57 protein-coding genes, 1 other RNA gene and 2 pseudogenes are annotated in these 55623 nt (G+C 61.5%); 24 read left to right on the top strand and 36 right to left on the bottom strand.

Features of this window, described 5'->3' with window-relative positions; all coding sequences use genetic code 11:
* Window positions 1-86 precede the first annotated feature (86 nt).
* The 8 genes and pseudogenes from AC1D1Y_RS04510 to AC1D1Y_RS04475 form a co-directional block, all read right to left on the bottom strand.
* Complete coding sequence (locus AC1D1Y_RS04510) at window positions 87-290, bottom strand: helix-turn-helix transcriptional regulator (protein WP_477681290.1); 204 nt, start codon at window positions 288-290, stop codon at window positions 87-89.
* A gap of 425 nt (window positions 291-715) precedes the next feature.
* Window positions 716-1198: pseudogene (rplI, locus tag AC1D1Y_RS04505) on the bottom strand (50S ribosomal protein L9); the annotation flags it as partial.
* Window positions 1199-1293: 95 nt separating this feature from the next.
* On the bottom strand, window positions 1294-1473 hold the full coding sequence (locus AC1D1Y_RS04500; protein ID WP_477681289.1) for a hypothetical protein: 180 nt from the start codon (window positions 1471-1473) through the stop codon (window positions 1294-1296).
* 38 nt (window positions 1474-1511) lie between these two features.
* Window positions 1512-1784 (bottom strand): hypothetical protein, encoded by a 273-nt coding sequence (locus AC1D1Y_RS04495; RefSeq protein WP_477681288.1) that lies wholly within the window; start codon window positions 1782-1784, stop codon window positions 1512-1514.
* Between the two features lie 126 nt (window positions 1785-1910).
* Window positions 1911-3194 (bottom strand): hypothetical protein, encoded by a 1284-nt coding sequence (locus AC1D1Y_RS04490; RefSeq protein WP_477681287.1) that lies wholly within the window; start codon window positions 3192-3194, stop codon window positions 1911-1913.
* Window positions 3191-4228 carry a hypothetical protein gene (locus AC1D1Y_RS04485; RefSeq protein WP_477681286.1) on the bottom strand — a complete coding sequence of 346 codons (1038 nt, stop codon included), beginning with the start codon at window positions 4226-4228 and terminating at the stop codon, window positions 3191-3193. Before AC1D1Y_RS04485 ends, AC1D1Y_RS04490 begins: the two co-directional genes overlap by 4 nt.
* A gap of 59 nt (window positions 4229-4287) precedes the next feature.
* A complete protein-coding gene (locus tag AC1D1Y_RS04480) occupies window positions 4288-4974 on the bottom strand; it encodes a hypothetical protein (protein WP_477681285.1) in 687 nt (228 codons plus the stop codon).
* Window positions 4975-5597: 623 nt separating this feature from the next.
* The gene (locus AC1D1Y_RS04475) at window positions 5598-5783 is read right to left on the bottom strand and encodes a hypothetical protein (RefSeq protein ID WP_477681284.1); all 186 of its coding nucleotides are present in this window, start codon (window positions 5781-5783) and stop codon (window positions 5598-5600) included.
* 99 nt (window positions 5784-5882) lie between these two features.
* Between AC1D1Y_RS04475 and AC1D1Y_RS04470 the strand changes: the two genes are divergently transcribed.
* From AC1D1Y_RS04470 to AC1D1Y_RS04455, 4 genes are read left to right on the top strand one after another with little or no spacing between them, the layout of a single operon-like run.
* Entirely contained in the window at window positions 5883-7133 is a 1251-nt protein-coding gene (locus AC1D1Y_RS04470; RefSeq protein ID WP_477681283.1) for a hypothetical protein, read from the top strand.
* Window positions 7114-7569, top strand: coding sequence for a hypothetical protein (locus AC1D1Y_RS04465; protein ID WP_477681282.1), 456 nt, complete (start codon window positions 7114-7116; stop codon window positions 7567-7569). Before AC1D1Y_RS04470 ends, AC1D1Y_RS04465 begins: the two co-directional genes overlap by 20 nt.
* Window positions 7570-7594: 25 nt before the next feature.
* A complete protein-coding gene (locus tag AC1D1Y_RS04460; protein ID WP_477681281.1) occupies window positions 7595-7912 on the top strand; it encodes a hypothetical protein in 318 nt (105 codons plus the stop codon).
* 51 nt (window positions 7913-7963) lie between these two features.
* Window positions 7964-8161 (top strand): hypothetical protein, encoded by a 198-nt coding sequence (locus AC1D1Y_RS04455; protein WP_477681280.1) that lies wholly within the window; start codon window positions 7964-7966, stop codon window positions 8159-8161.
* Window positions 8162-8453: 292 nt separating this feature from the next.
* On the opposite strand, the gene AC1D1Y_RS04450 is transcribed toward AC1D1Y_RS04455, so the two are convergent.
* The 5 genes from AC1D1Y_RS04450 to AC1D1Y_RS04430 form a co-directional block, all read right to left on the bottom strand.
* Complete coding sequence (locus AC1D1Y_RS04450; RefSeq protein WP_477681279.1) at window positions 8454-9305, bottom strand: hypothetical protein; 852 nt, start codon at window positions 9303-9305, stop codon at window positions 8454-8456.
* A 38-nt stretch (window positions 9306-9343) separates the two neighbouring features.
* On the bottom strand, window positions 9344-9532 hold the full coding sequence (locus AC1D1Y_RS04445; protein WP_477681278.1) for a hypothetical protein: 189 nt from the start codon (window positions 9530-9532) through the stop codon (window positions 9344-9346).
* 31 nt (window positions 9533-9563) lie between these two features.
* Complete coding sequence (locus AC1D1Y_RS04440) at window positions 9564-9779, bottom strand: hypothetical protein (RefSeq protein ID WP_477681277.1); 216 nt, start codon at window positions 9777-9779, stop codon at window positions 9564-9566.
* Window positions 9780-9819: 40 nt separating this feature from the next.
* Window positions 9820-10101 carry a hypothetical protein gene (locus AC1D1Y_RS04435; protein WP_477681276.1) on the bottom strand — a complete coding sequence of 94 codons (282 nt, stop codon included), beginning with the start codon at window positions 10099-10101 and terminating at the stop codon, window positions 9820-9822.
* Window positions 10102-10196: 95 nt separating this feature from the next.
* The gene (locus tag AC1D1Y_RS04430; protein WP_477681275.1) at window positions 10197-10397 is read right to left on the bottom strand and encodes a hypothetical protein; all 201 of its coding nucleotides are present in this window, start codon (window positions 10395-10397) and stop codon (window positions 10197-10199) included.
* Between the two features lie 75 nt (window positions 10398-10472).
* Between AC1D1Y_RS04430 and AC1D1Y_RS04425 the strand changes: the two genes are divergently transcribed.
* Entirely contained in the window at window positions 10473-10928 is a 456-nt protein-coding gene (locus AC1D1Y_RS04425) for a hypothetical protein (RefSeq protein WP_477681274.1), read from the top strand.
* A 524-nt stretch (window positions 10929-11452) separates the two neighbouring features.
* Window positions 11453-11557, top strand: a pseudogene (locus AC1D1Y_RS04420) (ABC transporter ATP-binding protein); the annotation flags it as partial.
* 14 nt (window positions 11558-11571) lie between these two features.
* Here AC1D1Y_RS04420 and AC1D1Y_RS04415 read toward each other — a convergent pair.
* The 7 genes from AC1D1Y_RS04415 to ompA all read right to left on the bottom strand — a co-directional run bounded on the left by AC1D1Y_RS04415 (window position 11572) and on the right by ompA (window position 17994).
* Window positions 11572-13464: an ATP-binding protein gene (locus tag AC1D1Y_RS04415; protein WP_477681273.1), complete on the bottom strand. Its 1893-nt coding sequence runs from the start codon at window positions 13462-13464 to the stop codon at window positions 11572-11574.
* Between the two features lie 360 nt (window positions 13465-13824).
* Window positions 13825-13998, bottom strand: coding sequence for a hypothetical protein (locus AC1D1Y_RS04410; RefSeq protein ID WP_477681272.1), 174 nt, complete (start codon window positions 13996-13998; stop codon window positions 13825-13827).
* Window positions 13999-14070: 72 nt separating this feature from the next.
* The gene (locus AC1D1Y_RS04405; RefSeq protein WP_477681271.1) at window positions 14071-15309 is read right to left on the bottom strand and encodes a tyrosine-type recombinase/integrase; all 1239 of its coding nucleotides are present in this window, start codon (window positions 15307-15309) and stop codon (window positions 14071-14073) included.
* Between the two features lie 172 nt (window positions 15310-15481).
* Window positions 15482-15868: a transfer-messenger RNA gene (gene ssrA, locus AC1D1Y_RS04400) on the bottom strand.
* A 12-nt stretch (window positions 15869-15880) separates the two neighbouring features.
* Window positions 15881-16546, bottom strand: coding sequence for a phosphoglycolate phosphatase (gene gph, locus AC1D1Y_RS04395; RefSeq protein WP_477681270.1), 666 nt, complete (start codon window positions 16544-16546; stop codon window positions 15881-15883).
* Window positions 16547-16584: 38 nt separating this feature from the next.
* Window positions 16585-17292: a bifunctional 2-polyprenyl-6-hydroxyphenol methylase/3-demethylubiquinol 3-O-methyltransferase UbiG gene (ubiG, locus tag AC1D1Y_RS04390; protein WP_477681269.1), complete on the bottom strand. Its 708-nt coding sequence runs from the start codon at window positions 17290-17292 to the stop codon at window positions 16585-16587.
* Between the two features lie 66 nt (window positions 17293-17358).
* On the bottom strand, window positions 17359-17994 hold the full coding sequence (gene ompA, locus AC1D1Y_RS04385; protein WP_477681268.1) for an outer membrane protein OmpA: 636 nt from the start codon (window positions 17992-17994) through the stop codon (window positions 17359-17361).
* Between the two features lie 252 nt (window positions 17995-18246).
* Here ompA and gyrA point away from each other — a divergent pair, with 252 nt between their 5' ends.
* The 13 genes from gyrA (at window position 18247) to AC1D1Y_RS04320 (ending at window position 33249) form a co-directional block, all read left to right on the top strand.
* Window positions 18247-20895: a DNA gyrase subunit A gene (gene gyrA, locus AC1D1Y_RS04380; RefSeq protein WP_477653593.1), complete on the top strand. Its 2649-nt coding sequence runs from the start codon at window positions 18247-18249 to the stop codon at window positions 20893-20895.
* A complete protein-coding gene (locus AC1D1Y_RS04375) occupies window positions 20895-21464 on the top strand; it encodes a DUF2059 domain-containing protein (protein WP_477681267.1) in 570 nt (189 codons plus the stop codon). The genes gyrA and AC1D1Y_RS04375 overlap by 1 nt, the downstream gene beginning before the upstream one ends.
* The gene (serC, locus tag AC1D1Y_RS04370; RefSeq protein ID WP_477681266.1) at window positions 21461-22567 is read left to right on the top strand and encodes a 3-phosphoserine/phosphohydroxythreonine transaminase; all 1107 of its coding nucleotides are present in this window, start codon (window positions 21461-21463) and stop codon (window positions 22565-22567) included. The genes AC1D1Y_RS04375 and serC overlap by 4 nt, the downstream gene beginning before the upstream one ends.
* 81 nt (window positions 22568-22648) lie before the next feature.
* Complete coding sequence (pheA, locus tag AC1D1Y_RS04365; protein WP_477653590.1) at window positions 22649-23731, top strand: prephenate dehydratase; 1083 nt, start codon at window positions 22649-22651, stop codon at window positions 23729-23731.
* 33 nt (window positions 23732-23764) lie between these two features.
* Window positions 23765-24643: a prephenate dehydrogenase gene (locus AC1D1Y_RS04360; protein WP_477681265.1), complete on the top strand. Its 879-nt coding sequence runs from the start codon at window positions 23765-23767 to the stop codon at window positions 24641-24643.
* Window positions 24644-24653: 10 nt separating this feature from the next.
* The gene (locus AC1D1Y_RS04355; protein WP_477681264.1) at window positions 24654-26636 is read left to right on the top strand and encodes a bifunctional 3-phosphoshikimate 1-carboxyvinyltransferase/cytidylate kinase; all 1983 of its coding nucleotides are present in this window, start codon (window positions 24654-24656) and stop codon (window positions 26634-26636) included.
* A gap of 151 nt (window positions 26637-26787) precedes the next feature.
* Entirely contained in the window at window positions 26788-28473 is a 1686-nt protein-coding gene (gene rpsA / locus AC1D1Y_RS04350; RefSeq protein WP_007869489.1) for a 30S ribosomal protein S1, read from the top strand.
* A gap of 63 nt (window positions 28474-28536) precedes the next feature.
* The gene (locus AC1D1Y_RS04345) at window positions 28537-28851 is read left to right on the top strand and encodes an integration host factor subunit beta (protein WP_007869491.1); all 315 of its coding nucleotides are present in this window, start codon (window positions 28537-28539) and stop codon (window positions 28849-28851) included.
* A 62-nt stretch (window positions 28852-28913) separates the two neighbouring features.
* Window positions 28914-29198 carry a LapA family protein gene (locus tag AC1D1Y_RS04340; protein WP_477681263.1) on the top strand — a complete coding sequence of 95 codons (285 nt, stop codon included), beginning with the start codon at window positions 28914-28916 and terminating at the stop codon, window positions 29196-29198.
* On the top strand, window positions 29188-30333 hold the full coding sequence (lapB, locus tag AC1D1Y_RS04335; RefSeq protein ID WP_477653586.1) for a lipopolysaccharide assembly protein LapB: 1146 nt from the start codon (window positions 29188-29190) through the stop codon (window positions 30331-30333). Before AC1D1Y_RS04340 ends, lapB begins: the two co-directional genes overlap by 11 nt.
* A 138-nt stretch (window positions 30334-30471) precedes the next feature.
* Window positions 30472-31422: a D-glycero-beta-D-manno-heptose-7-phosphate kinase gene (rfaE1, locus tag AC1D1Y_RS04330; protein WP_477681262.1), complete on the top strand. Its 951-nt coding sequence runs from the start codon at window positions 30472-30474 to the stop codon at window positions 31420-31422.
* Window positions 31419-32426, top strand: coding sequence for an ADP-glyceromanno-heptose 6-epimerase (rfaD, locus tag AC1D1Y_RS04325; RefSeq protein ID WP_477681261.1), 1008 nt, complete (start codon window positions 31419-31421; stop codon window positions 32424-32426). Before rfaE1 ends, rfaD begins: the two co-directional genes overlap by 4 nt.
* Window positions 32427-32580: 154 nt before the next feature.
* Complete coding sequence (locus tag AC1D1Y_RS04320; RefSeq protein WP_477681260.1) at window positions 32581-33249, top strand: ComEA family DNA-binding protein; 669 nt, start codon at window positions 32581-32583, stop codon at window positions 33247-33249.
* Between the two features lie 94 nt (window positions 33250-33343).
* Here AC1D1Y_RS04320 and AC1D1Y_RS04315 read toward each other — a convergent pair whose 3' ends face one another.
* From AC1D1Y_RS04315 to AC1D1Y_RS04265, 11 genes are all read right to left on the bottom strand, one after another.
* Window positions 33344-33889, bottom strand: a complete 546-nt coding sequence (locus AC1D1Y_RS04315) for a DinB family protein (RefSeq protein WP_477681259.1) — start codon at window positions 33887-33889, stop codon at window positions 33344-33346.
* Between the two features lie 176 nt (window positions 33890-34065).
* On the bottom strand, window positions 34066-37698 hold the full coding sequence (locus tag AC1D1Y_RS04310; RefSeq protein WP_477681258.1) for a hydantoinase B/oxoprolinase family protein: 3633 nt from the start codon (window positions 37696-37698) through the stop codon (window positions 34066-34068).
* 49 nt (window positions 37699-37747) lie between these two features.
* Window positions 37748-38311 (bottom strand): hypothetical protein, encoded by a 564-nt coding sequence (locus tag AC1D1Y_RS04305; protein WP_477681257.1) that lies wholly within the window; start codon window positions 38309-38311, stop codon window positions 37748-37750.
* Window positions 38312-38323: 12 nt separating this feature from the next.
* On the bottom strand, window positions 38324-39286 hold the full coding sequence (locus tag AC1D1Y_RS04300; protein ID WP_477681256.1) for a TRAP transporter substrate-binding protein: 963 nt from the start codon (window positions 39284-39286) through the stop codon (window positions 38324-38326).
* A 50-nt stretch (window positions 39287-39336) separates the two neighbouring features.
* Complete coding sequence (locus tag AC1D1Y_RS04295) at window positions 39337-40104, bottom strand: putative hydro-lyase (protein WP_477681255.1); 768 nt, start codon at window positions 40102-40104, stop codon at window positions 39337-39339.
* 54 nt (window positions 40105-40158) lie between these two features.
* Window positions 40159-40863, bottom strand: coding sequence for an ABC transporter ATP-binding protein (locus AC1D1Y_RS04290; RefSeq protein ID WP_477681254.1), 705 nt, complete (start codon window positions 40861-40863; stop codon window positions 40159-40161).
* Between the two features lie 2 nt (window positions 40864-40865).
* Window positions 40866-41576: an ABC transporter ATP-binding protein gene (locus AC1D1Y_RS04285; RefSeq protein WP_477653574.1), complete on the bottom strand. Its 711-nt coding sequence runs from the start codon at window positions 41574-41576 to the stop codon at window positions 40866-40868.
* Complete coding sequence (locus AC1D1Y_RS04280) at window positions 41573-42589, bottom strand: branched-chain amino acid ABC transporter permease (protein WP_477678326.1); 1017 nt, start codon at window positions 42587-42589, stop codon at window positions 41573-41575. Before AC1D1Y_RS04280 ends, AC1D1Y_RS04285 begins: the two co-directional genes overlap by 4 nt.
* A 5-nt stretch (window positions 42590-42594) precedes the next feature.
* Entirely contained in the window at window positions 42595-43461 is an 867-nt protein-coding gene (locus tag AC1D1Y_RS04275; RefSeq protein ID WP_477653572.1) for a branched-chain amino acid ABC transporter permease, read from the bottom strand.
* Window positions 43462-43496: 35 nt separating this feature from the next.
* Complete coding sequence (locus tag AC1D1Y_RS04270) at window positions 43497-44762, bottom strand: ABC transporter substrate-binding protein (RefSeq protein WP_477681253.1); 1266 nt, start codon at window positions 44760-44762, stop codon at window positions 43497-43499.
* A gap of 121 nt (window positions 44763-44883) precedes the next feature.
* The gene (locus AC1D1Y_RS04265; protein ID WP_477681252.1) at window positions 44884-45834 is read right to left on the bottom strand and encodes a LysR family transcriptional regulator; all 951 of its coding nucleotides are present in this window, start codon (window positions 45832-45834) and stop codon (window positions 44884-44886) included.
* Window positions 45835-45954: 120 nt separating this feature from the next.
* On the opposite strand from AC1D1Y_RS04265, the gene AC1D1Y_RS04260 reads away from it, so the two are divergent.
* From AC1D1Y_RS04260 to AC1D1Y_RS04250, 3 genes are read left to right on the top strand one after another with little or no spacing between them, the layout of a single operon-like run.
* A complete protein-coding gene (locus tag AC1D1Y_RS04260; protein ID WP_477681251.1) occupies window positions 45955-46938 on the top strand; it encodes a TRAP transporter substrate-binding protein in 984 nt (327 codons plus the stop codon).
* A gap of 20 nt (window positions 46939-46958) precedes the next feature.
* The gene (locus AC1D1Y_RS04255; RefSeq protein ID WP_477681250.1) at window positions 46959-47492 is read left to right on the top strand and encodes a TRAP transporter small permease; all 534 of its coding nucleotides are present in this window, start codon (window positions 46959-46961) and stop codon (window positions 47490-47492) included.
* 57 nt (window positions 47493-47549) lie between these two features.
* The gene (locus AC1D1Y_RS04250) at window positions 47550-48860 is read left to right on the top strand and encodes a TRAP transporter large permease (RefSeq protein ID WP_477681249.1); all 1311 of its coding nucleotides are present in this window, start codon (window positions 47550-47552) and stop codon (window positions 48858-48860) included.
* 159 nt (window positions 48861-49019) lie between these two features.
* Here AC1D1Y_RS04250 and AC1D1Y_RS04245 read toward each other — a convergent pair whose 3' ends face one another.
* A complete protein-coding gene (locus AC1D1Y_RS04245) occupies window positions 49020-49736 on the bottom strand; it encodes an aspartate/glutamate racemase family protein (protein WP_477681248.1) in 717 nt (238 codons plus the stop codon).
* A gap of 53 nt (window positions 49737-49789) precedes the next feature.
* On the opposite strand from AC1D1Y_RS04245, the gene crcB reads away from it, so the two are divergent.
* Together crcB and AC1D1Y_RS04235 are read left to right on the top strand one after the other, a co-directional pair.
* On the top strand, window positions 49790-50176 hold the full coding sequence (gene crcB / locus AC1D1Y_RS04240; RefSeq protein WP_477681247.1) for a fluoride efflux transporter CrcB: 387 nt from the start codon (window positions 49790-49792) through the stop codon (window positions 50174-50176).
* 91 nt (window positions 50177-50267) lie between these two features.
* Window positions 50268-51431 (top strand): helix-turn-helix domain-containing protein, encoded by a 1164-nt coding sequence (locus AC1D1Y_RS04235; RefSeq protein WP_477681246.1) that lies wholly within the window; start codon window positions 50268-50270, stop codon window positions 51429-51431.
* A gap of 12 nt (window positions 51432-51443) precedes the next feature.
* On the opposite strand, the gene AC1D1Y_RS04230 is transcribed toward AC1D1Y_RS04235, so the two are convergent.
* From AC1D1Y_RS04230 to AC1D1Y_RS04215, 4 genes are all read right to left on the bottom strand, one after another.
* Window positions 51444-51932 carry a copper chaperone PCu(A)C gene (locus AC1D1Y_RS04230; RefSeq protein ID WP_477653563.1) on the bottom strand — a complete coding sequence of 163 codons (489 nt, stop codon included), beginning with the start codon at window positions 51930-51932 and terminating at the stop codon, window positions 51444-51446.
* A gap of 60 nt (window positions 51933-51992) precedes the next feature.
* The gene (locus AC1D1Y_RS04225; RefSeq protein WP_477681245.1) at window positions 51993-52568 is read right to left on the bottom strand and encodes a YcnI family copper-binding membrane protein; all 576 of its coding nucleotides are present in this window, start codon (window positions 52566-52568) and stop codon (window positions 51993-51995) included.
* A 52-nt stretch (window positions 52569-52620) separates the two neighbouring features.
* Window positions 52621-54960, bottom strand: coding sequence for a TonB-dependent receptor (locus tag AC1D1Y_RS04220; RefSeq protein ID WP_477681244.1), 2340 nt, complete (start codon window positions 54958-54960; stop codon window positions 52621-52623).
* 78 nt (window positions 54961-55038) lie between these two features.
* Entirely contained in the window at window positions 55039-55419 is a 381-nt protein-coding gene (locus AC1D1Y_RS04215; protein ID WP_477681243.1) for a DUF2946 family protein, read from the bottom strand.
* Window positions 55420-55623 lie beyond the last annotated feature (204 nt).

Below are 55623 nucleotides of genomic sequence, written 5' to 3'. Positions count from 1 at the left end.
TCGGAGAATCGGGCGACCAACGCGCGGAAGTAGCCCTGCCAACTCCCTTCGTGAGCTGTCTGTGAGGTGGGATGCATCTCACCCCCTTACGCGAGGGACTGAATCAGATTCTCAATATCCGAGGCGCGCCAGCAAGTAGTGCGCTTGGACAACTTGACGCCGGCCGGGTAACGGCCGGATTTCACACCAGCCCACCAGGCGCTGCGTGAGACTGGAACCCTAGCAAGCACGCTTGGCAGTCGAAGGAGGGTCTCGGGTTTGTCCGAGGGAGGATTTTGTCGGCTTGGCATTTCTAACCTTTTCTAAAGGACTCGATAAAAGCCAAAACCCGCCACAGCCGGAAAAAAGATCGACAACCAGGACCACCCGGGACGGGGTAAGCCCATGCTGGACGACCAATTTCCTGCCGTGGTATCCTCATAAACGTCGACCAGACGGGTATCAGGATTCAGGTTTTGGTACTCAAGGAGCCGCCTTTGTGCATTGCAACTGCACACTGGTGGCTTCTTACTTTTCGGATTCAATTGCAACCTAATGGCTGTTCTTGTATCCAGTGCTCATGATAATCACGTATTCGAAAACGCTGCGGGATAACGCTGTGGATAACCGGGGGAAATCGGGTGGGAATGTGCCGGGAAGTCGTGGGTAACTTTCCTTGATTTCTAGTTCTCATGCGGTTTTGACCTAGTACCTGGTTTTTCGGTGTGCTCACACAGCCGTATACGGCGACGGTGTTGTCCACTGCCACGTCGGTGTGCAGGGCCACGGTCACGGCGTGGTCGCCAGCGATCTTCAGCGGGCCGTTGGGCATGCGGATCTGCGACTTCACGACAGGGAAGCCCTGCTTGGTCAGCTCGGCCGAGATGTCGTGGTTGGTGACGGAGCCGAACAGGCGGCCGTCAACACCGGCTTTTTGCGTGAGCTTGACGGTGGTGCCGCCGAGCTTTGCGCCCTGGGCTTGCATTTCGGCCAGCTTGGCGGCCGCAGCCTTTTCGAGTTCGACGCGCTTGGCTTCGAATTCGGCCTTGTTGGCTTCCGTGGCGCGGCGAGCGCGGCCCGAAGGGATCAGGAAGTTGCGTGCGTAGCCGTCTTTGACCTTGACGATTTCGCCCAGGTTACCGAGGTTCACGACTTTGTCGAGAAGACTGAAAAAACTTCGCGTCGTGTCGATGTCCTTGTAGTCGATAGCGTTCTGCATGTACTCGACGCGGATCGGCGCGGCAAAGAAACTCTCCTTGTGGTTGAGTGACATGTCGTCCATCTGGTGGCCGCCAGCGGGTGAGCTCTGCTGGTTCATTTCGACTCCTTTGCCAAAGAGTTTGCCGTCGAACGCCCGCCAAAATCCGGGACAAATGTGCCTGAATTCGCCGATTTCCCCTTGGCGAGGGTCTGTTTGAGGTTTTGGTCAGTGGGTGAGCTCATGCCCGCCAGTTTGGTCAGGCCATAACAGCAAGTCTTGATGAAGCGTTTCACCATTTGGCGATTTCGCCGAATTGGAGTAAGAGCAACCATTACCGGGCACTCTCGGGAATGACGAACGCCCGCTCCAGGCCGAAGTACTGCAGGCGTTTGTGCATCGAGCCGGCGACGTGGGCCTGGCGCCGGAAGATCAGTTCTGCCGCTGTGACGGAGCCGTGGGGGTCAGGAGGTAGGGCCGCCGCGGCCCGGCTGAAGTGCCGAGCTGCGGCTGCCCAGTCGCGACGATGGACGGCGTCTACCGCTTGAGCTGCGTAAGTGGGTTGAGGCTTGTGATCGGCGCCCTGTACCGTGCTGGATTGATTCATGCTGCCAAGGTCCGTAGTGAACGATGGCTGGATTTGAATTCACCCAGGTATCTCTGTCATCACCGGTTTGCTACTCGCAGCTAGCAAACAGGCCTGTTTGCATGGGAGAGAAAGCAAACCGGTGTACTAAACCACCTGCCAAAACGCCCGGGGGTGATGGCCTGCCGGCTGATCCACCAGTTCATTCGCTGTCTCAACTTCCACTAACGTTTCGGGTGGAGGCCCTTTGAGCCATTCTTCAGTGATGGTGTCAATGGAGACAGTGAGTCCAGAGCCATCCGCGAAGGAAAATTCATGAGCGATAAGTCGGCAATAGTCCCTGGCGAACCGAGATTTGATGTTTTTGTACTCAGCAGAATGCGTTAACCATTTGGACCAAATCCATTTGCGAGCTTCAGCATAAAGGGCGATACGGGACGCAAGTCCATTGACCCGACCAAGCGCCCGCGCGTGGTCAGCAACCGATTTGACGTCCGAACCTGTTGCATTCAGAAATTCTTGACCACTCATCAGCTCGATACCTTTGAGCACACTCATCCATCGAACGGCCTTGTTAACAGAGGTCCACATGTCATCCCAATTCCCGGTCTGCTCACAAAGGTATCGAGCTGATGCTGCATCCGCCCAAATCAAACGCAATAGTGGCATTGCCGCATCAAGGTCAATTTCTTTTCCAAGCTGTAGCCATTCAGAATGATCGAAGCTTGCCATTTCATAAGCAATCAAATCAATTCCAGATTCATCACCAATCATCTGACCGAAGTAAGAACTCGCCGGGCCAAGCTGATCCTCAAGTTCAAACCACTCGTAAAAATTGACGCAGTACTCTTGCGCCTCTTCCGCCAATGCCAACGCTTCTTCGGATAAATGTTGAAAGCCACCTGCCCGTCGATCTTCTCTTGCACTCCAATTTTCACCTACCCTTACAACCTCAACGCGCTGTGCGTCCGGGAACGAGAAGAGAGAAGTAATTTCATTGCTTTGGAGCCAACCATTCAGGTCCTGGCCCAATACAGTCGCTGTATACCAAGGGCGAGTCTCTGTAAGTATTGCGATATTTTCCGGATCAGCAGACACGGCGGCAACACTTTCGCGTAGTTCGCGCGTAGCCAGACATGAACGGTAGTCATCGAAGAAATCCCACACCGCGACGGTACGCAGGAGCGAGTGGTTGGAAATTTTATTGCTAGTAAGTGAAAGAATGTCCAGAAACCTCGCATGCTCCCAAGCTGCACGCGCAGCCCGAGAAACAGCAGCGCGCACGTCGTGCTCGATAGCGCCGGCCCGCATAGCCTGCTCCCGGGTCAATACCTCAAGACATGGATCCTTCCCAATGATCAACATTGCTGCTTCAGCAATAGACACCCTCGTAACGCCAGACCATGGGGATAGCTTGGTATTGCCCTTCATGTTTCCGCACTCCCGGGACGAGGCCCTTTTAGCCAGACCTCTACAACTTGCTTCTGAGTGACTTCAAGCGGCCGCCCGGCGGCCGTCTGAAACAGCGTCGGGACTTTTGGCACGACGTAGTCGCGAGCAAAAGCTGCTTTCACATTCGCGTAGTTGGACTGACCGATCCTTACCCACTCATTCCACGTCCAGTCCTGGGCGGCGTACCGGGTCGAATTTCGAATTTTCAGAGCATGAGCACTTATCTCCGCACGCGTTGAAACTCTGACTTCTGTTTTTCCATCTAATGATGTCTTTGCGCCTGTTGATCGAAGGGATTTTGCATTCGCAAGCGCCGCGCTAGCTTCAATCGCGCTTGTTATCCCGCTCCCCGCATCGGAATGTATAGCGGACAACACGGCCGAATCGATCTCCCGGAGGCATAGCAAGCAAAGAAGTTTACGAACAATTTTTCTCTCGAACTCCGACGCTCCATGATCGCGAATCAACTGTTGAAATATCTTCACTACCTCAAGTGAGTCAATTTCACTTGAATCCCTTTTAGCCATTGGCTCACCGAGGTTGTTCACAAAGGTAAGTCTGTCCCAGGGTATGGCCGCCCTCATCTCTTTTATCTCTTGCTTGGCGTCTTTGATGAGCTCTTTCCACTCTTCTTTGGTCAGGGAGTGCGGCTCATCAAGGTCGTACCAAAACTCTTGTGCTGCATCGGCTGCCAAACTCAAAAGTCGACTAGCGTCTGCGTCATCTCTGAACAAGACCGGCTTTCCCTTGATATCCACAAACTGCCGCCTACCGTTGCGATCAAAAACCTGTGGCTTTTCCTTCGCGAATAGGCTCAGATAAGGATCGAAAAACTGAAACCATATATCTGCTGCGAGATATGCCTGAAAGTACTCTTCCGCCTTCTTCTTCGAAGCGGCAACTTCCTCTGGCGTGCGAGCGAGCCACTTCTTATGGAAATCTGACATTGACTTTGCCAGAGGTCCATTAAGAAATTCGGGATCATCGGCCGGATGTTTCGTTCGTTTGTTCATGTTTTGTTGCAACCAAGGAGGATGTTTTGAGCCCGAGAGATAACCTTAATAATTAAAGGCTACTTGACCAGCCGCAAATGCCCGTAGCTTTCGCCAATAGGGGCAAGCTGCCACGCGTAGTAGAAGTTTTCTGCCCCATTGTCACGGCGCGCCCCGTAACCTTGGCAATAGCCAACTCTATCGCCATCACTTATGTACGGGCCGTTGTCCATACACACGCGGTAGTAGCTGTATGCGCCCGTGATCGTGACTAGTTCCCCTTCAGTCTCATCGTCACGCCAAACCGCAACACGTTCCCCCTCCGCAAATATCGCTGAGGCGGCGCGGCGTTCCGCCATGACTTTCTCCGCACCAGGGAAGTCAATGCAATCGCCGAATTTTTCATCCTCGATCAACCTTGCAAGACACCTGATCAATGCGCTCCACGCTATTACCTCGCCGCGCGGCCCATCGTACTTGGCTCGCTGTTCCTTGGCATCCTCCAAGACCTCTTCAGCGTCTTCTACAGACACATAGAAAATCGCTGTCAAGTTAGACAGTATCCTTGCCGCCTGCTCTGGTCTGAAACATTCGAAGACCTCCCGCCGCGCATAGTTTCGCTGGATTGTCGGTGTCAGTTGCAGTTGAATCGGGCCCACATTTGGTGCTGGCTTTTTCGCTGTCGTCGCCGCCGACTCCATAACGGCCAGCACCCGTTTTAGGGTGTCCGGTTCATTGCCCAGAAGGTGTTCTATCGCTTCGCGCATAGGGTGTGAGGACATTAGTTGCTCCTCGCTTGCCGCGTGCACGCCAATTCACCAGTTGCCCTTTTGAGGAAGGTCTGAAATTCCTCATGGTCTTGAGCCATCCGGTATCGCATCCATTGAACCCTAGCCGCGGGTGTTTGACTCCAGAGCGCATGTTCGTAAGCGCAGCGAGCCGCGAAGAGCCTTGCCGGTGCTAGCCCCTCCCCTCGTTCTGCGGTCACTTCCCTCCATACCACCCACCAATCACCGCTCGTCCATACCGACATAGGCCCTTTGATGCCGTCAGGCCGGCAGCGCTGAAGTGAGTATGAAAATCCGCCAGCGTGCCAATCTTTGCCACGTCGCCCTGTCGGCCATTCGAGTTTCTTGGGAATAAGACCTTCATCCGAGAGCTGGGCTGCAGTGCCCTCCCATCTTGTGCGCTCGCGAGGAGTTACCTTAACGATCAATTCGCGCTCATCAATCGCACGGAGTGCTTCTTGGGGAGACGGTTCATTGGTGAGATACTTACGGGTAGCCATGATTCACTCCAATCCAGTGAGTTGTGGTCAGACGGTCAGGGTGTTCCACCACCTTGGCCGTCGTCTTTTGCGCCCTGCTTTAACCGCTGCAGGGCATGGCGGTTATTCCTCTGGCAACTTCGCTCTGTCTATCTTTTGACGCACCCAGGCGGCGCCACCTAACTTGGGCAGTTTTTCCCGCTGCTCATCAGTCAGCTTGATGGTTACGGGCTGCATAGCCTCGCTAAATCCTTTTGGCTTGCGCCCTTGCCCTCTTCCAGGGCCACCACGACCGGTTAATTTTTCCATTGTTTGATGGTAATACTACCATTCAACCATCACAAGCCACTTGGAATGTGTTCCGACGAACGGTAGGATTGCTCAGTGTTCGGTTATCCAGGAGCAAGCATGGAGATTGAATTTGAGCGAGTAGCGCTTTACGAGGAGGTGTGGTCCACCCCCTTAACCAAGCTCGGTGAGAAGTACGGCATGTCGGACAACGGCATCCGCAAGGTCTGCAAAGCGATGAATATTCCGCTGCCCAAAGTGGGTCACTGGGCCAGGGTAGAGGCCGGTCAAGATGTGGCCAAGACCGAGTTGCCGGCCGAAGCAGAGGTCACCACATTTGTTAGCCGACCACCTCCACCGCCAAAAATCGAATTCAAACGAGAAGAGGATGCAGCCTGGCTTAAGGAAAAACTTGCGTTTGAAGAGCGGACAGAGAATCAAATCGTCTTCGAGGCTCAGCCGGCTCGCTGGCATAGATGCCTTATTCCTATTCGGGATGCCTACAGGGCTGCAGCTAAAGACCATAAGAAACAGCTTGCAGCGCGCGATGCAGACAGAATCCGGCGGTCAAAGTTAGCGAAGCCTGGGGTTGATCTGGGCTCCCTATATTGGAGGGACCTGGATGCGGGAATTCTCCTTCACACTCATAAGGCGAATTACCTCCGCGTTTCCTCTTTGACGTACGAGCGCGCCCTCGCAGTTGTCAATGCCCTATTCTTTGCCGCAGAGAGACGAGGCTGTGACGTTGGTGTTCACGATGAGCATGGGCGTTTTCATATCGATCTGGAGAAGACCACGCTGTATTTCGCAATTCGGGAGCGGCAAGATAGTGAGTTAATCAAAAAGCGAGAAGCCTTCTCATTCGGCTCACAGACCCAAAAGATTCCAACAGATCGACTGGCACTCGTTATGGGCCTCTATTCCTTTGACGGGTACGAACTGACAGATAAGGACTCGGCAAGAATTGAGACCCGCCTAGGCGAAGTGTTCACTCGTCTGTATCGCTCTGTCGTGAAGGAGCGTGAGGGAAGACGGGAAGACGAGGTTAAGCGGGCAAGAGAAGCTGTCCAACGTGTGGCCTGGGAGGCACTTCTTCGTCAGCGCGAGGAAGAGGCCAAAGTCAAAGCTGAAGAAGTCAAGCGCCGCGAAATTTTGCTAGCAGAGTCCATTACCTGGCATCAGGCCCAGCAAGTCCGCGCCTACGTCGCGGGTCTAGTCAGTCAGGCGGTGGATCCGCAGCAACCAGCGCTACAGGCCTGGAAATTATGGGCCTTGCAAGTAGCCGCGGAAAAGGACCCAACACCGGGACGCCTAGCAGCTCTGGTGAACTCTACGAACGAGGGAAATGGCCATGACCAAAAAGAAGACTGAAGAGAGGGAGATGCTCACTCGCGAGGGCGAAGTAACAGGGTGGCGCGCGGAGGTGTGGGCGCATAACTTTGTCATAGGCCAGGAGACGCGCCTTCTTGACGAGTATCAGAAGGCACCGGAACGGGATGCTAGGCCATCAATCACCGTCTTGGGCACTTTCTCCAGGGATATAAAGGGCGTGTCACAGGTTGATATTTTGTTGATGCCAGGAAAGCCAGACCTTGGGAAAGCGGAAATACTAAGCGTGGGGGTAATTCTCAAAGCCAAGCCCGCTATCGAAGCACGCGTTACTCTATCTGAGTCTGAGTATCAGACGGTCCTAGCCCTGGCCACAAGCGGAAACCTCCGTTATTTCTCCTGCGAGTTTCAGGCGCCACGGTACGGTAGCGCGCTGGTTTCCTCGCTGACGCTGAGCAGTCACAAACCTGTAGAGTAGCAAGCTCATGACTTCAGGTTGTCCAATGACACACCCACTGATTCTGACCATCGATATCGACAAGGAGGCTCGAGGCAACTACGTTGCCAGGGCGCATCAAAGCGGCGTGTTGGTCACAAAGCCAGAACTGTATGACAGCATCTCAACCGCAATCCGGCAAGAGGCACTAGGCATCCCACCAGGCTTTGCTCATTTCCTTGAATTCACCTATAACGGCATGTCTACTGGGACATATTTAGTAGAGGAAGTTCCAGGCAAGGCTGTCGAGTTGGCCGACAGGCTGGTTGCTCTGAATCATCAGATGCACATCCTGCTGGAAGATAAGGGTTTTAGCGGCGCATAGCAAAGCCACTGCCCGCTTGAAATTGTCACAACCCAGCGGCAAACTCAAGGCATGAACCGAACTCAGATCATGCTCGCGGTGGTGGAACTGGCCAAAACCGGCGGCACACTGGCACCGGAGGATGCTATCTCGGCAATCTCGGCAATGATCGACAAGTTAGACCCGGTGAGTGATTCCTACGAGCGCGATGTGGAGGCGCTGATGAAGATTGGCGCAACGATCTGGAGCTTGGCTCAGCGCAAGAGTTAGTTACCGCGGGCGCGGGTAGCTAGTCGGCTCACGCGACTATCCACTATCAAGATTCGGCGGTAGCACCGTGTTACCACCAGACAACCCGTCCACCTGGGCCCGTTTTAACTAAGCAACCCCGAAATTTCAAATTCGATAGGCGCCCCTGGTGGCGTCGGCCGCTGAACAAGCCTGTGGTGAGCACCGCAATGCGAGCAAATCAGAAAATAGTGTCCCTCGCTATGGTGCATTTCACCTTTGGGTGAAACCTTTCCACACTCGGGATTGAGGCATGTGAACAATTGCATGACCGTCACACCCAGCGAGCCCGGTTTTTCTGCAGTTGAGTTTCGACAAGGCTGCGCAAACCATCGGGCCAGACCGCCATGACATTTTCGGCTCGTGAAAGCGCATCGCTTAACTCCGCAGGGCATGGTTGGCTTCGTAACGCCAGTACATAGCATGCCCGCATCGATGAGAAGAGGTTGATCCTGGTGGTCAATTCCGTTACTTTATCGTTTGCCAGATATCGAGCAAGGCAAAGCCAAACGGCGTAGACGAAGATACCGAACGCCGCACCATGCGCACTCCCAATAGCGACAGCCGCACCCAAACCAATAAGCCACTTAGCGAGTGATTTACCCCACATCCAGGCCAACATTTTTTTGCTTGGAGGAATTCCCAACTCTCTTCCAAGAGAATAGGTCTCCGCGAAGATCATTTGCCGCATGAGCCATATCTCAAGTATGGGACTATTAGCCCACCAGCTTTGTTGATAGGCCCGACAACAATTCGAAAGCTCTTGGAGACTGGCGCTTTCGTCTGTTTCCTGTCTATGGTCTAGCTTATTTGTCGGCTGAAAATTCCATCTCCCAAGCGCCTTTCCATCGTCCGGATACCTCATCACGGTATAGCTTAGCCCTTCCATCAGATCGTCAACTCTGGCCCAAACACCTTCATCATCTGCGATCTGCTTCAGAGCTTCTTGCTTATCGCGCCATGCAAATGAGAGCTTCGCCAGAAAATATGAGTCGCATTTGATGGATGCGGCTAGCAATTCACGCAATATCTCATCTCGATATACCTGCCGCTCTGGGAATCTATTTTCAACGCATTCCATCAGCGTCACTCTGGCATCTCTTCTCAACTCTTCTTCGGTCGCCATCCTTAACCTCCTATAGCCCCAAAGAGCCGCGGTGCGATTTATTTTTGGTCCGTTACCAAGGATTTTTCATCAACCTGCACGATGTATAAGCGCCCGGTCCAGCGATCAAGCAGATAGATACGCGTGGTATCTGCGGAAATCGGAACAAGCTGCCAACGGACCATCCACGCAAATACCAGTAAGAGGATCACGGCCACACCGCACAAAGCGAGTTCTTTTTTGTTCATGCTGGGTCAGCCTACTGATCAAGGCGCCGTATTACTTGCGACCGCCAACGTATCGCCCACCCTTTCCGCCCCTGCCGGACCCGCCCACCCTCTTGCTGCCTTTGCGACCGGCCGCCTCGATGGTTGGCGCCTTACCTAAAGCGCTCAGGCCTTGAAGCGCGCCGCTCGGCACCTGCTGCGGCAAGATTTCCGCGGCCGTTGCAAATCCCGACGCCAACAAAGCTGCGATTGCGACTATCGTTTTCATTCTGGTCTCCTCTGATTCCCACGGGCCGCGCAGGTGCGGATCACTCACACTTAAACAGGACTTCGCTCTCAGGCCAGCGGCCGAGCGCGCCAGCTGGGATGTCCTTGTTGTACATGAACTTGTATTTTTTCCCCTTGGAGGTGCAATAGGCGTCGGCTTCCTGGATGGCCGCAATCTTGAGTGATTCAGTCGTCACGAGGAATGATCCGCCTTGCCTGGTGACTGTGTACATGTCATCACCTCGAGGGACAACGCCAGTCGTCGGAACAGCGCAGCCCGAGAGCATTGCCGATAGCAGCGCGAGCGCGCAGAACAGTTTCATGGTGTCTCCAGCCTTCGTCACAGATGGTGACAGGTGCCTAGGGCGGGCGCCTCCTCTAATTGGATGAGACGTATCGCGATACGCTGGCGCCTGAGTTACTGAGGTTCCGGTGGATGCTCAGCAATTGGCGTGAGCCAACTTGCGGCAGCTTCGATGGGCTCCATCGTTCGGTACTCGGTGTTCTTCCATAAATCCATTGCCACCTCTTCGAGCATCGCAAGATCGACGGTGGTCCAGCGCTGGTGCAGACGCTCTGCACATTGAGCGATCCATTGGGTTGGTAAAAGCGTTTCCATGGAAGAAATCTTATCGCAGAATACTGTATTTATGTACAGTATTTTGATTCAAAACATCTCCGCCGACGAGTACTTTTGCTGTATATTCATACAGTGATTTTCGATGTCTACATTCTCGGCGGCAAGGGTGGCGACCCGGTGGAGGCGCTGCGTGCGGGACCTAAGCGTGGTGAGTTAATCATCCGGAGGCGCTGGCCAGACGGCCCTCGCACAGATCTGCAGGCGCTCCTGTTGGAGCCGGGCACCCGCAATGAATTGCTACCGGCACTTTTGAACCCGACCGTTATTGCGATGAACAGCCTGGGCATGACAGTCGAAGGCACCACGGCACATCAGTTCCGCAACACAGCCAAGGCGAAATTCGAATATTCCAGAGAACGATGGTTGTGCAAGCCACCAGGCGCCAGGGCCGTCCTGGACACGGAAAAACTCTTGAAGCGGAGTGCTGCACGGCTCAGTCGTGCGCAGGCCAACGGGTTTGACCCCGCGCATGACGATGCGCCTGAGCCAAACGATGGACCTTTGATGTGACCTAGGCAGCACGACGCAACCGACTTCACCAGTTCGACAAGACACCTCATAAGTCTTGAAGACTTTAGTTCAAGGGCTGCAACGGAAGCAAGGCACAGATATCTTCCAACAATGCTAGCGCGCACCGTTTTTAAAAGTTGACTATGAGTGATTCGAGCTTTACCGCTGATGATGAACATTCCACGCGAAGTGGCCGGGCAAGCGTTGTCGATATGGTTGTGGCAATGGCATTGACCGCTGCCGCGGCGACTATCGTGTTCGTGTCCATACAGCTTTGGTAACGCGGTCTTTTCCTACAAGACGCGGGGCGGAGCTTGGTTAGATTCAGTAGGCGATTGCTGCAATCGCACCTCTCATCTGGAATTTCCAAAAAGGTTGAGCCCGGTTAATCCGGGCTCTTTTTTGTCCGTTTCCGCCAAGACAAAGAGCCGCCTTTGGGCGGCTTTTTTGTTTCTGCTTGGAGCCACATTAGTTGCAATGATGCCGATGGCATCAAAAAGCCATTCGCGCTTTGCATCTGGTAGCTGGCCGACGACTATCTGGTGATGGAGCGCAGCGAGTTCATCGCACGCGGGCAGGGCAAGAATATGGAGGAAGCCAACGGCGTGCGACAGCAGGTGGCCATCTGACCATCAGACCTTCTTTATTCGGGGGCCGTGAACGGATGCGGCAGAGTCGCCAGAGGGCTATGTGGTTGCATTCCCAGCGTAAAGTAGAACGTGGTGCCTTCTCCTGGCGCGGAGTCTGCCCAGACTTTGCCGCCGTGCCGCGTGACGATCTTGTGCACACTCGCCAGGCCGATCCCGGTGCCCGGAAAATCTGAACCAAGATGTTGGTGCTGGAAGGCGCTGAACAGCTTTCCGGCATGAGCCATCTCGAACCCGACGCCGTTGTCCTTGACATGGAAGATCAGTGTGCCATCAGGATAGCGTGCACAATCGACGGAGATCTCCGTGCGAGCTTGTCCACGCGTGAACTTCCAGGCGTTGTCGACCAGGTGATGGATGGCGAGCGTCAGCATAGCGGGATCCGCAGTGGCCTGAAGGTCGGCTTGAACATGGATGATGGCGAGGCGGTCGGGATCACGCTGCTGGCAGGCCGCAAGCGCGGCGCTGGCGATCGCGCTGATGTCCACCGCGCCACTCGCCAGATAGGGGTGTGAGAGACGAGCCAGGGACGCCATGGCATCCGACAACTCGTTGATCTTCTGCACGCCTGCCTGGATGCGTCCCAGGCAGTGGTCCTGCAACTCGCTTGCGCCGGGCTGCAAGGTGGTGCGCAACTTGCCGCAGAACCCGCCGATGGTAATCAGCGGCTGGCGCAAGTCGTGCGCCAAGGAGTACGAGAACGCCTGCAGTTCCTGGTTAACGGTTTCCAACTCCGCCGTGCGGACCCGCACACGCTCCTCCAGCCCCTCATTGAGGTGATGGATTTCCTTCTGCTGCGTCTGAACCTGGTTGGAGGTGTTGTCCAGGGCCCGCATCAGATCGCCGATTCCGCCGGCCGGATAGGGCGGCCCGATGCGCGCATCCAGGTCACCTTTTCTGAACCGGGCTGTGCCCTTCATGATCCGGCCCAGCGGACGGCGGACCCCCAGCTCCCCAAGCAACCAGGCAAGCAGCAGCGCCAGCAGCGCTGCGCCCACGACGCCAGCGAGCACGATCCGTGCGCGGCGCTCAGCGTCGGCCGCCAGGTCCTGGGTCGGCACGCCTAGCGCGATCAGGACGCCTGCATCCCATGGCGGCGGCAGCGCACCCAAGGCCCAGACCCGCCGCACGCCCGCCGGACCAACGAACTCGGCCGTATCACCGTTATGCCCGTTCATGGCGAATCGGCCGAGGGCGGAATCGGCTAAAGATTTTCCTGCCACGGGTCGGTTGGCGCGTGGCGCCCCGACGCGCGTGCTGCGGGAAGCCAGAACGATGCCAGCGCGGTCAAATATGGTAACGGCCGTGTCGGAATAGGGCTGTAGCCCCACGACCTCACGCGAAAACTGTTCCAGGTTGATGGAGGCAAGCAGCACGAACCGCACCTTGCCTTGCGGGTCGCGCGAGGCCTGGGCCACCTGCACCACGCCATTGCCCGTGAGGCGGCCAATGACCGGCTCCAGCACCGGCGCCGGGGACACCAAGGCCTGCTGGAAATAGACTCGGTCTGCCAGGTTGAGCTTGCGGCCGGTGCGCAGCGAGTCGCAGTGCAAGTCGCCGTTCGGCTTGATGGTGAGAATGCTGGTGTATTGCGGATGCTGCCTCAGCACTTCGGCAAGGTAGGCCGAGCAGGCGCCGCGCTCCTCCCCATCAAGCTCGCGGGACTGGGCAAGCCCGAACAGCAATTGGTGGGTGCCTTGAATTTTTGCCCGCAGTTCATTGCTTGCGGTGCGCGCGAGCGCGGCAAGGTTGTGCCCGGCCTGGGTGATGTCATGGTCGCGCTGTTTGAACAGGAAGCCCAGTGCGACTGTGGCCGGCAACAGCGCGGCGAGCGTCACCAGCAGCATGATTCGCGCCCGCAATCCCAGTGTCATGGTTGGTGAGGCCATGGCGGCGGCTGTGTGCCGGGCTTGAACAAGCACAGGCGTTGGGCGGCATTCATGTCGTGATGTAGAGCATCATGAACCAGTATGCGCCCATTGCGGCAGCGCTGGCGGCCTGTTTTTCCGGGCAATATGCGCACTCTCAGAGCCATCCCCTGAAAATTGTGTCGTGTTGTGTCATCGCTCGGCGCTGGCAGCCCCTCCTGCCACTAGCGGTCACCTCACTGTGAGCGGAAGATGATTTGGGCTTGGGTCACTTCTTTCCGTGCGTTGCGGAACATATGACTAAACCAACTTAAGGCGAATCCGGTGCGGCGATGGTTCCTTCGAACATCGTTTATCTGACCCGTGATCAGCTTCCCGGCGTTAGTACGGCCGGCCGCTCCACACTTCGTGCGCCACCTCAACCGGGTTGCGATGCCCATGCTGAGCTTGAGCCTTGATTGCCCACTCCGTCATCGGGAATTTGACAATGTCGCCGGCGGTGAGTTGCTGGATGGCCGTGATGAAGGTCCGGCGCCATTCTGTACTTGGGATCATAGGTGGGATGATTATTGGTGGGTATACCCCGGAGTATCCAGGCTTCTCGGCTGATTGCAAAGATGGATACCCTTAGGCCGCCTTCAACGGCACTACCTTGCCACCTTCCCGCAGCTTGTCCAGGTAGTCCGCCCAAGCTTGCATCATGTTCCGCCGCTGATTCAAATACTGAGTCCGGTTATAAGCCCGGCCGTTCGCATCTTTCACGGCGTGTGCAAGCTGGGCCTCAATGATCAGCGGGTCGATCTCCAGGCGCTCAGCCAACATGGTGCGGGCAGTGGCTCGAAAGCCGTGCCACGTATGAATGTCTGAGGAGTAGCCCATAGCGATCAACGCTGTGCGAACACTGTTTTCTGAAATGGGGCGCTCGTGGCTTCGCTCACCTGGGAACACCATTACACCCTGCCCGGTGTACCCATGGAGGCCTTTCAGAATCTCGATAGCCTGGCGTGATAGCGGCACCAGATGCGGATCACCAAACTCCTTACCGTCTTTGCCGCGCTTCATCCGCTCGGCAGGAATAGTCCAAAGAGCCTCTTCCAGATCAATCTCCGACCACGTCGCTGCGCGCAGCTCACCAGGGCGCTGGAACAGCAGCGGAGCCAGCTGCAGCGCCGCGCGGACGATAGGCCCACCCTTATAGAGCTTGATAGCGCGCAGCAGATCGCCGAACTCGACGGGATCCGTGATGGCCGCAAAGTGAGTTCCGCGGTAAGGCGTCAGAGCACCCTTGAGGTCGCCTGTTATGTCCCGGTCCACACGGCCGGTTGCAACCGCGTACCGCCAAACCTGCCGGCAGAGCATCAAGCCCCGGTCGGCAGTTTCAATGGCACCTCGCTCCTCGGTCTTGCGCAACGTGGCGAGAAGTTCGGTCGGTCCAATTTCTTTCATCCGCCGTTCCCCCACCCAGGGGAACAAATCGCGCTCGAGCTGGCGAAGCGACCTGGTAGCGTGCCCTTCGCTCCATAACGGCTTCTGCTTGTTAAACCATTCCAAGGCCACGACCTTAAATGACTCGCCGCTCGGATTGCCTGCCGTCAGCTTGGCCACCTTTCGGGCCTGGACAGGATCGATTCCGATTGCTTTCTGGGCCTTCGCTGCATCACGAGCATTTCGCGCGGCTTTGAGAGATACCTCCGGATAGCTGCCGAACGCCATGCGCCCCTCTTTCCCATCGCGTCGGTACTTCCAAAACCAGCGACGAGATCCGTTCGGCGCCACCTCGAGGTATAGGCCTCCGGAATCAGTAAAACGGGCGCGCGTGCGCTCTGGAGGGCACTGCGCGTTACGGCATTGAATTTCAGTCAACATGGGGAACAGAGTCCTTGAAAGCCCAGAAAACAGGCTTTGTTCCCCGCATTGTTCCCCCTTTTGAGCCGGGATGTCAACGAATCGTACTGGACGACTACAGACAAAAAAAGACCGGCTTCAGAGGAGAAAGCCGGTCTTTTTGGACTACTCTGGACTGTGCCAGATCGATATATGGTGGAGCTGGGGGGATTTGAACCCCCGTCCGCAAGCCTTGTTCGGGCAGATCTACATGTTTAGCGGTCTGATTTGAGTCTCGCCACCTGTGTCGCGCAGTCGCACGCTACACAGGACGCCAGCACCCTATTTTCTCGCCCCGGGTTAAGGTACCCAGCCCGGAGCCAGCCGATGAAATTATCTTTACAGCCGGGAGCGTTTAACTTGCGCTAAACACCCCTTGCCCAGCCCATCGGCCTGCTGTTGTAAAGCTCACTGGCAATTAAGCAGCGAGTGCGAAACGTTCGTCGTTTGCAGTTAGTTTGTTTGAATCTGTTTTACGAGCGCACTCAGCTCGACATGCACCACACCGCGTCCGAACCCACGTCGAAACCAATGCAGCCCCAGGAGGCCTAGTTTACGCCATTCGCAGCAAATTCAAGAGTGCGCCGGGAACGGCGATGGTCGCGTCGGCTTTCCAGCCTCCAGTGTCGGCGGTTTTACCCAGGTAGCCGTAAGCGGCTGCCACCGTAGGCATGCCGGCAGCTCGGCCAGCCACAATGTCGCGCTCGTCGTCGCCGACGTAAATACAGCGTTCGGGGGCGACATCAAGCTGGCGGGCCGCCTCCAGCAGGGGCGCCGGATGCGGCTTGGCGTGCGGCGTGGTGTCGCCGCTGACGATGGTCCGGGCTGTGTTGAAGAGCGGCATCGCCTTGGTCAGCGGGACGGTAAAACGGGCTGATTTGTTGGTCACCACGCCCCAGTAGAAGCCAGCCCGGTCGATGTCGGCGATCAATTCGGCCACGCCGTCAAACACCGTGGTGTGCTCGGTCATGCGGGATTCGTAATTGCGGAAGAACTCTTCCCTGAGATCGGCAAAACGGGCATCGTCCGGCGTCAGGCCGAAGGCAACGCCAATCATGCCGCGCGCACCCGCGCCCGCCATGGGTCGGTAAAGCGCCAGGGGGAGCGACTCCAGCCCCCTGTCGGTTCGCATCTTGTCGGCCGCGGCGCCCAGGTCGGGCGCGCTATCTATCAGTGTGCCATCCAGGTCGAACAGCACGGCAGCGATGTCTTGGAACATGTCGGGAGTGTGAATTTTTGAGGGGGTCACCCGGGATTTCAGTTTTTCTGGGTGGCCAGCAGGTAATTGACGCTGGTGTCGGCGCTGAGCCAGTAGTGGCGCGTCAAAGGGTTGTATTCCATGCCGCGAGTCTGTTGCAGCGAGAGCCCCGAGGCACGGCAGTAGCCGGCCAGTTCGCTGGGTTTGACCAGTTTGGCGTACTCATGGGTGCCGCGGGGCAGCATGTTCAGCACATATTCCGCTCCTACGATCGCAAACAGAAAGGCCTTGGCATTGCGGTTGATGGTGGAGAAAAACACATATCCGCCAGGTTTGACCATTGCCGCGCAGGCTTTGACGATAGACGAGGGGTCAGGCACGTGCTCCAGCATTTCCATGCAGGTGACAACGTCAAAGCTACCCGGTTGCTCGGCCGCCAGCGCCTCAGCGCTGATTTCCCGGTATTGCACGCCCTCGGTCTGCGCTTCCAGCGCATGGAGCTGGGCGACCTTCAGCGCCTTGGTTGCCAGRTCTATGCCCAGGACTTCCGCGCCTTTGCGGGCCATGGAATCGGCCAGAATGCCGCCGCCGCAGCCCACGTCCAGCACGCGCAGGCCCTTGAGCGGAACCTGGCTGTCAATCCAGCCGAGGCGTAGCGGGTTGATTTGGTGCAGGGGGCGAAACTCGCTTTCGGTGTCCCACCAGCGATGGGCGAGATCGGAGAATTTGGCCAGTTCGGCGGGGTCAAAGTTATCACTTGTAGACATGAGGCATTATCGTTGAGGCATAAAAAAACCGCGCCTGGGCGCGGTTTTTGAAGCGATCCCGAAGGATTACTTGTTGGCGCGGGTACCAACCACTTCGATTTCGACGCGGCGGTTCTTGGCGCGGCCTTCGGCGGTCTTGTTGTCAGCAACTGGCTGTTTCTCGCCCTTGCCTTCAGTGTAGACGCGGTTTTTCTCGATGCCCTTGGACACGAGGTATGCCTTGACGGCTTCCGAACGACGAACCGACAGCTTCTGGTTGTAAGCATCGCTACCGACGGAGTCGGTATGACCCACGGCGATGATGACTTCCAGGTTGATGTCCTTGATCTTGCCGACCAGGTCATCCAGCTTGGCTTTGCCTTCTGGCTTGATCACAGACTTGTTGAAGTCAAAGAAAGCGTCAGCAGCGTAGGTAACCTTCGTTGCGGCAGGAGGAGGAGGGGTAGGAGTAACAGGGGGCTGCGCAGGCTGACCAGCAACCGGAGGAGCAGCAGGAGCCATCGCAGGGGCAATTGCGCCATCGCAACCAGGCGCTGCGGTAGCAGGCGTCCAGTTGGCATCACGCCAGCACAGTTCGTTGGTACCGTTTTTCCAGACCAGCTCACGATTGCCGTTCATCCAGTTGTCGATAGTTTGTGCACCAGCGGCGGTAACAAGCGCTGCGGAAGCAAACAACATTGCCACTTTGTTGAGTTTCTTCATGGTTCTCCTCTAGAGAAAAGCCGCAGACTTGCTGCGATTAGTAATTTACACGCCGTGAGTGACCATCACTCAAAGCGTTACATCGATTGTGCCACACCTGTCTCAACCTTCAAGCACGCTATCGGCTTCGTCTGACACGGACATAAGATTCTTGAGCATTTGTTGCTGCCCCGCCACAGGTAGGCGCTTTAAACTCAAGCCTTAAAATCGCTGGCTTTCCTCAAGAATCTCGAAATCCCAACCAGGCCGCTCATGACCCAGTTCGCTAAAGAAACCCTGCCCATCAGTCTTGAAGAGGAAATGCGGCGCAGCTATCTCGATTACGCCATGAGCGTGATCGTGGGCCGGGCCCTCCCCGATGCCAGAGACGGCCTCAAGCCCGTGCACAGGCGCGTGCTGTACGCGATGCACGAGTTGAACAACGACTGGAATCGGCCTTACAAGAAGTCGGCCCGTATCGTCGGCGACGTGATCGGCAAATACCACCCGCACGGCGACCAGTCGGTCTACGACACCATCGTGCGCATGGCCCAGGACTTTTCCCTGCGCCACCTGCTGGTTGACGGCCAGGGTAATTTCGGCTCCGTGGATGGTGACAACGCGGCCGCCATGCGGTATACGGAAATCCGCCTGTCGAAAATCGCCCATGAACTGCTGGCCGACCTGGACAAGGAAACCGTCGACTTCGGCCCCAACTATGACGGCAGCGAGCAAGAGCCGCTGGTCATGCCGACCCGGCTGCCCAACCTGCTGGTCAACGGATCCGGCGGCATCGCGGTGGGCATGGCAACCAACATCCCGCCCCACAACCTCAACGAAGTGGTCGACGCCTGCCTGCACATGCTGAAGAACCCGGAGGCCACCATCGATGAGTTGATGGAAATCGTGCCGGCGCCGGACTTCCCCACGGGCGGCATTATTTACGGCATCAACGGCGTCAAGGACGGCTACCGCACCGGCCGCGGCAAGGTGGTGATGCGCGCCAAGTGCCACTTCGAGGACATCGACAAGGGCCAGCGCCAGTCCATCATCGTCGACGAGCTGCCCTACCAGGTCAACAAGAAGACGCTGCAGGAGCGCATGGCCGAGCTGGTGCACGAGAAAAAAATCGAAGGCATCAGCCATATCCAGGACGAGAGCGACAAGTCCGGCATGCGCCTGGTCATCGAGCTCAAGCGCGGCGAAGTGCCCGAGGTGGTGCTGAACAACCTTTACAAGCAGACCCAGCTGCAGGACACCTTCGGCATCAACATGGTGGCGCTGGTCAACGGCCAGCCCAAACTGTGCAACCTGAAAGACCTGGTCCAGGTCTTCCTCTCGCATCGCCGCGAAGTGGTGACGCGCCGCACGGTGTTCACGCTGCGCAAGGCCCGCGAACGCGGCCACGTGCTCGAAGGCCTGGCAGTCGCCCTGGCCAACATCGACGACTTCATCGCCATCATCCGCAACGCGCCCACGCCGCCCGTGGCCAAAGCCGAACTGATGCTGCGCCCCTGGGACAGCAGCCTGGTGCGCGAAATGCTCACCCGCACGCGGGCCGACGGCGGCATCGTCAACGCGGATGACTACCGCCCCGACGGCCTCGAGAAGGAGTTCGGCATGGGCAACGACGGCCTGTATCGGCTGTCGGAAACCCAGGCCCAGGAAATCCTGCAGATGCGCCTGCAGCGCCTGACCGGCCTGGAACAGGACAAGATCGTGGCCGAGTACAAGGAAGTCATGGCCGAGATCGACGACCTGCTCGACATCCTGGCCAAACCCGAGCGCGTGTCCATCATCATCGGCGAGGAGCTCTCCGCGATCAAGCTGGAGTTCGGCCAGACCAAGCTGGGTGCGCGGCGCAGCCACATCGAGCACAGCTCCTTCGACCTCAGCACCGAAGACCTGATCACCCCCACCGACATGGTGGTGACGCTCTCGCACACCGGCTACATCAAGAGTCAGCCGCTGTCGGAATACCGGGCGCAAAAACGCGGCGGGCGCGGCAAGCAGGCCACCGCCACCAAGGATGACGACTGGGTCGACCAGCTCTTCATCGCCAACACGCACGACTACATCCTGTGCTTCTCCAATCGCGGCCGGCTCTACTGGCTCAAGGTCTGGGAAGTACCCGCAGGGTCGCGTGGCTCCCGTGGCCGGCCGATCGTGAACATGTTCCCGCTGCAGGAAGGCGAAAAAATCACCGTAGTCCTGCCGTTGACCGGTGAAAAGCGCAGCTTCCCGGCCGACCAGTACGTCTTCATGGCCACCTCCATGGGCACCGTGAAAAAGACCGCCCTCAACGAGTTCAGCAACCCGCGCAAGGCCGGCATCATCGCCGTGGACCTGGATCCGGGCGACTACCTGATAGGCGCGTCGCTGACCGACGGCAAGCACGACGTGATGCTGTTCAGCGACGGCGGCAAGGCCGTGCGTTTCGATGAGAACGATGTGCGCCCCATGGGCCGCAACGCGCGCGGCGTGCGCGGCATGATGCTCGAAGACGGCCAGGGCGTGATCGCCATGCTGGTGGCCGAGGACGAGCAGCAAAGCGTGCTGACCGCCACCCAGAACGGCTTCGGCAAACGCACCTCCATCACAGAGTACACGCGCCACGGCCGCGGCACCAAGGGCATGATCGCCATCCAGCAAAGCGAGCGCAACGGCAAAGTCGTGGCCGCCACGCTGGTCCACGTCGACGACGAGATCATGCTGATCACCGACAAGGGCGTTCTGGTGCGCACGCGCGTCAGTGAAATCCGTGAGATGGGCAGGGCGACACAGGGTGTTACTCTGATCGGCCTGGATGAGGGCTCACAATTAAGCGGCCTGCAGCGCATCGTCGAAAACGATGCCACGCTGGACGATATCGACACCGAAAACGACACCGGCACAGACGCCTCCAACACGGAAAGCAATTGATGAAAAAACTGATCACCACCCTCGCGATCGCCGGCATGGCCTGCGGCGCCGTAGTCCACGCCCAGACCGACCCCAAAACCGAACTGGCCAAAAAAGTGGTCGCCCTGCAGCAAGGCCCCGAGCTCGACCGCCTGGTGGGCCAGCTGGCTGGCAGCACGGCCCAGGAGCTGATCATGAAATGGGGCCCCCAGCTGGAGGCCAACGTCCCCAAGGCCAAGCAGAAGAAAGCCTCGGAAGATCTCAATGCCGAGCTCAAGAAGTACGCCGACGACGCCAGCCAGCTGATCGGCAAGCAGGTCGGCAAGGTCAGCACCGAGTCGCTGGTGCCCGCCTATGCGGAGCGTTTCACCCTGGAAGAACTGCAGCAGATCGCCGCCTTCTTTGAATCTCCCGCCATCAAAAAATACCAGGCCACGGCGCCTGAACTCGGCAACGTCTTCGTGCAAAAGCTGGTCGAGGCCTCGCGCACCGACGTGGTGGCGCGTATCAAGCAGTTCGACGAAACCGCGGTGAAGATCGTCGGTACCGCCCCTGCCCCCGGAGCAGCCAAGCCACCCGCGAAGAAATGACCCGTCCCTTCAATTTTTCCGCCGGCCCTGCCAACCTCCCCGAGGAGGTCTTGCAGCAGGCGGCGGGCGAAATGCTGGACTGGCGGGGCAGCGGCATGAGCGTGATGGAGATGAGCCATCGCGGCAAGGAATTCATCTCCATCTATGAAGCCGCCGAAGCCGATTTCCGCGAACTCATGGCCATTCCGGCACATTTCAAGATCCTGTTCATGCAGGGCGGCGGCCTTGCCGAAAACGCCATCGTCCCCCTGAACCTTTCGCGCGGGCTTTCCGCCGATTTTGTGGTGACCGGCAGCTGGAGCGACAAGTCGCAAAAAGAAGCGCGCAAGTACTGCGACGTGCAGGTCGCCGCCAGCAATGCTGACAACGGGCACACGCTGCTGCCCACCCCTTCGGGCTGGAAGCTACGGCCGGATGCGGCCTACGTGCACCTGTGCACCAACGAAACCATCAACGGCGTGGAGTTTCAGAGCCTGCCGGACCTCAAAGCCCTGGGGAGCGACGCGCCCCTGGTGATTGACTTCTCGTCCCACGTGGCTTCCCGGCCCGTCGACTGGTCCCGCGTCGGCCTGGCGTTCGGCGGGGCACAAAAAAACCTCGGCCCCGCCGGCGTGACCCTGGTGGTCATCCGCGAGGACCTGCTCGGCCACGCCTTGCCGGCCTGCCCCAGCGCTTTCGACTACAAGACGGTCGCGGACAACCAGTCGATGTACAACACGCCGCCCACCTACGCCATCTATATCGCGGGCCTGACCTTTCAATGGCTCAAGCGCCAGAAAGAGGGCTCGGCCACCGGCATCGCGGCCATGGAAAAACGCAACCTTGCCAAGGCGCAACTGCTTTACGACGCGATCGACGGTTCGCAGTTCTATGTGAACAAGGTCGGCAAGGATTGCCGTTCGCGCATGAACGTGCCTTTTTTCCTGCGCGACGAGTCGCGCAACGACGTTTTCCTGGCCGGCGCCAAGGCCGGCGGCCTGTTGCAGCTCAAGGGCCACAAGTCGGTAGGCGGCATGCGCGCCAGCATCTACAACGCCATGCCGCTCGCCGGTGTGGAGGCGTTGGTGGCGTACATGCGAGAATTCGAACAAAAACACGCCTAGGATGAAATACCCCCATGCCCGCCGCGTTCACTGCCCCTGAGGGGCGTTCAGTGCACCTGGCGCGGCCGGACGGCCCCTGATATGACTGCCAACCTCGCTGATTTACGCGTCCAGATCGACGCCCTGGACAGGGAATTGCTTGCCCTGCTGAACCGCCGTGCCCAGGTCGCCGAGCAGGTGGGCGAGGTCAAGAAACGCGAAGGCACACCCTTCTTCCGCCCCGACCGGGTCGCCCAGGTGATCGAGCAGATCCAGAAGGCCAACCAGGGCCCTCTCAAGAACGAGCACGTCGCCGCCGTCTGGCGCGAAATCATGTCGGCGTGCCTGGCCCTGGAGTCCCCGGTGCGCGTCGCCTACCTGGGTCCCGCCGGTACCTTTAGCGAGCAGGCGGCGCTGCAATTTTTCGGCGCCAGCATCGAGCACGTGCCTTGCGTCAGCATCGACGAGGTTTTTCGCGCCACCGCGGCCGGTAGCGCCAGCTATGGTGTCGTGCCGGTGGAAAACTCCACCGAAGGCGTGGTGTCTCGCTCGCTCGACCTGTTCCTGAACTCTCCCCTGCACATCGTCGGCGAAATCAGCCTGATGGTGCGCCACAATTTACTGCGGCTTTCGGAATCCCTGGACGGCATAGAAGCCGTGTATGCCCACCCCCAGGCGCTGGCCCAATGCCAGGGCTGGCTGACGACCCACCTGCCCAATGTGGATCGCCGCACGGCCTCCAGCAACGCCGAAGGCGCGCGGCTGGCCACCACCAACCCGGCCTGGGCCGGCATCGCCGGCGAGCGCGCCGCCACCCAGTTCGGCCTTTACACGGCGGCCCACGCCATCCAGGACGATGCTTTCAACCGCACGCGTTTTGCAGTGGTGTGCCTGCCCCAGACATTGCCCTCCCCGCCCGCTTCTGGCAAGGATTGCGTCAGCCTGGTGGTGTCCGTGCCCAATCGCCCCGGCGCCGTCCACGACATCCTGATGCCGCTCAAGGCCCACGGCGTCTCCATGACCCGTTTTGAATCGCGCCCGGCGCGGTCCGGCCAGTGGGAATACTACTTTTACATCGACCTGCAAGGTCACCCGTCCCAGGACCATGTCAAAGCCGCGCTGGCCGATCTGCAGCAGCTGTGCGCCTTCTACAAGGTCCTCGGAACCTATCCCATCGGCGATTAATGCAACGACTCACAACCTTCCTGGTGCCACGACATGTTTGAACAATTAGGTCTCATTGGATGCGGCCTGATGGGTGGCTCTTTCGCGCTGGCGCTCAAACGCGCCGGCCTGGTCAAGCGCGTCGTCGGCTACAGCAAATCCCCCTCCACCACGGAGCGGGCGCGCCAGATGGGCGTGATCGACGTCGAGGCACCCTCGGCGCTGCTGGCGGTCTCGGGCGCCGACATTGTGCTGCTGGCCGTGCCGGTTTCAGCGACCGAGGCCACCTTCAAGGCCATCCGCCACCTGGTCGGCCCCAACACGCTGATCATGGACGTCGGCTCGACCAAACGCGACGTGGTGGATGCCGCCCGGCGCGTCCTGGGCAGCAACGTTGGCTCTTTTGTTCCCTGCCACCCGATCACCGGCAAGGAGGTTTCGGGCGTCGAGCATGCCGACGTGGACCTCTACGCCGGCAAGCAGGTCATCCTGACGCCCATTGAACGCACTTTCACGGTCCAGCTCCAGAAAGCCGTCGACGTCTGGACCGCCCTGGGCTGCCACGTCCTAAAGATGTCGCCGCAGTCGCATGACGCGGCCTATGCCGCCGTCAGCCACCTGCCGCACCTGATCGCTTTCGCCCTGATCAACGGCATCACCGGGCAGGAACACGGCAAGGACTATATGTCGCTGGCCGGCCCGGGCTTTCGGGACTTCACGCGCATCGCCGCCAGCGACCCGAAAATGTGGCGCGACATCCTGATCGCCAACCGCGAAGAACTGCTGGCCCAATCCAAAATTTTCCAGGAGACCCTGCAGTCGCTTGAGCAGCTGATTTCCAGCAGCAGCGGCGACGCCCTGGAAGCCATGATCGAGCAGGCCAGCGAGACCCGGGCCAACTGGCGCATCTCCTCGCAAAAATCGCACAAATAATCCGCGGTCCATGTTCGATACCGAGTTCCTGGACATTCCGCCTCTGGGCAGCGCGGGCGGCACCGTCCGCCTGCCCGGTTCCAAAAGCATTTCCAACCGCGTGCTGCTGCTGGCCGCCCTGAGCTATGGCGACACCACGGTGCATGACCTGCTCGCGTCCGACGACACCGCCGTGATGCTGGCCGCGCTGAGGCAGCTCGGCTGCACCGTCAAGCAAGACGGCAACACCGCCGTCATCAGTGGCCTGGGCGGCAAACCCGTCCAGACCCCKGCCAAGCTGTTCATGGGCAACGCCGGCACGGCCATGCGTCCCCTGACGGCGGCCCTGGCCCTGCTGGGCGGCGAGTTCGAGCTCTCCGGCGTGCCGCGCATGCACGAGAGGCCCATAGGCGACCTGGTCGACGCGCTCAGGCAACTGGGCTGCGCCATCGACTACCTCGGCAACGAAGGCTTCCCGCCGCTGCGCCTGCGCCCCGGGCAACTCCAGCTGGAGGAACCGATACGAGTGCGCGGCGACGTTTCCAGCCAGTTCCTGACCGCCCTGCTGATGGCCCTGCCGCTGGTCGCCAGGCAGGACATCCACATTGAAGTGGTCGGTGAGCTGATTTCCCGGCCCTATATTGAAATCACCCTCAAGCTGCTCCAGCGCTTCGGCATAGACGTCCGCCGCGAAGGCTGGGAACGCTTCACCATTCCCGCCGGCAGCCGCTACCAGTCGCCGGGCGAAATCCATGTCGAGGGCGACGCCTCGTCGGCCAGCTATTTCATCGCGCTGGGCGCCATCGCGGCCGCGGCCCCGGGCCATACCGGCATCGAAATCCTGGGCGTGGGCGCGGCCTCCATCCAGGGCGACATCCGCTTCGTCGAAGCCGCCGAAATGATGGGCGCGCGGGTCGCCAGCACGCCCAACTCCCTGCGCATCTCGCGCGGCGCCTGGCCGCTCAAGGCCATAGACCTGGACTGCAACCACATCCCCGACGCCGCCATGACATTGGCCGTGATGGCCCTGTACGCCGACGGCACCACCACCTTGCGCAATATCGCCAGCTGGCGCGTCAAGGAAACCGACCGCATCGCCGCCATGGCCTGCGAGCTGCAAAAGTTCGGCGCGATGGTCGAGGAAGGCGCCGACTACCTCAAGATCACCCCACCCGCCCGATGGACGACAGGCGCCATCCATACCTACGACGACCACCGCGTGGCCATGTGTTTTTCGCTGGCGGCCTTCAACCCGGCGCAGTTGCCGGTGCGCATCCTGGACCCGAAGTGCGTCGCCAAGACCTTCCCCGACTACTTCGAGGCCCTGTTCGAAGTCGCCCAGGCCGCTCCCAAGCACATTCCCGTCATCTGCATAGACGGCCCGACCGCCTCCGGCAAGGGTACGCTGGCGGCCCTGGCGGCTCATCGGCTGGGCTACCATTACCTGGATTCCGGCGCGCTCTACCGCCTGAGCGCCCATGCCGCGGTGCTGGCCGGCGTCTCCCTGGACGACGGGCCCGGCGTGGCCCGCGTAGCGCGCACCATGCCGGTGCACTTTCAGCGCGACCGCATTTTCCTCGGGCCGCACGACGTGTCCGACGCCATCCGCACCGAAGCCGCCGGCATGGCCGCCTCCCGCGTGTCGGCCCACCCCGAGGTCCGCGTCGCCCTGCTGGAGCTCCAGCACAGCTTTCGCAAGCTGCCCGGGCTGGTCGCCGACGGACGGGACATGGGAACCGTCATCTTCCCCGACGCCCCGCTCAAGGTTTTCCTGACGGCCAGCGCCCTGCACAGGGCCGAACGCCGGCATAAGCAGTTGATTTCAAAGGGAAATTCGGTTACAATCGCCGAGATTCAGCAGGATTTGGAGGCACGCGATGCGCGCGATTCGTCGCGAAAAGCCGCTCCTTTGAAACCCGCTGATGACGCCAAACCGCTGGACAATTCCTATCTGTCGATTGAAAAATCGGTGGACCAGGTGATTGAATGGTGGCAAGGCACCCGGCCCTTCTGACCCCCGACGCGCAGCCTGCGCTTGGGTCAGCAGGTTCATCAACGTAACCCGCGGCCTTACCAGACGTCTGGCCGCAAAACACCGCCGCAAGCAGCTATAAAAACAATGGCAATCCCGCTATTGGAACCCTGTTGTGTGGACTAGGAAAATCATGTCTGAATCTTTTGCCGACCTATTTAACGAATCGCTCCAACGCTCTGAAATGCGTACCGGTGAAGTCATCACCGCTGAAGTCGTTCGCATCGACCACAACCACGTCGTCGTCAACGCCGGACTGAAGTCCGAGGCCTATGTGCCGCTCGAAGAATTCAAGAACGACCAGGGCGAACTCGAAGTCCAGGTCGGCGATTTTGTCTCCGTGGCCATCGACTCCGTCGAAAACGGCTATGGCGACACCCTGCTGTCCCGCGACAAGGCCAAGCGCCTGGCTTCGTGGATGAGCCTGGAAAAAGCCCTGGAATCCGGCGAATTCGTCACCGGCCAGACCAGCGGCAAGGTCAAGGGTGGCCTTACCGTCCTCGTCAACGGCATCCGCGCCTTCCTGCCCGGTTCGCTCATCGACACCCGCCCCATCAAGGACTTGTCTCCGTACGAGAACAAGACCATGGAATTCAAGGTCATCAAGCTCGATCGCAAGCGCAACAACGTCGTACTGTCACGCCGTGCCGTGGTCGAAGCCAGCATGGGCGAAGAACGCGCCAAGCTGATGGAAACCCTGAAAGAAGGCACTGCCGTCAAGGGCGTCGTCAAGAACATCACCGAATACGGTGCCTTCGTTGACCTCGGCGGCATCGACGGCCTGCTGCACATCACCGACATGGCATGGCGCCGCGTGCGTCACCCAAGCGAAGTGGTGACGGCTGGCCAGGAAATCGTTGCCAAGATCCTGAAGTTCGACACCGAAAAGAACCGTGTCTCGCTGGGCCTCAAGCAAATGGGCGACGACCCTTGGATGGGCGTGAACCGCCGCTACCCCCAAGGCACGCGCCTGTTCGGCAAGATCACCAACATCGCCGACTACGGCGCGTTCGTTGAACTCGAACCCGGCATCGAAGGCCTGGTCCACGTGTCCGAAATGGACTGGACCAACAAGAACGTGGCCCCGAGCAAGCTCGTGGCTCTCGGCGACGAAGTCGAAGTCATGGTCCTCGAGATCGACGAAGACAAGCGCCGCATCAGCCTGGGCATGAAACAGTGCAAGGCCAACCCATGGCAAGAGTTTGCGCAGGAAACCAAGCGCGGCGACCGCGTCAAGGGCCCGATCAAGTCGATCACCGACTTCGGCGTCTTCGTGGGCCTGGCCGCCGGCATCGACGGCCTGGTGCACCTGTCCGACCTCTCGTGGAACGAACCCGGCGAAGCCGCTGTTCGCAACTACAAAAAGGGACAGGAAGTGGAAGCCATCGTGCTGGCTGTCGACGTTGACCGCGAGCGCATCTCCCTGGGCATCAAGCAGCTGGAYTCCGATCCKTTCACCACGTTCGTGTCGATCAACGACAAGGGCGCGATCGTGACCGGCAAGGTCAAGACCGTTGACGCCAAGGGCGCTGAAATCGACCTCGGCGAAGACATCATCGGCTACCTGCGCGCCAGCGAAATCAGCCGTGACCGCGTTGAAGACGCGCGCAACGTGCTGAAGGAAGGCGACGAAGTCTCCGCAGTCGTGGTGAACGTGGATCGCAAGACCCGCAACATCCAGCTGTCGGTCAAGGCCAAGGACAACGCCGACCAGCAGGAAGCCATGGCCAACCTGAGCCAGCAGTCTTCCCGCGAAAACGCCGGTACGACCAGCCTGGGCGCCCTGCTGCGCGCCAAGCTGGACAACAACGAAAAGTAAGGCAACCGTGCAGCGGTGTGATGCGCCCTGGGCGGGTCGCATCGCTGTGCAGCTACTTGATCCATGACCCGAAGCGACCTTGTCGAAGAACTGGCGGCCCGATTCAGCCAGCTGACGCACCGCGACGCCGAATATGCCGTCAAGACGATTCTTGATGCCATGAGCGACGCACTGGTGCGCGGCCACCGCATTGAAATCCGGGGTTTCGGCAGCTTCTCCATCAACCGGCGCCCGCCCCGCATGGGGCGCAACCCGCGCTCCGGCGAGAGCGTGGCCATCCCGGAAAAACGGGTGCCGCACTTCAAACCCGGGAAGGCATTGCGCGAAGCCGTCGATGCCCGCACCCAGGAATTGCTGGCGGTCACGGAACCCAAGTAAGGTCTTCCTGTTGCTCCTCGGTGGTCTGGCTACAATCGTCAGACCACCCGGGGGATTACCAAGTGAAATACCTCATGTGGCTGCTTAAAGCAGCCATTTTTTTTACGCTCTTCGCTTTCGCACTGAATAACCAGCAGACGGTTTCGGTGTATTTCTTTTTTGGCACCATGTGGCAAGCACCCCTGGTGCTGGTTGTGCTGACTGCCTTCGCCTGCGGGCTGGCGCTCGGCATTTTTGTCATGATGCCGCGCTGGTGGAAAAAACGCCGGTCGGGCAGATACGCCTCCTCTACCGTCGGCCCCCACACCGTAAGCGAAGACCCGTCCACGATGCACCATGGAATTTGACTTCACCTGGGTCTTGCTCGGGTTCCCTATTGCCTTCACGCTCGGCTGGCTGGCCTCACGGCTGGACTTGCGGCAACTGCGCATCGAAAACCGCCAGGCCCCCAAGGCCTATTTCAAGGGCCTGAACTTCCTGCTCAACGAGCAGCAGGACCAGGCCATTGACGCCTTCATCGAGGCGGTACAGAACGATCCCGACACTTCCGAACTCCACTTCGCCCTGGGCAACCTGTTCCGCCGCCGCGGCGAGTACGAGCGCGCCGTGCGCGTGCACGAACACCTGATGTCGCGCGGCGACCTCACGCAGCCCGAGCGCGACCGCGCCCAGCACGCCCTGGCGCTCGATTTCCTGAAAGCCGGCCTGCTCGACCGCGCCGAAGCCGCCCTGCGCAGGCTTGAGGGCACGCCCTTTGAAGAAGAGGCCCGCCTGGCCTTGCTGTCGATCTACGAGCGCTCACGCGACTGGGGCAATGCCACCGAGATAGCGGCCCGCCTCGGCAGCTCCAGCCACGGCAGCTTCAGCGCCCGCCAGGCGCACTACCTGTGCGAGCAGGCCGGCGCCTCTGTGGCCGCCGGCGACACCACCCAGGCACTCAGCGCCCTGCAGCAAGCCATCGCCATGGCGCCGGCCCTGGCCCGCCCCCTGATCGACCTGGCGAAACTGCAAAACCAGCTCGGCCGCACGCAGGACGCCCTGCAAACCCTGCTCAAGCTCGAAAAAACCGCGCCGCAAGGCTTGCCCCTCGCCGCCGGCCTGCTGGCCAACATCGCGCAGGCCGGCGGCCAGGAAGCCACCGCGCTGGAGCTGCTCAAGGCCAGCTATGCCAACATGCCGTCCATCGACGTGATCGAGGCCATCGTCAAGCTCGAGAAAGACCCGGCCACGGCGCGGCAATGGTATGTGAAGCACCTGGAGCGCCAGGCCTCCCTGGTCGCGGCCGGCAAGTGGATCGCCGGCGAAAAACTGCAGGACGAACAACACCACACCCTTGTCCAGCGTGCCCTCGACCAGGCCACCAAGCCCCTGATGCGCTATCGCTGCGCGGCTTGCGGTTTTGAGGCCACACAGCACTTCTGGCACTGCCCCGGCTGCCAGGCCTGGGACAGCTACCCGACACGCCGAATAGAGGAATTGTGAACACCCCCGTGGCTACGCTTCGCTCCGCCTCCCCCCTTGCAGGGGGCGACACTGGCGGCCCGGCAAAGCCGGTTCCGCGGTGTCCGCTTGGCAAGAAAAGCGCTCACTGAACCTTGAGCCGTTTTAGAACAGACATACATGACAGTTCCAACCCTATCCCCTGAAAAAATCGCCAAAGCCCGCGTCCTCGTGGTCGGCGACGCCATGCTGGACCGTTACTGGTACGGCGCGGTGGACCGCATCTCGCCCGAAGCACCGGTTCCCGTGGTGCGCGTCACGCGCACCGAAGAGCGCATAGGCGCCGCGGCCAACGTGGCCTACAACATCGTCACGCTGGGCGCACAGGCTTCGCTGCTGAGCGTGGTGGGCGACGACGAAGCCAGCCACCAGCTCGAGGCGCTGGTGGCCAAGACCGGCATCACGCCCTATTTCGGCCGCGACGCCCAGCTCAAGACCACCGTCAAGCTGCGTGTCATCGGCCGCCAGCAGCAACTCATACGCCTGGATTTTGAGAACACACCGGAAACCGAAGTACTGGCCTCGCAGTCCGCCACCTTTGAAAAACTGCACACCGAACATGACGCGGTGCTCTTCTCCGACTACGGCAAGGGCGGCCTCGCGCACATCGTGCTGATGATCGCCCAGGCCCGCGCCGCCGGCAAGGTGGTGCTGGTCGATCCCAAAGGCTCCGACTACGCGCGCTACAAAAACGCCAGTGTCATCACGCCCAACCGCGCAGAACTCGAACATGTGATCGGCGCCTGGAGCAGCGAAGCCGACCTCCGCGCCAAGGCCCACAACCTGCGCGCCGCGCTCAACCTCGAAGCCCTGCTGCTCACGCGCAGCGAAGAAGGCATGACCCTGTTCGATGCCGAGGGCGAGCTCAACGTCCCCGCCGTGGCGCGCGAGGTGTTCGACGTCACCGGCGCCGGCGACACCGTGATCGCCACGCTGGCCGCCATGACCGCCACCGGCATGCGCCTGCGCGACGCCGTGCCGATCGCCAACCGCGCGGGCGGCATCGTGGTCGGCAAGTTCGGCACCGCCACCGTCAACTATGGCGAGCTGTTCGCCAAGGACCCATCATGAAAATAGTTGTGACCGGCGCCGCCGGCTTCATCGGCAGCAACATCATCAAGGGCCTCAACGCCCGCGGTGTCGACGAGATCATCGCAGTCGACGACCTGACGCACGGCGACAAGTTCCGCAACCTGGCCGACCTGAAGATCGCCGACTATGTCGACGCCGACGACTTCTACGACCTGTTTTCCGAAGGCGCCTACGGCCAGGTCGAGGCCGTGTTCCACGAAGGCGCCTGCAGCGACACCATGGAAGCCGACGGCAAGTACATGATGGACAACAACTACACGCTGTCCTGCGAGTTGTTCCATGCCTGCCAGGACCAGGGCACGCGCCTGCTGTACGCTTCATCGGCCGCCACCTACGGCGGCTCCGCCACGTTCACCGAGTCGCCCGAATTCGAGCGCCCGCTCAACGTTTACGGCTACTCCAAACTGCTGTTCGACCAGCGCATGCGGCGCGAGCTCGGCGCCCGCTTTGAAAACGCCGCCACCCAGGTCGCGGGCTTTCGCTACTTCAACGTCTACGGCCCGCGCGAGCAGCACAAGGGCCGCATGGCCAGCGTCGCCTTCCACCAGTTCAACCAGTTCCAGGCCGAGGGCAAGGTCAAACTCTTCGGCGAGTACGGCGGCTACGGCCCAGGCGACCAGATGCGCGACTTCATCTTCATCGACGACGTGGTGGCCGTGAACCTCTGGTTCTTCGACAACCCCGGCAAGTCCGGCATCTTCAACCTCGGCACCGGCCGGGCCCAGCCTTTCAACGACGTGGCCCTGGCCGTCGTGAACACCCTGCGCAAAGGGCAGAACGCCGCGGCGCTAAGCCTCGAAGAAGCCGTGCGTGGCGGCCTGATCGATTACATCGCCTTCCCGCCCGCGCTGGTCGGCAAATACCAGAGCTACACCCAGGCCGACCCGCGCGCCCTGCGCGCGGCCGGTTGCGACCATGTCTTCGCCGACGTGCAGACCGGTGTGACGGCTTACATGCAGGCCCTGAGCGCCGCCGCAGGCTGAGGCCACACCCGGCGCCTCACTAGGGTTTTCCAGGCCTGAAAGCCCGTGAGGGCCGTCAACGCCGCCTCCCACAGGCCGTTATGAAGAAGACATCCTTCTTCACAAGGATGGATCACGTGCTTTCACATCAATCCAATCTTTGAGGAGTTTTCTCATGTTCAAAAAAATACTGGCCTTCGTCGCCGCCATGTACATGGCCGTATCGTTCGCCGCCGTTGACGTCAACAAGGCCACCGCGGCCGAACTCGACGGCATCAAGGGCATAGGCCCCGGCATCTCGGGCAAGATCCTGGACGAGCGCAAGAAGGGCAGCTTCAAGGACTGGAGCGATTTCATCGAACGCGTCAAGGGCGTGGGCGAAGGCAATGCCGCCAAGTTTTCCGCCGAAGGCCTGACAGTGGGCGGCGCCAGCTTCAAGGGCGTGGCAGCAACCCCCGCCGCCAAGAAGGACGAAAAACCCGCAGCCGCCGCGAAGAAGGATGACAAGCCCGCCGCCAAGGCTGAAGAAAAGAAAGCCGAAGCCAAGCCGGCCGCGCCTGTAGCCGCCGCGCCGGCTCCCGTAGCAGCCGCCGAGAAGAAAGACCCCAAGGCCGAGGCCAAAGCCAAGGCCGACGAAGCCAAGGCCAAGAAGGAAGCCGACAAGAAGGCCAAGGCTGACGAGAAGAAAAAGAAGGCTGATGAAGCCAAAGCCAAGGCCGACGCTGAAAAAACCGCCAAGGCCGATGCCCAAAAGGCCAAGGACGCCAAGCCTGCAGCCAAGGATGAAAAGAAAGACGCCAAGGCCGACGCCTCCAAGCCGGCCGCCAGCGCCGCCAAAAAATAAGGCCCAAGCTCCGGCCTCGCAAAACCCGCCATCCGGCGGTTTTTTTATGCCTTCGCGTGTTCCATCAGCACGTGACGGCGCGCATCCGGCGCTTTCACACCAGCGCGATCAGGTCGGTCACCCCCACCGTGCCGCCGGCCTGCGTGACCAGCGTGCTGGCCTGGCCCCTGTGGTGCGTCTGGTGGTTGAAGAAATGCGTGATCCCCATCCAGGCCGCATGCTCGCGCGGCACGCCTTTTGAATTGGCGTAGCGCATGGTGAGTTGCGGATAGGCGTCCGGCATGTCGGCGGCCCACTGCTCGATGGCGGCATCCAGTTGCACACGTTTCGCCTTCAGTTCCGCCCAGCCCTCAAACAGCACCATGTCCAGCGTATAGGCCTCGGGCATGTCCAGCACGTCCGGGCCCAGCGACGCGAAAGCCATACCGTTGTCGGCCCCGCATTGCACAAAGCGCCTGAGCCAGACCTGGTCGGCCAGCACCACGTGGCCCAGCGTGTGGTGGATGGAGCCGAAAAAGGCGCCGCGCTGCTGCTTGCGCGCTTCGTCCGTCAACGCCTCGCAGGCCTCGTACAGGCGCTCGTTGATCCAGCGGTTGTAACGGGCCAGGAGGCGGTAGTTGTCGCAGAACTCGCGGGTCATGGAAAGCGCTCCAGAAAAGGGTGACTGCGGGTGCATAGTCACCAGACCCGGTGTATTTTGCCTCTGCTGCCGGTTTCACGGCTCACCCCGGGATGAAGCACCACAACGGCCAACCAGCAGGGGCCGCGGGACTGGCTTTGCCAGACCGCAGGCGCCGCCCCCTAGACGGGGGTGGTCTACAGCTTGCCGAAGCCCCCGCCGCCCGGCGTATGGATTTCAAACACGTCACCGGGTTGCATGTCGGCTTGGCCGATGTGGTCCAGCGCCTCGACCTGACCCTGCGCACGCACCACGAGGTTGCGCCCGACCTGGCCCGGCTCGCCGCCGGCCATGCCGAAGGCGCCGTGCTTGCGGCCGTTGGACAAAATGCTGGCCGTCATGGCTTCCAGGAAGCGCACGCGCCGCACGCCGCCATTGCCGCCATGCCAGCGGCCCGCGCCGCCGGAATTTTCACGGATCTCATAGCTCTCCAGCCGCACCGGGAAGCGGAACTCCAGCACCTCGGGGTCGGTCAGCCGTGAATTGGTCATGTGAGTCTGGACCACACTGGTGCCGTCAAAGCCCGACACCAGCTTGCCCGCCTCGTCGAGCCTGCCGCCGGCGCCCGAGCCGCCCGAGATGGTTTCGTAATACTGGTGGCGCGCATTGCCGAAGGTGAAGTTGTTCATGGTGCACTGGCTGGCCGCCATCACGCCCAGCGCGCCGTAAAGCGCGTTGGTGATGCAGGTAGAGGTCTCCACATTGCCCGCCACCACCGAGGCCGGCGGGTTCGGGTTGAGCATGGAGCCCGCCGGGATGATGACCTTGAGCGGCTTGAGGCAACCCGCGTTCAGCGGGATGTCGTCGTCCACCAGCGTGCGGAAGACATACAGCACCGCCGCCATGCAGACCGCCGTCGGCGCGTTGAAGTTGTTGCTCTGCTGCGCCGAGGTGCCGGTGAAATCGATCTCGGCGCTGCGGCCCTTGGCATTGACGCGGATCGCCACCTTGATCTGCGCGCCGTTGTCCAGCGGCAGCGTGAACTCGCCGTCTTTCAGCCGCGTGATCACGCGGCGCACCGACTCCTCCGCGTTGTCCTGCACGTGGCGCATATAGGCCAGCACCACCTCCAGGCTGAAGGTGTCGACCATTTTGCGCAGTTCCTGAACGCCTTTTTCGTTGGCGGCGATCTGCGCCTTCAGGTCGGCCATGTTCTGCTGCGGATTGCGGCTCGGGTATTTGCCGCTCTTGAGCAAGGCAATCATTTCAGCTTCACGCAGCACGCCGCGCTCGACGAGCTTGACGTTGTTGATCTGCACGCCCTCCTCCTCGATCAGCGTCGAGAACGGCGGCATGGAGCCCGGCGTGGTGCCGCCAATGTCGGCATGATGACCGCGCGAGCCCACATAAAACGTCGGCTGTGTGGCCTTGCCCAGATAAACAGGGGTGATGACCGTGATGTCGGGAAGGTGGGTGCCGCCGTGATACGGGTCGTTCAGCACATAGACGTCGCCCGGCTGCATGCTGCCGGCGTTCTCGCGGATCACCGTCTTGATGCTCTCGCCCATGGAACCCAGGTGCACCGGCATGTGCGGCGCGTTGGCGATCAGGTTGCCTTCGGTGTCGAAGAGCGCGCAACTGAAATCCAGGCGCTCCTTGATGTTGACCGAGTAGGCGGTGTTCTGCAACTGCAGGCCCATCTGCTCGGCGATGTTCATGAAGAGGTTGTTGAAGACCTCCAGCAGCACCGGGTCCACTGTGGTGCCGGCCGCGAAGGTCACGGCGCGCTCGGCCCGGCGGTCCAGCACCAGGTGGTCCAGCGCCGTCAGCGCCGCTTCCCAGCCGGGCTCGACCACCGTGGTCGCGTTTTTCTCGGCAATGATGGCCGGKCCSGRAATSWKGTCACCRGGSCGCAGRTCCTCRCGCACCACCAGSRSCGCRTCGTGCCACTGGCCGCCCGAATACATGCGCACGGTTTCGCGGCGCGGCACTTCGCGCGGCTCGTGCGTGGCATGGCGCGGCTCGGCGGGCGCGTCGCCGGCCACCACGGCCTCGACGGACACCGCTTCCACCACCAGGCCCTTGCCCTGCATCAAAAAGGCAAAGCGCTGGCGATAGGCGGCCTCAAAGCCGGCCTCGATCTGGTCCAGCGTGCCGAAAGGAACAATCAACGCGGAGTCGCTGCCCTCATAACGCACATGCACGCGCCGGTGCGTGGTGATGCTTCCGGTGCTGACCTGCTGGCGCTGCAGCTCGGCCTCGGCATGGGCTGCCAGTTCCTCGAGCTTGCCGGCGATCTCGGGCAGTGCTGCCTCAGACAACTTGAGCTCCACCGCCTGCTCGCGGATCACGTTCTGGTCGGCCAGGCCCATGCCGTAGGCGCTCAGCACGCCGGCCAGCGGGTGCACAAAGACTTTTGTCATGCCCAGCGCGTCGGCCACCAGGCAGGCATGCTGGCCGCCCGCGCCGCCAAAGCACTGCAGCGTGTAGCGCGTCACGTCGTAGCCGCGTGCCACCGAAATCTTCTTGATCGCGTTGGCCATCTGCTGCACCGCGATGTTGATAAAGCCCTCGGCCACCACTTCGGCGCTGCGGCCGGTCTGGCCGGCCAGTTCGTTGAACTGCGCCTCGACGGCCTCATAGCTCAGTGGCTCGTCGGCATTGGGGCCGAACACCTTGGGAAAGTAGCGCGGCTGGACCTTGCCGACCATCACGTTGGCGTCCGTCACTGCGAGGCGCCCGCCACGCCGGTAGCTGGCCGGGCCGGGGTTGGCGCCCGCGCTCTGCGGGCCGACGCGGAAGCGCTCGCCGTCGAATTTGAGGATGGAGCCGCCGCCTGCCGCCACGGTGTGAATGCTCATCATGGGCGCGCGCATGCGCACGCCGGCCACCTGAGTCTCGAACTCGCGCTCAAACTCGCCGGCGTAATGCGAAACGTCGGTGGACGTCCCGCCCATGTCRAAGCCRATSACCTTSKCATGSCCGGCAATSGCCGCSGTGCGKGCCATGCCCACRATGCCGCCGGCYGGRCCGCTGAGGATGGCGTCCTTGCCCTGGAACACATGCGCGTCCGTCAGGCCGCCCGAAGACTGCATGAAAAACAGGCGCACGCCCGGCATCTCGCTGGCGACCTGCTCCACATAACGGCGCAGTATGGGCGACAGGTAGGCGTCGACCACGGTGGTGTCTCCGCGGCTCACGAACTTCATCATCGGGCTGGTTTCATGCGAGGTGCTGATCTGCGTGAAACCCACCTCGGCCGCGATGCGTTTGGCGGCCTTTTCGTGTTCGGTAAAGCGGTAGCCGTGCATGAACACGATGGCCAGGCTGCGCAGGCCTTTTTCGTAGTGCGCCAGCAGTTCTTTTTTCAGCAGGACCTCGTCCAGCGCCTGCAGCACCTCGCCCTGCGCGCCCACGCGCTCCTGGGCCTCGACCACGGCGCTGTAGAGCAGCTCGGGCAGCACGATGTGGCGGTCAAACAGCCGCGGACGGTTCTGGTAGGCGATGCGCAGCGCATCGCGAAAGCCGCGCGTGGTGACCAGCAGCGTGGGCTCGCCCTTGCGCTCGAGCAGCGCATTGGTCGCCACGGTCGTGCCCATCTTCACGCAGTCGACCACGTCGGCGCGAATCGGCTCGCCGGCCCTGAGACCCAGCAGGTGGCGTATGCCGGCCACGGCCGCGTCGCGGTACTGCTCGGGGTTTTCCGACAGCAGCTTGTGCGTGACCAGCGAGCCGTCGGGCTTCTTGGCCACGATGTCGGTGAAGGTGCCGCCGCGGTCTATCCAGAATTGCCAACGGTCGCCGCCCGGTTTGGAAGTGGTGTCTTGCATGGTTATGTTGATTTCAGAGTTAACGTGTTTTTTGCGGATGTCCAGGACTTCAGGATCTGGCGGCCGAAAAACCGGCCGGCTGTTCCCTGCCAATGTACCCAAGTACCGGCGCCAGTTGCCGGATCTCCGGCGCGGTTTGCAAGGCCGCCCCGGCCGGACACCAGGGATAAGGAAGGCCGGCTGCCCAATCCATGACCTCGTCCGCATGCGAGGCCGGCAGGGTCTGCATGGCCTCTATGGTGATAGAAAGGCTTTCCGCCAGGCATGAGGGGGGCGCAAAACACCAATCGTAACGGCCGCAGCCAACCCGCACAGCGCGACTGTCCTTTTCCGTCATGGCCACCAGCCAGTCGCAGCGAAACACCTCCGCCTTGCCCTCCGGCGGGGAAGCCAGGCAGAAAGTGTAGACATTCTCATAGGCCTGCCCGAAACGGCGCACCAGCACCTCGGCAACGGCCTCCCGCCCCCTGGACACAGGCGGGAACGAAATCGCGCTGGTATGGACGGTCATCTGCAGCAAGGCATCGTCCGTAAAGGCCCGGGCCAGCAGATGGGGGCGGTTGCCGTCCTTGGCATGAAGGTAGGCGGTGATCGCGCCGGAAGGTGTTTTCATAGGTGTACCGCCTTATTGCGGCATGTAGTAGGGCACAAAAATGTCATTGGCCTCATTGCCCACGGAGCGTATCCACTCGCGCGAGAACTTCTCGCCCATGCGCTTGATCTCGGTGTCCAGTTCGGGAGAAATACGCTCTATCTTCACGCCGTTGGCGCGCAGTTCCTCGGTGGCGCTGGCGGCCAGTGCCTGGCTGGCCTGCCAGCCGCGGACTTCCGCCTCGCCCGCCGCCTTGAGCACGGCGGCGCGCGCTTCGGGCTTCAGCGCCTCGAAGGCCTTGCTGTTCACAAACACCGCATTTTTCGGGAACCAGGCGTTGATCTCGTAGTAATACTTGATCGGGCCCCACACCTTGTTCTCCACGCCGGTCAGCGCCGAGGTGATCATGTTGTCCATCCGGCCTTCGGCCAGCGCCTTGCCCACATCGACCATGGCTACATCAACCGGCCTGGCGCCCAGCATTTCCGCGATGCGGGTCGTGGTCTGGTTGTAGGTGCGCATCTGCGTGCCCTTGAAGTCGGCCAGGCCGCGTACCGGCTTGCTTGAATGCAGGCCCTGCGGCGGCCAGGGCGCGGCGTAGAGCAGCCTCATGCCGCGCGCGGCAAAGTGCTTTTCAATGCCAGGGCGCTGCAGCTTCCACAGGCGCTGGGCGTCCTTGTATGAGCCCACCACAAAGGGAATCGAGTCCGCCCCGGCGATGGGAATGTCCTTCACCATGCTGGACATGATGGTTTCGCCGGCTTCGGCCTTGCCCTGCTGCACCGCCTGACTGATGTCGCCCAGCTTGAACATCGTGTTGTTCGGGTGAACCTCGATCACCAGCTGGCCGGCGCTGGCTTTCTCGACCTCGCGCGCAAACTGGTAGATGTTTTGCGTATGGAAGGACTCCGCCCGGTAGCCCGTGGCCAGCTTCCAGGTCGTCTGGGCGTGCGCTGCCCCCGCCGCGACCAGCGCGGCTATCAAAACTGCTTTCATGGAGAACTCCTTGGGAGTTGAGGATCAGCCCGGCGGCGGGTGCATGGAACTCACCCTTTCAGGTCGGTCACAAACATCTTGCCCGGCGCATGGGTGATGCACATCGACAAACGGCTTTTCTGGGCAACCCACTGCGGCGTGACACCGCAACCCCAGAACACCGGGACTTCGTCGTCCCTGATATCGACTGCATCGCCGTAATCCGGGCGCGACAGGTCGGTGATACCGATAGCCTCCGGATTGCCGATGTGAACGGGCGCACCGTGCGCGACGTCAAACCGGCCAGAAATCTCCACCACCTTCGCCACGTCGCGGCTCTTGATGGGCCGCATGGTCACAACCATTTCGCCGCTGAACACGCCGGCGGGCTGGCACTGGAGACTGGTGCGGAACATAGCGACATTGCGGCCCTGCTCGACATGCCTCAGGGGAATGCCGGCCTGCATGACGGCGGCCTCGAAGGAAAAGCTGCAGCCGATCAGGAAAGCCACATAGTCGTCCTGCCAGATCGAGCGGATCTCGCCGCGCTCTTCCACAAATTCGCCGTCGCGGTAAACGCGGTAGCCCGGGATGTCGGTCGTGATGTCCGCCCCGGGTGCGCACAAGGGCTCGATGGCGCCAGCTTTCAGCACCTCCACCAGCGGGCAGGGCTTGGGGTTGCGCTGGCAAAACAGCAGGAAGTCAAAGGCCTGCGCCTGCGGCACGATCATGAGGTTGGCCTGGATGTGGCCGTTGGCGTGCCCCGCGGTGGGCAAGGAAAACTCACCGCGGCGGCTGGCCATGCGGAGGTCTGCGGGACGGTCGAAAATCTTGTTCATGGTGTTGAGGTAAAGCGTGATGGCAATAAATGGGTGGCCTGGGCGGGTTTTACGTTAAAGACCCAGGTAAGCCTTCTTGATGCTGTCGTCGTTGAGCAGGTCCCGCCCGCTGCCCTGCATCACGATGCGGCCGGTCTGGATGACGTAACCGTAATGCGCGATGTTCAGGGCCTTTTGCAGGTTCTGCTCCACCAGCAAAATCGACACGCCGGTGGCGTTGACCTGCTGTATCACTTCCAGCACCTTGGTGACGAATTTGGGTGCGATCCCCCAGGACGGTTCGTCCAGCATCAACAGCTTGGGCCGTGCCATCAGGCCGCGGGCGATCGCCAGCATCTGCTGCTCGCCCCCGCTCATGGTGCCGGCCAGCTGCGCGGCGCGCTCCTTGAGGATGGGAAACAGTTCCAGCATCTCGGCGATGCCGCGCGCGACTTCGTGCCTGTCCATGCGCGTGAAGGCACCCAGCTCGAGGTTGCGCAGCACCGTCAGCCGCGGAAACAGGCGCCGGCCCTCGGGCACCAGCGACAGGCCCAGCGGAACGCGCTTGTGCGCCGGCATGCGCTGGATGTCCGCGCCGTTGAAGCTGATGCTGCCGGCCGCGGCCGCGTTGAGCCCCGCCACGGCGCGCAAGGTGGTGGATTTGCCGTTGCCGTTGCCACCCACCAGCGCCACTATCTTTCCGGGCTCGACCTTCAGGCTGACGTCGGAAATCGCCAGCACGTCGTCGTAACAGACCTTGAGGTTTTTGATCTCCAGCATCTTCAATCCCCAAGGTAAGCGGTAATGACAACGGGGTCGCTGGAGACCTCTTTCGGCGTGCCTTCGGCAATCTTCACGCCGCGGTCCAGCACCACGATCTTGTCGGCGATCGGCATGATGCCTTCCAGCACGTGCTCGACGATCAGGCAGGAAATGCCCCTGTCCCGGATCTTCAGCACCACGTCGACCGCTTCGCGGACTTCCGACGGATTGAGGCCCGCCATGACTTCGTCCATCAGCAGGATGCGTGGCTGTATGGCCAGCGCGCGCGCCACGGCCAGGCGCCGCTGCTCGCTGATGGTCATGCTGGCGGCGGGCCGGTCGGCGAAGCGTTCAAGCCCGGCGAAGGCCAGCCACTCCATGGCGGCCTTGCGCGCTTTCGCCACGTTGTGCTGCAGTAGCATGGCCGCCGTCATCACGTTCTCGCAGGCCGTCATACTGGAGAAAGTGCGCGCGATCTGGAAGGTGCGCGCCACGCCGGCCCGGGCGCAGGCCTCGGGCGGCAGGCCGGCGATGTTGCGCCCGCCCAGCAGTATGCTGCCCGCGGTCGGCGCGAAATAGCCCGCCACGCAGTTGAACATCGTGGTCTTGCCCGCGCCGTTGGGGCCTATCAACCCGACGACCTGGCCGGTCTCCACGCTGAAGCTGACGTCCTGGTTGGCCGTCAGCCCGCCGAACTGCTTGCTGACCTGTTTGACTTCCAGCAGCTTCATGAGGCCTCCTTGCCCAGGGTTTGCACCGCGGCCTGCGGCGCGGCCATCTGGCGCCCGGCATGGGCGCGCGCCTCGCGGCGCTCGCGAAAGCTGCGCAGCCAGCCCATCAGGCCCGTGGGGTAGAACACCGCGATCACGATGATCAGGCCCGCGTAAATGATGACGTCGGTGCCGCGCCCGGTTCCGCCGAAAGCGATGCGCGTGAACTCCTCGATGCTGGTCAGCACCACGGCGCCCACCACCGGCCCGAACAGCGTGCCGACGCCGCCCAGAATGGACACCAGCGCCATCTTGATCGAAAGAGCCGTCGACAGCACCGAGTTCGGGTCGATGTACAGCTCCTTCTGCGCGTACAGGCTGCCGCCCACCGCGGTGAAGAAGGCGCTGACCGACAACGCCACCTGCTTGTAGCGCGCGATGTTGACGCCTATGCTGCGCGCCGCATCGGGCTCGTCCTTGATGGCGCGGAAGTAGTAGCCCAGGTAGCTGCGCTCTATCCACCAGTTGGCGGCCAGCGTGAGGGCCAACAGGCCCAGCGCCAGCCAGTAATACGGCAGCTTGGTGGCGAAGTTCATCCACAGCCAGCCTTGCCGGTCCATGGGCACATACAGGCCCACCGCGGCGCCGCCGTACTCCCACTCGGTGAAGAATATCTGCACCAGCTCGGCCACCGCGATGGTCGCCATCGCGAAGTAGTGGCCCTTGAGCCGGAAGCAGGACCAACCGAAACCCAGGCTCAGCAGTGCGGCGATAAAGCCGCCGGCCAGCACGCCTATCCAGGGGTTCACGCCGAACTTCACCAGCAGCAAGGTCGAGGCATAAGCGCCCAGGCCGTAAAAAGCCGCATGGCCCAGCGACACCTGGCCGGCGTAGCCGCCCACCATGTTCCAGGCGACGCCCAGTTGCGCCGCCATCAGCACCAGGATGGCCATGTTGAGGTGCGAGGCGTCCGTCACGGCGGGGACGGCCAGGGCAATCGCCAGGGCGGCCAAGGCAAAAATAGAGTGTTTCATAACGCTCACGCCTTGCCCATCAGGCCCTGCGGCCGGAACATCAGCACGCCGAGGAACAGCACCAGCACGATGGCCGTCTTGTACTGCGGCCCGAGCAGCAGGCCGCCCATGACCTCGATCACGCCGACCAGGATGCCGGCCCAGAAAGCGCCCGAGACGCTGCCGAAGCCGCCCAGGTTGACCACCACGAAGGCCAGCAGGATGAAATTGGCGCCGACATCCGGAAAGATCGGGAAGAAGGTCGACAGCAGCACCCCGGCCGCGCCGGCGCAGGCCGCGCCTATGCCCCAGGCCAGCGAGAACATCTTGTGCGAATCAATGCCCATGAGGCGCGCGGCTTCCTTGTCGGAGGCGGTGGCTTCCAGGGCCGCGCCCAGCCGGGTCTTGTTCAGGAAAAAGTAGATCAGGCCGGTGACCACGATGGCCCCCACGCCGGCCACCAGTTGCGGCTTGCCCAGCTGTATGCCCAGCAGCTTGACGGTGCCGCTGACGGCCGAGTTCTCGATGGAGCGGAAGTCCGGCTTCCAGAGGAACTGGGCCACGCCGCGCAGCAGGATCATGATGCCGAAGGTGGTAAAGATCTGCGACAGCATGGGTGCGTTGATGATGCGCACGATCACCAGCTTGTAGAGCAGCACGCCGAAGGCGAACAGCATGAGGACCGTCAGCGGCAGCGTGATCATGGGGTCCAGCGCATACAGGGCGAACAGCCAGAAGGCCGAGTACATGCCCAGCATCAAAAACTCCCCGTGCGCGAAGTTCACGATGTCCATGACACCGAAAATCATGGTCAGGCCGATCGCCACCAGCGCGTAGATCAGCCCGATCAGGATGCCGGAGGCCAGCGTCTGAAGCAATATTTCCGTGGTCATGGTTGTCTCTTGGCTTTTAAGTCAAAGTCCGCGGCTTACTTGCGCTGGTCCCACTTGGGCATAGGCCAGGTCACTTCACGGGATGCCATGTCGAAAGGCCAGACCGTGTTGTACTTGCCGCCCACGATCTGCACCAGGATGCCCTGGCCCAGGGTGTTCTGGCCGGTCGCGTCGAACTTCACGCCCTTCCACGGCATGATGAGCTTGCTGCCGGGCATGTCGGTGGCGGCCAGCGCCTTGCGAATGGCCTCGGGCTCAGTGGAGCCCGCGCGGTTGATGGCATCCGCCATCACCATCAGGCCGGTGAAGGTACGCGAGGAATTACCGGTGAAGTTGATCTTGTAACGGCTGTTGAAGAGATCGTTGACCTGCTTGATCAGTGGGTTGCGGTTGGCCAGGTCCAGCGCCCAGACTTCACGCGTGATGATGTAGTCGGCGTCCTTGCCCAGCGTCTTGATGAAGTCGGTGTCGGTGAAGCCCGCGTTGTTGGCCAGGATCATGTCCGGCGAGAAACCCAGCTCCTTGTAGGTCTTGATCGACAGGATGGCATCGGCCGTATACGAGGACTGCAGCACCAGGTTGGGGTTGGCGGCCTTGAGCGTCTGCACTTCGGAGGTCAGCTGCGTGGTCTTCGCCGGGTACATCACCTGCTTGACCAGGTTCTGCTTGAACTCGGGCGCCAGTTTGGTCTGCAGCTTGGTGGTTTCCGTGCCCCACAAGCCGTTTTCATTGAGGCTGGCGACCACGCCCGCCTTGATGCCTTTTTTGGCTTCGAGTTCTTTCAGGAAATCGAAGGCGTTGTGCACAAACAGGTCGTCRTGCGGCGTGGTGCGGAAGAACCACTTGAAGTTGCGCTGCGTSAGCGAAGCCGACGAGGATTCCGGGTTCAGGAAGGGAATGCCGGCGCGCTCGGCGATCTGGCTGGCCGTGGCCGTCACGGCGCTGTTGTAGGCGCCCACGAGTGCCACGACTTTTTCCTGCGTGATCAGCCGTTCGGCTTCGGTCGCGCCGGTCTGCGGGTTGGCCTGGTGGTCTGCGAACACCAGCTTGATCTTCGCGCCCTTCAGGTTGGGCAGTCCCTTGCCGACGGACAGCGGCAGCTCGGACACACCGGGTGCGCCGTTGTTGATGATGTCGGCGGCGAGCTCCAGCGCGCTGCGCAGCTCGGCGCCCACCGAGGCGCCGGGGCCGGTCAGCGGATACAGCACGCCGATCTTGATCTCCTGCTGCGCATGCGCAAGCAGGCAAAAACCCGCGCCGGCCAGTACCGCGGCCACTCGGGCCCACCATGACTTCTTCATTTCGCACTCCTCGTAAAAACATGACAGTTGGATGACATGTGACGGAGTGTGCGATTTGCAAATGACGAAATCAAACAAGAAATATTTTGCTTACGTCATCGATTTTTTTGATGATCAGGATTTACCCTGATGCACCTTTTTTGGCGGTTTTCAGAGCTTTGGCGGCCGGTTTGCGGGCTGTTTTGGTGCCGCCCTCGCCTTCCCCCGCGAACTCCACGGCCGACCTGACCACCGTTTCCACGGTCGACGAGGTCGGGTCCGTGCGGTAACTGGCATGGATGGGCAAGGCCTTGAGTTTCTTGTCGCAGGTCAGCAATTTGAGACTGGCAAAGCCCGTCAGCCGCTGCACCGCCGCGCGCGGCAGCAAGGCCACGCCGAAGCCGCCCTGCACCAGCTGGACCATGGCCGAGATCGACGAAATCGCGTGCACCTTTTTGGGCTCCATGCGGTTCTGCTTGAAGAGGTCCAGCAGGGTGACGTGCGGCTGCGAGCCCTTCTGGAAGGTCAGCAACTCCATCTCCGCGAGTTCGTCGAGCCGGTAATTTCTTTTTTTGTGCAGTGCCGGATTGCCCACAAACGCCATGTCCATGGGCGGCAGGGCCTGGTTGCGCACGCCGTCGGCCGAGGCCGGCAACACCGCGAACACCAGGTCCAGCGTGCCGCGCTGTACCTGGTCCATCAGGATGGGCGTGGTTTCCACCGTGAGCTCCAGCTCCAGTCCCGGATGGTCGACCCGCAGTTTTTCGAGCCAGGGAATCAGCCAGGAGTGCAGCACCGACTCGATCGCCCCTATGCGCATGGACACCGCCATGGGCGCGCCCGAGCCCATCTCTTGCTTGACCTCGCGCTGCAGCTCCAGCAGCTTCTGCGCATAGACCAGGAAGCGCGCGCCCGCCACCGTGAGCTTGAACTGCTTTCCTGCCCGGTCCAGCAGCAGGACGCCCAATTCGTCTTCGAGCGTGGCGATGCGGCTGGACATCGCCGACTGGGTGAGGTAGAGCTTGTCGGCGGCGCGCGAGATGCTTTTGAGCGAGGCCACCCAGTAAAAAGCTTCGACAAAGCGCAGGTTCATGGCGGGGCCTCAGGGTCGCGAAACGGGTAGGGGCCGGTTTTCGGGGTATGCCCGGTGAACTGGCGCGGGATTTGCGTCTATCCTATTACGACTTATCAATTTCCTGCCCTGGAGCCTTTCATGAAATTCAGAATCACCCTGACGGCCGCCGCCCTCGCCTTCGGCGCCAACGCTTTTGCCCAGACCAAGTGGGACCTTCCCGCCGCCTACCCGGCCAGCAATTTCCACACTGAAACGCTCACGCAGTTCGCGGCCGACGTCGACAAGGCCAGCGGCGGCAAGCTCAAGATCACGGTGCATGCCAACGCCTCGCTGTTCAAGGCCAACGAGATCAAGCGCGCGGTGCAAGGCGGCCAGGCGCAGATCGGCGAAGTGCTGCTGGTCAACTTTGAAAACGAGAACCCGATTTACGGCGTGGACGGCATCCCCTTCCTGGCCACCTCCTACGCCGACTCCAAAAAACTCTATGAAGCGCAAAAACCCGTGCTCGACAAGCTGCTGGGCACGCAGGGCATGAAGCTGCTCTACACCGTGGCCTGGCCGCCGCAAGGCATTTACACCAAGAAAGAACTGGCCTCGGTGGCCGACCTGCGCGGCATCAAATGGCGCGCCTACAGCCCCGCCACCGCCAAGATCGCCGAACTGATAGGCGCGCAGCCCGTCACCATCCAGGCGGCCGAACTCTCGCAAGCCCTGGCCACGGGCGTGGTGGAAAGTTACATGAGTTCGGGCTCCACCGGCTACGACTCCAAGACCTACGAAAGCCTCAAGTACTGGTACGACACCCAGGCCTGGCTGCCCAAGAATGCCGTCATCGTGAACAAGAAGGCCTTTGACGCTCTGGATCCCGCCACCCAGGCAGCGGTCACCAAGGCCGCCGCCGACGCCGAAGTGCGCGGCTGGAAGCTCAGCGAAGAAAAGAACGACTGGTACAAAAAAGCCCTGGCCGAAAAAGGCATGAAGATCGTGGTTCCCCCGGCCAAACTGGTCAGCGACATGAAACAGGTCGGCACCATCATGCAGGCCGACTGGGTCAAGAAAGCCGGCCCTGACGGCGAGGCCATCATCGCCAACTTCAACAAGCTCAAGGCCGCGAAGAAATAAGGCATACAACAAGGCAGGCCATGCGCAAGTTCCTCGACAAACTCTACCTGGCAGGCGGCGCGCTGGGCGCCGCCTTCATCGCCCTCATCGCCGTGCTGATGATCGCGCAAAGCATCTTGCGCGAATTTCGCGTCAACACCGGCGCCGTCAACGACGTTGTGGCCTGGTTCTGCGCGGCCGCCGCATTTTTCGCCATGGCCCATGCCTTCAAGCACGGCGACTTTGTGCGCGTGACCCTGCTGCTCGATTCTGTGAACGCCAAAACCCGCCGCGTGCTGGAACTGGCCTCGCTGTTCATCGGCAGCGTGGCGGTGGCCTACCTGGCCTGGTCGGCCTGCCTGTTCACCTATGAAAGCTGGGAGTTCAACGACATCTCGCAAGGCCTGCTGCCCATGCCGATGTGGATTCCGCAGCTGAGTTTTGCGCTGGGCTCCATCCTGCTGCTGGTTGCCGTGGTCGACGAATTCATCATCGTGATACGCGGCGGCGTGCCGACCTTTGTACGCGAAGTGGCCGAGCGCCATGCGAGAGGCGACTTCTCATCCGAAGTCTGAGCCTCAGCCAGCATTCAATCATTTCCCTTTTATTTTCCAGACTAAAAAGACAACAACATGGATATCCTGATGGTGGGCGGCATTTTGCTGCTGCTCATGATGCTGCTGCTTTCGGGTGGCGTGTGGATTGCGATGACGCTGGCCATTTGCGGCTGGGTCGGGCAGGCCTTTTTCACGACCACACAACCGGGCAAGAACCTTTTCAGCGCCTTCTGGGAAAGCAATGCGAGCTGGGAGCTGGCCGCCCTGCCCCTCTTCATCTGGATGGGCGAGATCCTGTTCCGCACCAAGCTCAGCGAGGAGATGTTCGAAGGCCTGCGCCCCTGGCTCAACCGCATCCCCGGCCGCCTCATGCACACCACCATCCTGGGTTGCGGCATTTTCGGTTCGGTTTCGGGTTCTTCGGCGGCCACCTGCGCCACGATTTCCAAGGTCGCGCTGCCCGAGCTGATCAAGCGCGGCTATGACGAAAAAATCGCCCTCGGCTCGCTGGCCACCGCCGGCACACTGGGCATCCTGATTCCGCCGTCCATCACCATGGTGGTCTATGCCGTCGCGGCCGACGCCTCCATCATCCGCATCTTCCTGGCCGGCTTTTTCCCCGGCTTCCTGCTGATGGCGCTGTTCTCGGGCTACATCATCTGGTGGAGCCTGCGCCACCCCGACAAGGTGCCCGCGGCCGACCCGCCCTCCACCTTCATGCAGAAGATCAAACAGTCGGGCAACCTGCTGCCCTGCGCCGCGCTGATCGTGTTCATCTGCTGGGTGCTGATCAGCGGCTACGCCACGGCCACCGAATGCGCGGCCTACGGCGTGGCGGGCTCGCTGGGCCTGGCGCTGTGGAGCCGCTCGCTGACCTGGCAGAACTTCAAGGACGGCCTGATGGGCACGACACGCACCAGCTGCATGATCATGTTCATCCTGGCGGGCGCCGCCTTCCTGACCAAGACCATGGCCTTCACCGGAATTCCGCGAGAGCTGGCCGAGTGGGTCAACAGCATGAACCTCTCGCCCTTCGCGCTGATAGGCGTGCTGACCATCGTCTACCTGATCCTGGGCACCGCACTGGACGGCATCTCCATGATCGTGCTGACCAGCGCCGTGGTGCTGCCCATGATCCAGAAAGCCGGCTTCGACCTGATCTGGTTCGGCATCTTCATCATCCTGCTGGTCGAGATCGCCGAGGTCACGCCGCCCGTGGGCTTTAACCTTTTTGTGCTGCAGAACATGACCGGCAAGGACAGCAACACGATTGCCCGTGCCGCGATTCCTTTCTTCGGCTGCCTGGTGGTGTGCATTGTGCTGATCACGGTGTTTCCGCAAATTGTCACAAGCCTGCCCGACCTCGTAATGGGCAAAGACAAGTAGGGCGGCTTCATAAATCCGATTCCCGGGCGCATGGCGGCGTTGCGCGGTGCTCGGAATCCTCATGCACCGCAAGTGCATTCCGGTTCCTGCGCTCCGGGCGCCTTGCCCTGCATCCCGGCAATCGAATTTCTGGAAGCCGCCCTCGCCAGGTCTTGTGGCTCAGTCACGACGCCAGGAAACCAGCCTTTCGTCATCCGTCAATGCCCAGGTCTTCAGGCCCGTGGCTGCCTCAATCGCCTGCCGGTAAGGCGGCAGGTTGGTGCATTCCAGCACCACAGCCTGCAGCGAAGGCTCGCGCTGCTTGAGCGCGAGCGCGGCATCCACCACATCCCCGCAGGCTTTTTCAGTGTCCAGGCTGTCACGGTTGCCAAGGATGGCCGTCGCAAACTCCCCGGTGGGCTCCACGCCCTGAACCACCACATCACCCAGGCGGTCTGACGGCACGCCGGCCGCAAGCAAATGGTCGGGACCCAATGCGGCCGCGCTGATGGTCAGCACACCGACCCTGGGCTGGCGCGCCAGCAATCCCGGCAGTTGCAGCAGGCTGGACGTGATCACGGGCACCCGGGCGGCGGCCTGCAGTTCGGCCTGCAGCAGCACCAGGAAGCCGCAGCTCGTGGTGATGGCGCGCGCGCCCTCGGCCTGCAGCGCCTGCACCGCCTGGACAAAGGCCGGTGCCATGCCCGCGGCGCGCAAGCCCTCGGCCGTCTGCACAATCGTGCCGGGCCAGGCGCCCCGCACCACGCGCTGGCGCACCGGCACGCCAAAGGCCTCGGGATGGCCCACGTCGCCGGGCGGCCTGGGGAAACGGGTGTCGAGCATGACCACCCCCAGGAAGCCGGTCTCGCCGGAGGGGGATGCAGCGGTTAAAGTCATGGCTGCATTGTCCCGCCAAAGCCAGCCCACCTCCTTCACCTACCACACACGCCATGCTGACTGTCCTTGCCATCTCGATAGGCGCCTCGCTGGGTGCGCTGGCCCGCTGGAGCCTCAGCCTCTGGCTCACGCCCGGCGGCATCATTCCCTGGGGCACGCTGGCGGCCAACCTGATAGGCGGCTACCTGATAGGTGTCTGCATCGCGGCCTTCCAGGCCATGCCGCACCTGGACCCGGTCTGGCGCCTGGCGCTGGTGACCGGCTTCCTGGGCGGGCTGACCACCTTTTCCTCGTTTTCGGCCGAGGTGGTGATCTTCCTGATGGACGCGCGCTACGGCCTGGCGGCCCTCACGGCCACGGCGCACGTGCTGGGTTCGCTGCTGATGACGGTGGCGGGCCTGAAGTCGGCGATGTTCCTGATCGCCGCCAACGCCCGCTGAATCTCTCCGTGAACCCCGGCCTTTGCCACAGCGGCGCACTCAAGCAATGCCCCTGGCTACCGCAGGCCGCCGGAATTGGCCACAATCGGCCATGGCTTCCATGACCTCCCTTCATCCCGCCCCCGCAATGGGCAGCCAGGACCGGCTGGCGCGCATAGGGCATGCCCGGCAGTCGGTGCTGTATGGCGAAGCCGGGGCCGCCGATACCGCGCCGGCACTGGAAAGCTGGATAGAGCGCTCCTGGCTGCGTTGCCTCGCCAACGGCCAGCGCCCTGAGCGAGCCCCCTCCTTCGACATCCTGCCGGCCGCCGAAACGCGGCGCCACCAGGATGCCAACCACCAGCTGGTGCAGGCCGCCAGGCCCGCGCTGGAGCGCCTGGGGCGCGCGATTGCCGACACCCGTTACTTCGCCATCCTGACCAACCAGGCCGGCGTGGTGGTCGACGTCAACGGCCCAATAGACCGCGGCGACAGCCGCGCCGACCTCATCACGCGCATAGGCACCGACCTGTCGGAAGCCCGCATGGGCACCACCGCCATAGGCGCGGCGCTGACTGAACTGCAGCCGGTCTGGCTGCATCGCGGCGAGCACTTCTTCGACGCAACCTCGGTCTACAGCTGCGCCGGCGCGCCGCTGTTCGGCCCCGACGGGCATTGCGCCGGCATGCTGGACCTGACCGGCATCGAAGCGGCCGAGCGGCCCGAACTCAAGCACCTGGTCACCCAGTCCGCGCGCAGCATCGAGAACGCGCTCACGCTGGGCCGGCCCCATGCCCTGCTGATCCGGCTCAACTGGCCGGGCCGGGTGCTGGGCGACGACACCGACGGCCTGGTCTGCGTGGACGCCGACGGCTGTGTCACCGGCGCCAACCCGGCGGCGCGGCAAATGGTCTCGCGCCTGGGCGCCACGGCTGACGGCATGCCGCACTGCAGTGAGCTGTTTGCCATGCCCTTTGAAATGCTGTTTGACGCGGCGCAGCGCCGCAGCCCCGCGCAAGGCGGCGTGCTGGAGGCGCCGCTGTGGACCGGCCTGCGCCTGCACGCGCTGCCGGTGCTGGCGGGCCGGGAAGCCGCGCCCGCCTCGCTGCAATTGCCGCTTTCCGGCGACTCAGCCCGGCCGCTCAAGGAGCTGGAAACCGCGCTGATCCGCAAGGCCGTCAGCGACGCGCGCGGCAATGTGCTGCAGGCCGCCAAGGCATTGGGCGTGAGCCGGGCCACGGTGTACCGGCGGCTCGGCCCGGGCAAGCGCGGTTAGAGGTGGCAGCCCCTAGTGCTTGTGCTCAGCCGCGGCGCCGGTKGCGCCCGGCGCCGCGGTGGCCACCGGCAACTTCAGTTCCAGCCGGCTTTCCACGCCCTTGGCGTCCTTGAACAACAGGGTCACGGGAACCGTGCTGTCCTTGGCCAGCGGCGCTTTCAGGTCCATCAGCATGATGTGGTAGCCGCCGCCCTGCTTGAGCTCCACCTTTTTGCCGGCGGGCAAGTCCAGCGACGGCAGGCCGCGCATTTTCATGACGTCGCCTTCCATCTTCATTTCATGCACTTCGGCCACGCCCGCGACCGGCGACGCCACGCCGACCAGCCGGGTCGCGTCTTTGGCGGTGAGGCTCATGAAAGCACCCGTGCTCTTTTGCCCCTGCACGGTGGCGCGCGCCCAGGCGCCTTCGACCTGGACGGCGGCGGTCTGCGCCAGGGCGGCCATGCCGCCCAGCAGCAACGAAAACGCGAGTGCGGTTTTTGAAAATTTTGCGGATGTCATGTCAAAGTGTTCCTTCAAACGGTGAACTGGATTTAAAAGAAGAAGGCAGCCCTGGCGCGCTCAGTGATTGTGCTCACCGCCACCGCCCGCGGGCATCAGCTCCAGCGCGGCGGCGGGGTTTTTCAGCTCCGACGGTTTCTGGCCCGGCTTGGGCACCTCCGCCCAGTCGACCTTGCCTTCTTCACAGACCTGCATGACCGGCCAGTACAGCATGCCGGCCTTGGCGGGCAGCTTGGCCTGCAGCACAAACTCGTCGTACCAGTCGTTCTGCAGGTAGTCGGCCGGGGTCCTGGCTGTCCAGCTGATGCGGGACACTTCCTCGGCAATGGCCTTTCCATGGTCCTGCCGCGGCTGGGCCAGTTTTTCACGCGTGACTTCCAGCGTCCAGCCGGCTTTGGGCATGGGCTTGGCGCCCTGCACACCCTCGGGAATGGTGACCACGATCTGCTTGACGGGCGAGTTGCCGCAACCGTGCCCGACCTTGAAGGTCCCCTTGTAATAACTGCCGGCATTGGCCACCTGGTATTCCAGCGTGACGTGGGCGGCGGCGGGCAGCGACATAGCAATAAGTAGTGCACCAGCCCAATAAGGCAGTGTGCTTGCGGCTATGGTTTTAATAGCGTTCGGGTGTTTCATGGTTCATCCTTGGTAAAGATAAAAGTAAAGGCAAAAAAATAAAGCAGCAAGATCAAAGGCTGAAGTTCAGCTCAGCCATGAACGTACGCTGCGGGTAAGGGTGGAAATTCCAGTACTGGTAGTTGTTGAGGTTGTCGATGCCGACCGCGGCACTCCATTGCTTGTTCACCTGGTAGCGCACGCGCACATCGGTGGTGAAGTATTTGCTAGTGCCCTGGTAGGCAAAACCGTTCACGTCGCTGTTGTCCAGGCTTGAATACTGCTTTCCGCTGTAGCGCGCGCCCACCGTGGCCGTCCAGGCCGCGTCGAAGCGGTAGCTGGCCAGTGCCGTCGCGCGCCACACCGGCACGCGCGGCTGGTATTTGCCCAGCGTATCGCCGGCCACCGCCACAAAGCCGCTGTTGTCCTTGATGCGTGAATCAGCGTAAGTCACGCTGCCGCTCAGGTCCAGCCCTTTTTTGAGCACGTCGTTGCCGCTGAAGGCCAGTTCCACGCCCTGGGTCTTGATGCGGCCGACGTTCTGCACGCGGCTGATGTTGCTGTTGGCGATGGGGTCGAAGGTGGTTTGCGAATACAGCGCGTCGCGCGTGTTTTCGGTGAAAAAGGTTAGGCGCAGTAGAGCATTGCCCAGGTCTTTTTCCGCCGTCAGCTCGGTGGTCCAGGATTTCTCGGGCCGCAGGGTCGGGTCGTTGATGTACTGCGAGTTGACAGTCGCCGTCGCGCCGTACAGCTCGCCCACCGTCGGGAACCGTACCGCGCGCCCCGTAGAAGCTTTCAGCACGGTGTCGGCCGACCACTGGTAGGACAGCGCCGCCTTGGGCGAGACGGCATTTTCGGTACGCGCCGCATAACCGGTGTTGGCGGCGTTGCTCGCACCAAAGCTGGTAAAGCCGCTGGAGGCCGTCCAGTTTTCCAGGCGTGCGCCCAGCACGGTTTTCCATTGAGGCGCAAAGGCCCAGGCGTCTTGGGCATACAGACTGCGCAGGCGCGTCTTGCCTCCCACATCGTTGACGACGGTGCCCGCTGCGCTAGTTAGCCAGTTGGCGGCGTTGGATTTAAGGATGCGCAGTTTGTAGCTGTCTTGCTGAAAGCCAAAGTCAACAATGTGAGCGCCCTTGATGCCTTCGGGCCGCCAGATGCCTTTGAAGGCCAGCGTGTTCCATCCGGTGCCATCCTGGTCTTGCAGGGTGCCGGCGCCGCCGCTCAGCGAGCCCGGCTGTGCAGTGGTGGCAGCGCGGATCTGGTCCTTCTGGTAGTCATACAGGCTGCCCGCCACCTCCCAGTCCCACACCCCCTGCGTGTTGGACTTGACCGAAAGGCCGTGCATCACGTGGGTCAGCACCTCGTTGCTCACGCCGAAATCGCTGGCGGCCAGGGTGTAGCCGCGACCATCAATGCTGACGTTACCGCTGTACACCGGCGCGCCCGCTGCGTTGCGCAGGTAGCTCTGCGAGCGGTTTTCCGCCGTGTTCTTCCAGTAGCCCAGCGTGTAGCTGGCACGCACCGTAGACGAAAAATCATAGGCCACCTTGAGCTTGAGGTGTTCCTGCCGCGTCTCGTACTGCGTGGCGCCGCCCAGCAGCAGCCAGGGCACGTTGCGCGTGTTGAGCCCGGGCACCGCGCCGCTCACCACCGTAGCGCCGGCCGCGGGAGCCGCCGCGCTCAGCGTGCGCGTGGCGAAGGTCAGCGGCTGGCCCGCGCTTTCCGTGCGGTTGGCATTGATGAACCACGACCAGTCACCGCTGCGGTTGCCCAGCGAGGCACTGGCCTGGCTGCCGCTGAAGCTGCTGTTGGTGCCATAGAGCTTGAAGTCCTGCGTGAAACCGCTGAGCTTGGCGTGCGCCTCGAACTTTGTGGGCATGCGCGTGACGTAATCCACCACCGCGCCCACCGAGTTGCCCGGGTAGGCCGCCGAGAACGGGCCGTAGAGCACGTCGACCCGCTCGATTTCCTCGGGCGTCACCAGGCCCCAGCGCGGCGCGTAGTTGGTGCCGTTGGCGATCCCGTTGCCCAGGTAGTTGGACAGCAGGATGCCGTCGGCGTAAACCGCTGAGCGGGCGCTGTTGCCGGTGCCCGAGGCACGGCTGGACAGGATGGCGTGGTTGTAATCGCCGATGTAGCGCTTGCGCACCAGCAGGCTGGGGAAGTACTTGAGCGCGTCCTCGCTGTCGGTGGCGTTGATGGTCTGCGCGATCTGCTCGCGCGTGATGCCTTCAATGGTGGTCGGAATCTGCGTGGGCAAGGAGGTCGGCTGGCCGCTGTTGACGGTGACCACGCCCAGGGATTTTGCCGGCGCGTCGGCCGATGGCGCCTGCGCGAAAGCCGCCAAGGGGAAGGCCAGCGCAGTAGCGCCGCGCCAGGCAAGCGCGCACGGTGTGCGGGAAAGGTTCATGAAAACTCACACTCTGAAATGAACGGACGCGCAGCAGCAAGGCCGCGCGCGGGAATGCCTCAGGCGAGGCGGTTCAGATCAGATGAGTGGAGGCCCGCGGCTGAAGGGCAGCCCGGGGACGGCGGCACCGGCGCTTGCCGGGACATCCGCCACGGCAACGAAGTCGCCGGAAAAACACGGAGCGGCGGCCACCGGCAAAGGCGGCAGCACCAAGCCAGGCGAAGCGCAGAGATCGCAGCGCAGGCCCGTGGAACCCGCATCGCCGTCGGCGGCATCACCGCTGGCGCTGGATGAAGCGGTGTTGATGCTGCAGATACCGCCCAGCTTGCCGGTCTGCACGTCCTGGGCCAGCATGGACACCGGTGCCCACAGCGCCGACAACACGGCCAGGAAGGCTAGCCAGGTGGCTAGGCGTTCCCATACTGGGAGGGGTTGGCGGGGGGCTGGGTGGTGGGGCACGGGGCAATTATAGGCAGGCCGGTTCTTGCTCCGGCCTTGCGCTCTTTGCTGAGGATGGTTGGCCGGGGGTAGCCCGGCGGCTACTCACTTTTCTTTTGCTTCGCCAAAAGAAAAGTAAGCAAAAGAAAAGGCGACCCTGGTTGCTGCGTCCCTTCGCTTCGCTGCGGGCAACCTGCGGTGCTCGGTTCAGGCGGGGTCTCGCTA

The sequence above is a fragment of the Polaromonas sp. P1_G1 genome, assembly GCF_056405595.1.
Note: the sequence above shows the minus strand (reverse complement) of the source record. Positions and strands in the feature narration are given on the sequence as shown.

What these genes read in the sequence shown, in the direction of transcription:
- AC1D1Y_RS04510 (WP_477681290.1), bottom strand. Translation starts at nt 290, where the DNA reads ATGCCAAGCCGACAAAATCCTCCCTCGGACAAACCCGAGACCCTCCTT.
- AC1D1Y_RS04495 (WP_477681288.1), bottom strand. Translation starts at nt 1,784, where the DNA reads ATGAATCAATCCAGCACGGTACAGGGCGCCGATCACAAGCCTCAACCC.
- AC1D1Y_RS04490 (WP_477681287.1), bottom strand. Translation starts at nt 3,194, where the DNA reads ATGAAGGGCAATACCAAGCTATCCCCATGGTCTGGCGTTACGAGGGTG.
- AC1D1Y_RS04485 (WP_477681286.1), bottom strand. Translation starts at nt 4,228, where the DNA reads ATGAACAAACGAACGAAACATCCGGCCGATGATCCCGAATTTCTTAAT.
- AC1D1Y_RS04480 (WP_477681285.1), bottom strand. Translation starts at nt 4,974, where the DNA reads ATGCGCGAAGCGATAGAACACCTTCTGGGCAATGAACCGGACACCCTA.
- AC1D1Y_RS04475 (WP_477681284.1), bottom strand. Translation starts at nt 5,783, where the DNA reads ATGGAAAAATTAACCGGTCGTGGTGGCCCTGGAAGAGGGCAAGGGCGC.
- AC1D1Y_RS04470 (WP_477681283.1), top strand. Translation starts at nt 5,883, where the DNA reads ATGGAGATTGAATTTGAGCGAGTAGCGCTTTACGAGGAGGTGTGGTCC.
- AC1D1Y_RS04465 (WP_477681282.1), top strand. Translation starts at nt 7,114, where the DNA reads ATGACCAAAAAGAAGACTGAAGAGAGGGAGATGCTCACTCGCGAGGGC.
- AC1D1Y_RS04460 (WP_477681281.1), top strand. Translation starts at nt 7,595, where the DNA reads ATGACACACCCACTGATTCTGACCATCGATATCGACAAGGAGGCTCGA.
- AC1D1Y_RS04455 (WP_477681280.1), top strand. Translation starts at nt 7,964, where the DNA reads ATGAACCGAACTCAGATCATGCTCGCGGTGGTGGAACTGGCCAAAACC.
- AC1D1Y_RS04450 (WP_477681279.1), bottom strand. Translation starts at nt 9,305, where the DNA reads ATGGCGACCGAAGAAGAGTTGAGAAGAGATGCCAGAGTGACGCTGATG.
- AC1D1Y_RS04445 (WP_477681278.1), bottom strand. Translation starts at nt 9,532, where the DNA reads ATGAACAAAAAAGAACTCGCTTTGTGCGGTGTGGCCGTGATCCTCTTA.
- AC1D1Y_RS04440 (WP_477681277.1), bottom strand. Translation starts at nt 9,779, where the DNA reads ATGAAAACGATAGTCGCAATCGCAGCTTTGTTGGCGTCGGGATTTGCA.
- AC1D1Y_RS04435 (WP_477681276.1), bottom strand. Translation starts at nt 10,101, where the DNA reads ATGAAACTGTTCTGCGCGCTCGCGCTGCTATCGGCAATGCTCTCGGGC.
- AC1D1Y_RS04430 (WP_477681275.1), bottom strand. Translation starts at nt 10,397, where the DNA reads ATGGAAACGCTTTTACCAACCCAATGGATCGCTCAATGTGCAGAGCGT.
- AC1D1Y_RS04415 (WP_477681273.1), bottom strand. Translation starts at nt 13,464, where the DNA reads ATGGCCTCACCAACCATGACACTGGGATTGCGGGCGCGAATCATGCTG.
- AC1D1Y_RS04410 (WP_477681272.1), bottom strand. Translation starts at nt 13,998, where the DNA reads ATGATCCCAAGTACAGAATGGCGCCGGACCTTCATCACGGCCATCCAG.
- AC1D1Y_RS04405 (WP_477681271.1), bottom strand. Translation starts at nt 15,309, where the DNA reads ATGTTGACTGAAATTCAATGCCGTAACGCGCAGTGCCCTCCAGAGCGC.
- gph (WP_477681270.1), bottom strand. Translation starts at nt 16,546, where the DNA reads ATGTTCCAAGACATCGCTGCCGTGCTGTTCGACCTGGATGGCACACTG.
- ompA (WP_477681268.1), bottom strand. Translation starts at nt 17,994, where the DNA reads ATGAAGAAACTCAACAAAGTGGCAATGTTGTTTGCTTCCGCAGCGCTT.
- gyrA (WP_477653593.1), top strand. Translation starts at nt 18,247, where the DNA reads ATGACCCAGTTCGCTAAAGAAACCCTGCCCATCAGTCTTGAAGAGGAA.
- AC1D1Y_RS04375 (WP_477681267.1), top strand. Translation starts at nt 20,895, where the DNA reads ATGAAAAAACTGATCACCACCCTCGCGATCGCCGGCATGGCCTGCGGC.
- serC (WP_477681266.1), top strand. Translation starts at nt 21,461, where the DNA reads ATGACCCGTCCCTTCAATTTTTCCGCCGGCCCTGCCAACCTCCCCGAG.
- pheA (WP_477653590.1), top strand. Translation starts at nt 22,649, where the DNA reads ATGACTGCCAACCTCGCTGATTTACGCGTCCAGATCGACGCCCTGGAC.
- AC1D1Y_RS04360 (WP_477681265.1), top strand. Translation starts at nt 23,765, where the DNA reads ATGTTTGAACAATTAGGTCTCATTGGATGCGGCCTGATGGGTGGCTCT.
- AC1D1Y_RS04345 (WP_007869491.1), top strand. Translation starts at nt 28,537, where the DNA reads ATGACCCGAAGCGACCTTGTCGAAGAACTGGCGGCCCGATTCAGCCAG.
- lapB (WP_477653586.1), top strand. Translation starts at nt 29,188, where the DNA reads ATGGAATTTGACTTCACCTGGGTCTTGCTCGGGTTCCCTATTGCCTTC.
- rfaE1 (WP_477681262.1), top strand. Translation starts at nt 30,472, where the DNA reads ATGACAGTTCCAACCCTATCCCCTGAAAAAATCGCCAAAGCCCGCGTC.
- rfaD (WP_477681261.1), top strand. Translation starts at nt 31,419, where the DNA reads ATGAAAATAGTTGTGACCGGCGCCGCCGGCTTCATCGGCAGCAACATC.
- AC1D1Y_RS04320 (WP_477681260.1), top strand. Translation starts at nt 32,581, where the DNA reads ATGTTCAAAAAAATACTGGCCTTCGTCGCCGCCATGTACATGGCCGTA.
- AC1D1Y_RS04315 (WP_477681259.1), bottom strand. Translation starts at nt 33,889, where the DNA reads ATGACCCGCGAGTTCTGCGACAACTACCGCCTCCTGGCCCGTTACAAC.
- AC1D1Y_RS04305 (WP_477681257.1), bottom strand. Translation starts at nt 38,311, where the DNA reads ATGAAAACACCTTCCGGCGCGATCACCGCCTACCTTCATGCCAAGGAC.
- AC1D1Y_RS04300 (WP_477681256.1), bottom strand. Translation starts at nt 39,286, where the DNA reads ATGAAAGCAGTTTTGATAGCCGCGCTGGTCGCGGCGGGGGCAGCGCAC.
- AC1D1Y_RS04295 (WP_477681255.1), bottom strand. Translation starts at nt 40,104, where the DNA reads ATGAACAAGATTTTCGACCGTCCCGCAGACCTCCGCATGGCCAGCCGC.
- AC1D1Y_RS04290 (WP_477681254.1), bottom strand. Translation starts at nt 40,863, where the DNA reads ATGCTGGAGATCAAAAACCTCAAGGTCTGTTACGACGACGTGCTGGCG.
- AC1D1Y_RS04285 (WP_477653574.1), bottom strand. Translation starts at nt 41,576, where the DNA reads ATGAAGCTGCTGGAAGTCAAACAGGTCAGCAAGCAGTTCGGCGGGCTG.
- AC1D1Y_RS04280 (WP_477678326.1), bottom strand. Translation starts at nt 42,589, where the DNA reads ATGAAACACTCTATTTTTGCCTTGGCCGCCCTGGCGATTGCCCTGGCC.
- AC1D1Y_RS04275 (WP_477653572.1), bottom strand. Translation starts at nt 43,461, where the DNA reads ATGACCACGGAAATATTGCTTCAGACGCTGGCCTCCGGCATCCTGATC.
- AC1D1Y_RS04265 (WP_477681252.1), bottom strand. Translation starts at nt 45,834, where the DNA reads ATGAACCTGCGCTTTGTCGAAGCTTTTTACTGGGTGGCCTCGCTCAAA.
- AC1D1Y_RS04260 (WP_477681251.1), top strand. Translation starts at nt 45,955, where the DNA reads ATGAAATTCAGAATCACCCTGACGGCCGCCGCCCTCGCCTTCGGCGCC.
- AC1D1Y_RS04255 (WP_477681250.1), top strand. Translation starts at nt 46,959, where the DNA reads ATGCGCAAGTTCCTCGACAAACTCTACCTGGCAGGCGGCGCGCTGGGC.
- AC1D1Y_RS04250 (WP_477681249.1), top strand. Translation starts at nt 47,550, where the DNA reads ATGGATATCCTGATGGTGGGCGGCATTTTGCTGCTGCTCATGATGCTG.
- AC1D1Y_RS04245 (WP_477681248.1), bottom strand. Translation starts at nt 49,736, where the DNA reads ATGACTTTAACCGCTGCATCCCCCTCCGGCGAGACCGGCTTCCTGGGG.
- crcB (WP_477681247.1), top strand. Translation starts at nt 49,790, where the DNA reads ATGCTGACTGTCCTTGCCATCTCGATAGGCGCCTCGCTGGGTGCGCTG.
- AC1D1Y_RS04235 (WP_477681246.1), top strand. Translation starts at nt 50,268, where the DNA reads ATGGCTTCCATGACCTCCCTTCATCCCGCCCCCGCAATGGGCAGCCAG.
- AC1D1Y_RS04225 (WP_477681245.1), bottom strand. Translation starts at nt 52,568, where the DNA reads ATGAAACACCCGAACGCTATTAAAACCATAGCCGCAAGCACACTGCCT.
- AC1D1Y_RS04220 (WP_477681244.1), bottom strand. Translation starts at nt 54,960, where the DNA reads ATGAACCTTTCCCGCACACCGTGCGCGCTTGCCTGGCGCGGCGCTACT.